The sequence below is a fragment of the Halonatronum saccharophilum DSM 13868 genome (assembly GCF_000517025.1).
Classification (GTDB): domain Bacteria; phylum Bacillota; class Halanaerobiia; order Halobacteroidales; family Halobacteroidaceae; genus Halonatronum; species Halonatronum saccharophilum.
In genome coordinates this window covers 109487-167157 of sequence record NZ_KI912091.1, presented here as the reverse complement: position 1 = coordinate 167157, position 57671 = coordinate 109487, and the positions used below count along the sequence as shown (strand labels likewise).

Below are 57671 nucleotides of genomic sequence, written 5' to 3'. Positions count from 1 at the left end.
CACGGGTTAAGTTAACATTCTGTTCAAAATCAGTAGTCCCTATCTGATTACGATCAAAAAGTTCAAAACCTGCTACTCCACCTGTAGGTAAACCATCGCTAGCTAAGACAAGTCTTAATCGATCCACCTGACTACTAGGCACAAGTATAGCAGATCCATCACTCTCTAGTTTGTAATCTACTCCCTGTTCCTCTAACCTTTCTGTAATCTCACCAGCATCATCCATTGCTAGGTTAGAGAAAAGAACCCTATAATCTGGTCTACTAGCCCAATTAGCTAAGATTAGCAAACCTATAAATGTTACTATTACAGAGCTACCTATTATTACCTTAGCCCTCTTATCTAAGTTGGCCCATAAACTCTGTAACTGCTCCTTTATTTGCGAGAAATTTTCAACCATATTCACACCCCAATCTCACTGAACAAATACATTATAATTGCATCCTCATAACCTCTTGATATGCATCTACAGCTTTTGTAGTTATAGATGTAGTTAAATCTAAGGAAAGTTTTGCTTTTTGAGCAGCTACCATTACATCATGAACATCATCAACCTTCCCCAATGCCAAATCATTACCCATCTTATTACTTTTATGTTGCAAGTTATTAACCTTAGCTAAGGAACCTTTTAGCGTATCTACAAATGATCTATTTATTTCGCTTTTTCCTTGCTTAGATAGCTTAAAGGTATTAGCTTTAGCTATACTATTAATTTCCATCACACATCCCTCCTTCTTATAAATAAGCACTTATTTCTGTTAAGTAATAAGCGCTTAAGAAATAAAAATCTTCAGCCTGTACAACTTAAGAAATTCAACCTATATTTAAAGCACTTTCAATTATTGACTTAGAAGAATTCAAAGCCGTTACGTTGGCTTCATAAGCTCTTGTAGCAGATATCATATCAGTCATCTCAGAGACTATGTTTATATTAGGCTTCTTAACATAGCCATCTTCATTAGCATCTGGGTGAGTAGGCTTATAAACCAACCTTGGAGGTTCACCACTCTCTTTAATCTCTTTAACCTTTACACCATTACTTATCTGCTCCCCTTTGCTCAACTTACCAATCTCTTCGTTTAATTTTGTAGCAAAAACTGGCATCTTGCGTTTATAATACTCTCCATTTTCATCCTTAGTAGTATTAACATTTGCAATATTATTAGATATAATATCCATTCTCAAACGCTGAGCAGTTAACCCAGAAGCACTAGTATTCATTCCGTTAAATATTCCCAAGCTTATCTACCCCCTTTTTGAATAACTGAGTCTAGCCTATTAAACTGATTAGCAACCTGCCTTGCAATAGCTTGATATTCCAAAGTATTCTGCGCTAAAAAAGCCATCTCAGCATCTATACTCACATTGTTTCCATCTTCTCTAGCCGAACTATCAGCTTCAACACTGATCTGTGGTTTAAAATTAGATATATCTCTAGAACCTAAACTGATATGTCTTTTGTTTGTAACGGCCAGATCATTGTTGGAACCTTCTAATAATGATTCTAACTCTTTTTTAAAAGAGACTGATTTTCTCTTGTAACCTGGGGTATCTACATTTGCAATATTATCAGAAATCGCTCTATGGTTTTTGCTCAAAGAAGTTAAAGCACTTTGTAAAACCCCAAAATTATTATTATTAAATATCTCCATTTAATATATCCTCCTTTATTCAGATATATATAATTTAGGCCTCACTATCTGTATTTCAACTAATTTTTAAAAATTCCTTTAAAAAAATATATCCAAATTATAAAAAATATATTTTTGATCTTCATATGCACAATATTGCCTCTCATTAATGTTAATTTACTCCTAAAAATATAAATATAAAGGTTGCTTAGCAACCTTTATATTTATATTTATATGAAATTCCCTCCCTACCTCTTAACTAATCTATTTCTTCTAACTCCTCAAGTAAGGTATCATTTAAAATTTTGATATATGTTCCTTTCATCCCTAAAGATTTTGATTCAATTACTCCAGCACTTTCAAATTTCCTAAGAGCATTTACAATTACTGATCTAGTTATACCTACTCTATCAGCTATCTTACTAGCAACTAACAAGCCTTCACTACCTTCTAATTCTTCAAAAATATGTTCTATAGCCTCTAACTCTGAATAAGAAAGAGTCTCTAAAGCAATATGTACTGCCGCTCTCTTTCGCGCTTCCTTCTCGACCCTTTCACTTCTCAACCTTAAAATCTCCATCCCTACAACTGTAGCACCGTATTCAGCCAAAAGAAGATCACCTGATTCAAATTCTTCATCAAATCTAGCAGCTATCAATGTCCCTAGTCTATCTCCACCTCCATTGATAGGTACAACTGTCGTAAGCTTGTGTTTAAATATACACTCCTCATCTTTGAATACACAATGTCCCTCTTGTTGCTCATAATTAGAGCGAGTATGATAAATACCCAAAAGCCAATCATTATAATCTCTAGGAAAATGACCTTCACTAATTACTTCTTGAAACATTAAATCGCATTCAAATTGATCAATTAGAGTATAGCCTAATATAACTCCCTTTTCATCGACAATATAAAGATTAGCCTCTATTGTCTCACTCAAAACCTTCGACATCTCTTTAAAATCAACAGGGTTACCCGCTGATCGCTGTATGATTCGATTTATCTTCCGCGTTTTATTAAGTAGTCTATCTATATTCCCCACCTTTTCACCTCCAATAATTGGATTAGTTGCACTTTATACAACTAGCCATCAGTCGTCAGCTATCAGCTGAAGAACTTAATCTCTTGATCTTAGCTGACGTCTGATAGCTGACAGCTATAGTAATAAAGCTATGCTTTATTACTATAAAATATATTTACTTAAATCCTTGTCTTCTACGACAGAATCTAGCTTATCCTTTACATATTCTCGATTAATCTCAATCTCCCTTTTGGAAAGTTCTGGAGCCTCAAAGGATATCTCCTCTAATAACTTTTCAATTATTGTATGTAACCTTCTTGCACCTATATTTTCAGTCTCTTCATTAACTCTATAAGCTATCTCTGCTAACTCTTCAATAGCATCTTCACTAAAGTCTATATCTATATCTTCAGTTTTCAACAAGGCTTTGTACTGTTTTATTAAAGCATTCTCTGGCTTGGTCAAAATCTCTTTAAAGTCATCTTTGGAGAGACTATTAAGCTCTACCCTAATTGGGAATCTACCTTGAAGTTCTGGGATCAAATCGGTAGGTTTGGATAAATGAAAGGCCCCAGCTGAAATAAATAATATATGATCTGTCTTAACTGAACCATACTTCGTCATTATCGTTGACCCCTCTACAATAGGTAGTATATCTCTTTGTACACCTTCTCTAGAGACATCAGGACCTGATCCGCCTTTTCCTCCTGCTATCTTATCAATCTCATCTAAGAAGATCATCCCAGATTCTTGAACACGTTTGATAGCTTCTCTACTTACCTCTTCCATATCAATTAATTTCTGCGCTTCTTCTTCCTTTAAGACCTTTCTTGCATCTTTAATCTCTAACCTTCTCTTCTTCTTTTGATTAGGAAAGATCCCACCAAAGATATCTTGAAAATTAACACCCATCTCTTCTACACCTGCACCCGAAAAGATCTCTACCATCTGTGAGTTATTCTCTTCTACCTCTATCTCAATTACTCTATCTTCTAAAAGACCTTCCTTTAATTGCTTACGCAGCTTTTCTCGCTGACGTGCAAACCGCTCTTCTCTTTCTTCATTTAAGTAATCATCATCTTCATCATTTGCATTAAATAGATTGCCAAAAGGGTTATTACTTCTCTTCTTTGGTGAAGGTAATAAAATATTCAAAATCCTATCTTCTGCTAATTTTTCTGCTCTCTCTTGGACCAAAGCTGATTTCTCTTCTTTTATCATATTAATAGCAATCTGAACTAAATCTCTGATCATAGACTCTACATCTCTTCCTACATAACCAACCTCTGTAAACTTGGTTACCTCTATCTTAATAAAAGGTGCTTTAGCTAACTTTGCTAATCTTCTTGCTATCTCTGTTTTTCCAACACCTGTTGGCCCTATCATTAAGATATTCTTAGGAACAACCTCATCTCTTAAATCCTCCGAGAGTCGCTTTCTTCTATATCTATTTCTAAGAGCTATAGCTACAGATTTTTTGGCCTGTTTTTGTCCAATAATATACTTATCCAAACTCTCAACTATCTGCCTTGGAGTTAATTCTTCCATCATAAACCCCCTCCTTATATCTCTTCTACACTAATGTGCTTATTTGTATATATACATATATCTCCAGCAATCTCCAACGAACTTCTTGCTATATCAGAAGCTTTTAGATCAGTAGACTTATTAAAGGCTCTAGCTGCTGCTAGAGCATAAGCCCCCCCAGAACCAATAGCAGCAATTCCATCATCTGGTTCAATAACATCACCTGTCCCAGAGATGACCAATAAGGAATCTTTATTTGCTACCACTAATAAAGCCTCTAGTTTTCGAAGCATCTTATCTGTTCTCCATTCCTTTGCTAATTCAACTGCTGCCCTCTCTAAATTACCATGAAACTCCTCTAACTTCCCTTCAAATTTTTCAAAGAGTGTAAAGGCATCTGCTGCAGCACCAGCAAACCCAGCTAAGACCTTATCCCTATAAATCTTTCTTATCTTCTTCGCGCTATGCTTCATTACAGTATGCTGCATAGTTACCTGTCCATCACCTGCAATTGCTACCTCATCACCCTTCTTAATAGCAATCACCGTTGTAGCCTCAAACATATTAATCCCCCCTTTTTTGAATCAGATAATAGGTTATAGATGTTAATCCAAAAACATTAAAAGCTATTATCAATCTGTTATCTGTTCTTTACTCGCTGACTACTTTCTCATAACCGCAATCTTCAGCTGCACAATAATGTTTATGTTCTTTTTTAGTCTTCTTTTCAAATAAAATTCTTTTGCAATCAGGACACTTGTCTTTGATCGGTTTATGCCAACTCATAAACTCACAATCTGGATAGTTACTACACCCATAAAAAGGTCTCCCCTTCTTACTCTTACGCTTGATAACATCTCCACCTTCACAATCTGGACATTTAACTCCAACTTTATTTAAGATAGGCTTAGTATTCTTACAATCTGGATACTTTGGACAGGCTAGAAATTTACCATAGCGCCCATGCTTAATCACCATATTACTACCACATTTCTCGCATATAATATCTGTAACCTCGTCTTTTAATTGAACATCCTCCATATTCTTATGAGCCTTCTCTAATCGCTCTTCAAATGGAAAATACAATTCTTTCAATAACTTTACCCAATCTACCTCTCCAGTCTCGATCTTATCCAAACTATCCTCTAATTGTGCTGTGAATTCTATATCCGTTATATCAGGAAAGTGCTCAGTCAAAAGATTATTAACTAACTCTCCTAACTCTGTTGGTTTAAACCTTTTACTTTCCCTTTCCACATAACCTCTATTTTGAATTGTACTTACTATAGTTGCATAGGTACTTGGTCTCCCAATCCCTTTTTGCTCTAAAGTCTTAACAAGTTTTGCATCTGTATAACGTGGTGGGGGTTGGGTGAAATGCTGCTCTGGAATAACCTTATTCAAATTAACCTCTTCTCCTTCTTTTAACTCTGGGAGAAGTTCATCCTTGCTCCCACTCTTACTTGAATCGACTCTTAAGAAACCATCAAAAATTTCTATAGAACCTTTGGCCCTTAACCAATACTTATCCCCTCTTATATCTATTGTTAGGGTATTGTATAAAGCAGGACTCATCTGACTAGCCACAAGTCTCTCCCAAATTAGTCTATATAACCTGTATTGTTCCTTATTTAAGTAATCTTTCATTTTATCTGGACTTCTCTGAACTGATGTAGGTCTAATAGCTTCATGAGCATCTTGGGCATTAGATTTAGCCTGATAACTTTTGGCTTTCTTAGATAGATATTTTTCACCAAAGGTCTTAGCTATATAATTTCTACTTGCATTTTGAGCTTCTTTAGATATCCTAGTTGAATCTGTTCTCATATATGTAATCAAACCAACAGTTCCTTCAGCGCCTAAATCTAAACCTTCATATAATTGTTGGGCTATATACATAGTCTTTTTAGAACTAAAATTCAACTTATTAGAAGCTTGTTGCTGTAAACTACTAGTTGTAAAGGGGGCAGAAGGATTTCTTCGCCGTTTACTCTTCTTCACCTTTTTAATAGCTAACTTTTCCTCTTTTAATTGGTCAACTACTTTATCAACTTCTTCTTTACTAGTAATTTTAAACTTTTTATTATCAATACGGTGTAGTTTAGCATCAAACTCCTTTTTAGTACCAGCTTGCACCTTTGTATCTACTGTCCAATACTCCTCCTCTTTGAAGTTTCTAATCTCCTCTTCCCTATCGCAAACAATTCTAACTGCTACTGATTGTACTCTACCTGCACTTAGACCTTTTCTAACTTTCTTCCACAACAAAGGACTTAATTTATAACCGACTAATCTATCAAGTATTCTTCTAGCTTGTTGAGCATCCACCCTATCTTTATCTATAGGTCTTACTTTCTCTAATGCACTTTGAATAGCCCCTTTAGTTATCTCATTGAATTCTATTCTACAATTACTTTCTTCATCAATTTTTAAAGCATGGGCCAAATGCCAAGAGATTGCTTCTCCTTCACGATCCGGGTCTGTAGCTAGTAATATCTCCTTGCTCTTTTTCGCCTTCTTCCTTAACTTTTGTAAAGTCTTTCCTTTGCCTCTAATGGTTATATACTTAGGTGTAAAATTTTCTTCTACATTTACACCTAATTGACTCTTGGGTAGATCTATAACATGCCCCATAGAAGCCTCCACATCAAAGCCCTTTCCAAGAAACTTACTAATAGTCTTAGCTTTAGCAGGAGATTCTACTATTACTAGCTTCTTATTTTTTTTCTTTTTCTTCCTTGCCATAATCACACCTCCACCACTATAAATTTAATTGATATATTTTCCTTTTGATTCATCTAAACCATTAAGTTCTTCAACTTTTCTTGTTATAAGGGCCAACCTAAATTCATCATCAATAACCAATTCTAAAGCTTTCCAAAAATCAATAAGATTAACAATACTACTATACTCTACTAAACACTTACTTATTACTAGTTCAACCTCTTCTCCATTAATTAAATTTAAGGCAAGTAATTTAATAATAACCCCTTGAACCCCTAAACTTAATTTTAATCTTTCTCTAAAATTAAAGACCCTATTGAAACTTCTACTATTTATGTTGACTTCATAATCAGCTTCTTTTCTTAAACTTTTTTGATTATCTCCTGACACCTCTATTATCTCCGAAGTAGAGAATATAAATTCAAAAGCCTGACTAATCTCTGCTAAATCATAACCCTCTTCTCTTAAAGATTGAATCAACTTCTCTTCATCATTTACTAAGTCTTCACTATATAATAACCTCTTTACCAGATGACTAATTATCTCAAACACATTCTCTCTCATATCTAATGTGGTATGTAGATTCCATACCTACTCCTTCCTAAATCAATTTGTTAATCCACTATCTTAAACCTACGCCCTACTAACTGCTCTATAAATCCTTTTATCTCTAAATCTAATAATACCCTATTTAACCTTGAAGTGTCAAAATTCATCCTATTAAATAAATATTCAAATTGTTGTGGTTTAGAAGATAATACCTTATACACAGCAACCTCATCCTCAGTTAAAACACTTAATCTATCATCAAAAGATGCACCCTCTTCACTTGTGTCTCCTGCACCTTTAGCAAACCTTTTTTCTCCAATCTGTAAAGAAAATAAAGGCAATTCTTCTCTTATATCATCTATGTTTTGAACGAGCTTAGCTCCACTCTTAATTAAGTGATTTGTACCTATACTTTGCTTCTTATTGATATCACCAGGTATAGCAAACACCTCTCTACCTTGATCAAGAGCATAATTAGCTGTTATTAAGGAACCGCTCTTCTTATCAGCTTCCACTACTAAAGTTCCCAAAGAAAGACCACTTATAATCCTATTTCTTATAGGGAAATTACCCCCATGAGGTTGAGTTCCCAAAGGAAAAGTGCTCAAAACAGCTCCATTATCAATGATCTCATTCATCAAAGTATAGTTTTCAGGTGGATAAACAACATCAAGACCAGATCCTAAAATAGCATAAGTTGCTCCACCTTTCAAAGCCCCTTTATGGGCTGCTGTATCAATCCCTCTAGCCATCCCACTAACAACTGAAACCCCTAAATCAACTAATCTCTTAGCAACTTTAAAAGCTATACTCTTACCGTAAGTAGTACACCTTCTAGAACCAACAACAGCAAGAGAAGGTCTATCTATTCCCCTTATATCCCCTCTATAATATAAAAGAGGCGGAGGATAATATATCTCCTTTAATAATTTAGGATAACATCTATCAGATAAAGTTACAACCTTAACTTTATTTTTATTCAATAACTTGAATTCATCTTCAAAGTCAAAGGTGTTTTTAGATTTAATAATATTTTTAGCAGTAGAAGGACCAATTCCCTCTACATTAGTTAATTCTTCGCCATAAGCTTCCCAAACCCCTTGTGCATCATTAAAATAATCTAAAAGTTTCCTTATTTTAAGCGGACCCAATCCTTTAACCTTTGTTAACCATACCCAATAAAGCTTCTTTTCCATATTAATATCACCTACCTATTTTAATTTAAACAATAGGTATTATTCCATTAGATTCCATATTTATACACAAATCTAGGAATACCTTCTTCTAGTTTGAAATATATAGTAATAAAGTGTCACTTTCGTGCCACTAGTAATGGGTAATGAGTGAAGAGTAATGAGTAAAATCAAAATCTCAAAACTTCTTATAAGCCTTAGCTAACAAAGGGGTTCCTGTTTTTTTAAGGTTTTACCCATTACTCATTACTGATTACTCATCACCAGTAATAAAGCTCTGCTTTATTACTATAAAAAAAGACCCTCCACAAAAGTGAAGAGTCTAAATAATATTTATATTAAATATTAGGGTTGAGTAGGCCTGTAAGCCGGGTTCTGTACCCTCACGGGCAATGATCATCCATCTAGGGTAACAATTGCTTGTCACCTCAAGCGACCTAACCCGGAAAGATGAGCGAGCTACTCTTAACCTCTCCCTACTTGGTCTTGCTCCGGATGGGGTTTACCTTGCAGGTCCTGTCACCAAAACCCCGGTGCGCTCTTACCGCACCCTTTCACCCTTACCTATCAAAGGCGGTTTCCTTTCTGTGGCACTTTCCCTCGAATTACTCCGGCTGGCCGTTAACCAGCATCCTGCTCTATGGAGCCCGGACTTTCCTCAAGTATCCACTATACTTGCGATCATCCAGCCTACTCAACTCTTAAAATTTAATAGCCAAATAAAATTATAACACTTAGAATTAAAGTTGTCAATTATAAAACATTAATAACCTTTCTTTGCGACAACAAAACTTATGATAACACTAATAATAATTAAAGTCAAACAAAACAATTAGTTAATTAATGGAAAACCTATCCCCTATCCCTTATAATAAAGCATTCTCCCACAATTATCACATAAGACCATCTCATCGGCTTCCTTAACCTCCCTAACTAAATTAAAAGGAAGAGAGATCCTACACCCCATACAATAACCATCCTCAAGCTTTGCCACCGCTTTGTAGCTCTTCCTACGATAAAGGTCATTGTATTTTGAAATCAACCCATCTTCTAATAGTCTTTTTACTTCTTCTTTATCCCTTTTTAGCTCTTCTAACTCTTCTTTGTACTGATCCTTCCTAAACTCTTCTTCTCTCTTTAACTCCTTAACCTTTTCTCTTATCTTGTTTAGCTCATCTTCACCTTCACTTAACTTCCCCTCTCCTTCCTCTATTTCCATCATTAGTTCTAGTAATTTTTCTTCAACTTCCCCTTTATTTTCACTAACTTTCCTTAACTTATCTTGCAACTTCTCTAACTCTTTTGGGTTTCCTATCTCACCACTATATAATTGTTCCTTATAATCTTTCTCCTTTCTTAAAAGAAGATCATCTTCAAATTCAATATCCTTGGCCCTCTTCTTTAATTCTTTTAACTTTAATTCGCCCTCACCCAAAGCCTCTTCTCTCTTAAATAAATCTTCCTCTCTAACACCTACCTCCTTCAAATTAGATACAGATTCAAGCTTTCTTTCAACCTCTTTTATCCTATCATCTATCCCTTGTAACTTATATAACAACTCCACCTTATTCATATCATCACTCCTTTTTGTTTTTATAGTTTTAATTATCTATGAGCATAGAAAAGAGTAGGTCTAATATTAGACCTACTCAGATTATGACAAAAGGATCTGTATTCACTTTAGATTCTATAACTTCTACCTTAAAATTATTACTCTTTATCTCTTTATTTAAATACTCTCCCATAGCTGATTTAACTATTTTTTCTGTACCATAATGTCCAGCATCAATTAAAGCAATCCCTTCTTCTTGGGCCAACTGCCCTTCATGATACTTAATATCACCAGTCACAAATACATCAACACCTTTAAAAGATGCCGCTTTAATATAGTCTCCACCACTACCACTACATACTCCCACCTTGGCAATTTTATCATCAAGAGAACCTATAACTCTCAAAGTGTCTAGATTTAATTCCTCTTTAACTACTTGACAGTATTCTCTTAAAGTAATCGCTTCATCTAAATAACCTACCCTGCCAAGACCAAATCTTGACCCGGGGTTATCTAATGGATAGACATCATAAGCAACCTCTTCATAAGGGTGGGCTTTAATCATCTTTGAAACCACCTTGTTTAATTTAGAATTAGGTACTATAGTCTCTAACCTGACCTCTTCAACCTCACTTAGCTCCCCTTTGCTACCTATATAAGGTTCACTACCCTCTAAAGCTTTAAAACTCCCTATCCCTTCTTGAGCAAAGAAACAATCACTATATTTTCCTATCCATCCTGCTCCAGCTCTTCCCATAACTTCTCTTACACCTTCTAAGTTATCTTTAGGAACAAAGACTACAACCTTTTTCATCTCTTCTCTAGCAGTTACTTGTAAAACATCAGTATTAGTTAAACCTAAGCTTTGGGCCAAGTAATCATTTAACCCACCTTCACCTATATCATAATTTGTATGGGCTATATAAATAGAGATGTCCTCTTTAATAGCATCCCTAATCAACCTTCCTATAGAGGTATTGTAGCGAATTTTTGAGATCCCCTTAAAGATAAGAGGGTGGTGTCCTATAATCAAATCTACACCTTCTTCTTTGGCTTCAGATAAGACCTCTTTAGTAATATCTAACGTTAGCATAACCTTAGATACCGTTTGATTATAATCCCCTACCTGCAATCCTACATTATCCCACTTATAGGCCAACCTCTTAGGTGCAATTTTATCAATTAAAGTAGTAATCTGCTGCAATTTAACTGCCATCCTCTTCCCTCCTTACTAAGTAATCCTTCTCTTTAAACCCTTTAGTTTATTTAGCTTCTTATTTATTATATCTATTTTAGGATGGTTTGGAGCATTCATTGATATCTTTTCAATAACCTCACTCCATTCATCCTCTAAACTCTTAAAATAAAGTTCTAACAATGGATCTTTTTTCTCTAGCAACTTTGGCCCTAATTCTAAGATGAATTCACCTTCATCATCCATCTCTCCAGGCTTAGCAGCTATAATCTGATAAAGGAAATCTCCTTCTAAAATTAATTTCTCATCAGAAATCTTATAACCATTCTTTACAAGCCACCTCCGCAAAGAAGAAGCCCCTGCCATAGGCTGTAATACCAACTTATCCAATTTAAGGGCCAAGGACTGATCATCCTCCAAAATTGACTTGATTGTCTTACTCCCCATCCCTGCTATAACGACTTGATCAACTTCACCCTCATTTAAAACAGACAACCCAGATCCCAACCTAACATCTATTCTATCAGATAAAGCAAATCGTCGAACATTATTTAAAGCCGCTTTATAGGGAGCCTTATTATAATCACTTGCTATTATGTAATTATCCTTATCCTGCCTTGCTAAATGAATAGCTAGATACCCATGGTCAGCTCCAATATCCCCTACTCTAGCAGGCAAATCTAAAAGATCAACTATACTCTTTAACCTTGGTGACAACTTCATACTTTACTCCTTCTTTAAAATTTATGTTTTCCCTGCAAAAGTTATGAAAAAAGCGGGCATTGGCCCACTTTTTAATAACTCTCAACTATCAGCAAAATCTTTAATTTATGTTAAATAATCTTTAAGTTTCTTACTCCTACTTGGGTGTCTTAACTTCCTTAGAGCTTTAGCTTCGATCTGTCTTATACGTTCACGAGTAACCCCAAACTCTTTACCAACCTCTTCTAAAGTCCTAGATCGACCATCTTCTATACCAAACCTTAACTCTAAGACACGTTTTTCTCTATCTGTTAATGTATCTAAAACACCATCTAACTGTTCTTGTAATAACATAAAAGAAGCAGCAACAGAAGGTTCAGGAGCATCTTCATCTTCAATAAAATCTCCTAAATAACTGTCTTCTTCTTCACCAATTGGCGTCTCCAAAGATACAGGCTCTTGAGCAATCTTCTTTATTTCTCTAACCTTCTCTTCAGTAATATCCATCTCGTTAGCAATCTCTTCTACAGTAGGTTCACGCCCTAACTCTTGTACCAAGTGTCGAGAAACCCTAATTAACTTATTAATCGTCTCAACCATATGAACCGGAACCCTTATAGTCCGTGCTTGATCTGCAATTGATCTAGTAATGGCTTGTCTAATCCACCAAGTCGCATAAGTACTAAATTTATAACCCTTAGTATAATCAAACTTCTCTACAGCCTTTATAAGCCCTAAATTACCCTCCTGAATTAAATCTAAAAACAACATACCTCTACCAACATACTTCTTTGCAATGCTTACAACCAACCTTAAATTTGCTGCTGCTAACTTCTGCTTGGCTGCTTCATCTCCTTCTTCCATTCTTTTAGCCAATGATTTTTCTTCATCAGCTGTTAATAATGGTACCTTCCCAATCTCTTTTAAGTACATCTTAACTGGATCATCTAAACTAACCCCAGCAGGTATACTCAAATCTAGCTCTACCTCATCATTATCGTCTTCATCATCATTATCGCTATCATCATTACTATTTACATTTTCATCATCTTCTACTTCAATACCCATAGATGAAAAACTCTCATAAATCTCCTCTATCTGTTCTGTATCTAAATCTATTTCAGAGAGAGCATCCATTATTTCCTGATATCTTATTTTACCCTCTTTTTTGCCCTTAGCAATTAACTCTTTTACTTTTTCTGCAATAATCTTCTTATCGACAGCCATTAATTAACCTCCTTCCTAAAGAGATTCATATACTCTTTAAGTAATTCTCTTTCTCTATCCACATCACCTGTTATTTGCGCTTCTTTAATGTCCTTATTTAACTTATCCATCTTCATTACAGTTTGATACTCCTTTATTCTATTAATATATTCTTCATCACCTATCATCTCTTCTGTATAACTTAAGGAATCTTCCTCCTGAACCGATAACCTTAATAACAACCTCTTCACTTTATCATCTGATATAATTTTGAGTAGATTATTCACTTCTAACTTATTATTATCACTATAAGATTTATAGATTAAAGCTACCAACTCTTGGTATTCTTCTTTTATAAAATCAACTGGATCTAATTCATCTTTAAACTTTTTAATTAAGCTAGGGTTTTTTAAAACACTTCGCAATAATTCATCCACTGTTTTTAAATGGAGCTTAAACCTGGAGTCCTTTACTTCTTCTATTTTAATCTTATTAATATTATTCCTAGAATTACTCTTTCTATCCTCATCTAGGCCCTTAACTTTATATTTATTGATCTCTTGTTTTATGATATCTATACCTATATTTAATTTGTTAGCAACTACTTTGCTATACTCTTCTATTTCAACCTGATTATTTAACCTAGATAAGAGAGCAACAATCTCCTCTACTACTCCAACCTTAGCATCTATATCCTTAAAATTACTCTCTTCTAAGATCTTATTAATTTTAAATTCCATAAGAGACGAAGAACTTGCTTTTAACTCTTCAAAGGCAACCTTTCCTTTACTCTTTAAAAAATCATCTGGATCCTCTCCCTCAGGAAGAGTTATTACTTTTACATTAAGACCCTCTTTCTTTAAGACATCTAAACCTCTTAGAGTCGCTTTCTCTCCTGCTGTATCTGAATCATAAGCAATATATACAACATTAGCATACCTCTTTAATAACTTGGCCTGGTTATTAGTTAAAGCTGTACCTAAAGAAGCAACTACATTCTCAATCCCTAATTGATGTGCTCTAAGCAAATCTGTATATCCTTCTACTATAATAGCTTCATTACTCTTTTGTATAGACCTTTTAGCCCAATTTAGTCCATATAAATTCTTACCCTTATCAAAGATAATAGTTTCGGGAGAATTAAGATATTTAGGATAATCATCTTCATCTATAATTCTACCTCCAAACCCAATGGCATCTCCTCGATGATTAAATATTGTAAAGATCACCCTATTTCTAAATCGATCATAATACCCTTTCCCCTTCTTTCGTGGAATTACAAGACCAGATTTATCTAAAATGCCATCTGAATAACCTTTATTTTTTAAGAATTTATATAATCCTTGCCAACGATCAGGAGCAAATCCCAGCTTAAAATTATCCATAACTTTACTATCAAAACCCCGTTCTTGCAAATAACCTTTAGCAACCTCTCCATAATCGGAATCAACAAGAAGATAATTATAAAATCGAGTAGCTAAGTTATGAATCTCTATTAGCTCTCTTTTTTCATCTCTTTTTTTTCTTAACTTCTTTTCATCTTGATTTTTAGCTACAGATATCCCTGCTCTATCTGCTAAATTCTGAACGGCTTCGACAAAATTAAGACCTTCTATATCCATTACAAAATTGAAGATATCCCCTCCAGCTCCACAGCCAAAACAATAATAGAGCTGCTCGGTTGGATTAACATTAAAAGAAGGGGTCTTCTCTTCATGAAAAGGACATAAACCTTTATAACTTTTCCCGCCCACTTCCAACTTAGTATAATCAGATATCAAATCTATTATGTCATTACTAAGCCTAACCTGCTCTATCAATTCATCACTATAGGAGTTACTCACAAGCTGTCACCTTCTAATTCAGATATTTATGACAATTTTTCAATTAAATTAGATAAAGTATCAATGAATCTATTCTTATCTTCCCCACTATACTTGCTTGCTTTTGATATATAGACACCCTGACGTCTCAATTTTGCTGAAAAATGTCTATTAGCTAATAGATAATCAATTCTTTCTTCACTAAAGGTTTTTCCATAAAAAGATATTACATATGCATTCTTTCCTAAAGCTAAAGAAGCCAACCCATAATCATTTGTAATAACAATATCTCCACTTTCAACTCTATTTATTAAAACCATATCGACCTCTTGATAATTACTATCAACAGTTATATGTTCTGCTTCAACTCTATTATTATTCCAATGGGCCAAGCTTATAAAGATAAAGAGGGCTATATTATACTTTAAAGCTATCTTGGAAACCTCTTCTTTAACTGGACATGCATCTCCATCCACTAAAATTCTCATAACCTACTCCTTAAAACTAATTTAGGTTAAATACCATCTCAACTTTATCTCCTTATTTTTTAACCTCTAAAGAATAAATTACCTAGGGTTTATAAACAGACCCTTAAAAATATTTCTGACACCAATAACAACTTTTCGACAATAAATTATTAATACCTTCTTTTTATATAAAAAAAGAATTAAACTTAACTTTATTTGCAATAGTTTGCAATTTACTTTTTAGTTAACTTTTTCCTTTGTTTATTATACCCTGAAAAAGATCAATTATTCAGAAGTCAAATTAGCTCTTATTAAGATGTACTTTTAGCTACCCTAACAACTCTCATACCGAGAGCTTTAGATTGCTTTTTGCCTTCCAAGTCTTCTTTAGCGGGTTTTTGACTACAAGCCCCTTGGTGACCCACATTCCCTTCTTTAATACCATCACCTACAACTAGCATTCCCTGTATAAACATCATATCATGAAGTGCTTTTATTGTAGTCTCTTGACCCCCATAACGAGAAGCACCAACACTTATAGCCCCACCTACTGTATCAAATAAGGCTTTTTCACTTCTTAAAGCCCGAGTCATATCCCAAAAAGCCTTTAATTGACCACTTGAAGTTCCAAAATAAACTGGACTTCCCAATATTATTCCATCTGCTTGGGCCAACTTCTCAAACTGCTCTTCTAACAATGTACCTTTGTAACAAACCTTTAAACAAGGACTAGAACAATGTGTACAGAAGGGTTCATTTAGCTCCTTTAAAGCATCACGAATATGAATCAACTCTACCTTGGCACCCTCTTTTTTGGCTCCTTCTAAAGCCTCTTCCAATAAAACAACCGTATTCCCATTTTTATTAGGACTTCCATTTATACCTAAAACCTTCACTTAATCATCCTCCTTAACCATATCCGATGTAGGATTTGCGTTATAATTATTATTACAAGATAATAATAAAAAATCCTCTAATTTTTTTCTTTCCAGTTCAAAAATAATTTTTTATGTAGTATAAATTTAAATATCACTCTTTGATAATCTCATTGTGTTTAATACTTCATCAGCAACCTCTTCAATCGACTTATTAGTTATATTTATAATTGGGCATCCTAAGCAGTCGATTATAGAATCTGCATAATCAATCTCCTCTTTTATCCTATCAAGTTTTATATAGTCAACCTTTTGATTAAAATCCATAGACTTCAACCTTTCTTGTCTAAACTTTTGTAAGATAGATGGATCTATAATTAGACCAACTATTTTACTTTTATCTAGCTCATATAATTCCTTGGGTGGTACTACCTCTGGAGATAAAGAAATATTAGCAACTTTATAACTTTGATGAGATAAGTATATACTTAAAGGTGTCTTGGAGGTCCGTGATACACCTATCAAAACAATATCTGCCTCTTTTAATTTATTTAAGTTTTTACCGTCATCACATCGCCTAGCGAAATCTATACAATTAACCCTATCAATCACTTCTCCATCAAACTCATAACTTAAACCTACTTCAAGTTGTGGTTGTTGATCTAAAGCTTGCGAAATTTCATTTATTAACGGCCCCATTAAATCTACTCTTGGAATCTTATACTTTTTAGCTTCTTCTTCTATGTAGTCACATAATTCAGGTAATACAAGAGTGTAAGCTAAAATTACATTCCCATTCTCTTTAGCCTTATTAATTACATTAGCTAACCTGTCAATATTGGATATATTCGAAAAGATTTCGATTTCAATATTTTCAGTATCAAACTGAATAGCTATAGAATTAATTATAGTTTCTGCAGTCTTTCCAGTAAAATCTGATATGGCAAATATAGTTAAATCATTAACTTTTTCTTCTAACAACTTTAATCCTCCTTTTATATATCTAACTTAAAATCGACAAAAACTCTAGTAATATTTGTCTTACTTACCTTCCCAATTATCTTTAATTTATTATTTTTCTTATCTACCTTATCTATCTTATCATCAGTAAAACTTTCTACTACTGGTAAAGCATCTACTTTATAGTTCACTATTTTTTTAGCAGCCTCAAAGATTGTATCTTCATCTTTAATTGTTATAATATTAGGCATCCTAGTCATAGCAATACTAACTGGTAATTGGGTAATATCATTCTCTCCCATAGATATTTTTAATAAATCCTTTCTAGAAATAACGCCTACCAAAGCCTCATTATCATCTATGACAAATAATGAGCCTGTATCTTCTAAAAACATAGTTACTATGCCATCATATATAGAAGTTTCTTCCTTAACTATAATCGGAACTGACTTAACCTCTTTTACTTTTTTTTCATATAGCTCATCAAAGTTTTTCAAATATGAGTTTTCTGCAACAAAAAAATACCCCACCTTAGGCTTGGCTTTTAATATATTAGCCATAGTTAAAATAGATAAGTCTGATCTTAATGCTCCACGAGTTAAATCTAATTCTTTAGCTATCTCCTTACTGGTAATAGTCTTATTTTTCTTTACGATTTCAATTATCTTCTTCTGACGCTCACTTAAATTAATATTAATCACCTCCTACATATTATGAAATCCTATATATATTATATCAAATAATAATAATTTCAAAAGCCATATTTAAAATAGAAGCTAAATTTGAACTTTCCTCTTAATATAGAAAGGTCCCACCCTATAAGGCTGGGACATAAACTTTAATTTTTTATAGTTAACTTACTTTCAACTGGGAGGACATCTCAGTATTTAATTGATTAAATTCCCTAATATTCTTACCTTCTTCAACACTACTTCTAATTAATATAGAATGAGCTTTCACAACTCCCTTATGACACTTAACCCCTTTCAATAGCTCTCCATTGGTTATACCTGTCATGGATACTACAATATCATCACCTTGAACTAAATCATCTGTAGTTAATACTCGCTTAAGATCATCAATTCCCATCTCTAAAGCCCTTTTTTTCTCAGATTCATTAGATGCTAAAAGTTGGGCTTGCATCTCTCCTCCTAAACATTTTAATGCAGCAGCAGTGACAACCCCCTCTGGAGCACCACCAACCCCTAACAAGATGTCTCCTTCCATATAACTTAATGCAGTAGATATTCCACCTATTATATCCCCAGCATTAATTAACTTTACTTTGGCCCCAGCTTCCCTTACTTCCTTAATAATTTCTCGATGGCGAAACCTATCTAATATAATAGCTGTAAGATCAGAGACTTCTTTACCTAAAGCTTTAGCTACAGATTTCAAATTTTCACTTGGAGAAGCATTTAAATCTATTGCGCCTTTAGCCCCTTCTCCTACAGCTATCTTCTTCATATACATATCAGGAGCACCTAAAATTTTCCCCCTCTTAACTGCTGCAACTACTGCTAGGGAATTAGGTAAGCCTTTAGCAGCCAAAATAGTTCCTTCTACTGGATCAACTGCTATATCTAAATTATACTCGCCGCCTATTCCAAGTTCTTCACCTATATAAAGCATTGGCGCTTTGTCCCTCTCTCCTTCTCCAATAGCTACCCTTCCATTGATACTTATATTATTAAAAACACTTCTCATAGCATCAACACCAGCCTTATCAACAGCATCCTTGTTACCTTTTCCTATTAATGGAGCAACAGCTAATGCAGCAGCTTCTGTTACTCTAACAAAATCCAATGCTAAATCTCTATTCATTCTATTATCCCCTTCCTATTATTACTTTATAACATTAAAAACCAGCCTAGCAACCCAATTCTTTTAACCTCGAACAAGCAACTGTATCCTTTAAATTCTTATTATTTAGTAAATAATCTAAAGCTACCAATCCTTCTTCATTTACACTATTAGCTTTTGCACCATAATCTAATAGTAGCAGTATAGTCTCCGGTTTTTTAGCCTTTTGAGCAGCAGACATTAAAATTGTCTTTCCTTGACTATTATGTAAATTTACATTTGCCCCTGCTTCTATTATTTCTCTTATAACCTCTTCCTTCTCATTATTCTTTATTGCCCAAAGCAAAGGTGTGTTTCCTCGCTTATCTTTAGCATTAATATCTGCTCCATTTTGAACCAAATAATTAATTACCTTTAAAGATTTATTTTCAGTAGCATATAACACAGGTGTTCTCCCTAACCCTTCTTTGGCATTCACATCTGCCCTTGCTTTAATTAAGGCATTAATTACTTCTAAACTTTTATTATATTTAGCTGCATAAATAAGGGCAGTTTTACCAAGACCACATCTCGCATTAACATTTGCACCAGCTTTAATTAATAAGTGTATCAAATTAACATCTTCGCTATGCCATGCTGCAAATATTAATGGAGTTGAACCTGAATTATTCCTAGCATTAACATTAGCCCCTTTCTTTATAATTTTTTTTATTACACCTAAACTCCTATTATTTTTAATACTCATAATCAACTCTGTATCATCATACTTATTTACCTTATTAACCATCATATCTAATTTACTTGAACTTGCTAAAGTCATAACTGTCAAATTGACCCCTCCTTTATTTTCATCGACATTTGAATACATTCTATCAAAAATAAATGATTAATGCAACACATAAACAATAAATAGTGTACACTATTTATTGTCAGAGTTCTATTTTTGAACATTTTTAATTAATAAAAGTGTTTATATGCTTTTTTTATACTATAATTTAGATATATGTTATTCTATTTGATTGTATCATTTAGTAAATTTTACTTGTATAAATAAAATAATCCTAGGGCTTAAAATTAAGCCCTAGGATTATTTTATTTAATTTATAGTTGTTTAATCTATAACTATCTTATCTAAATCGCCAATTCTAGATAATAAATTAGAAATTAAATTTAAAAGGGCCAACCTATTATTTTTAACCTCTCCTCTCTTATCCATTACCATTACTGAATCAAAGAAATTATCTATATTCTTCTTTAAGCTTCCAACCCCTTGCAAAGCTTTAAGGTACTCTCTTTTTTCTGTTAAAGATTCAACTTTAACTTTTATATCTAAATAATCTGAATATAGATCTTTCTCACTCGCATCCTCTAATAAATCTTCATCTACTATATCATTAACACTCTTTTCAGCTAAGTTATTAACACGATTGAAGGCTGTAATCAACTCTTCAAAACCTTCTTCTTCTCTAAATTCCATCATTGCTTTAGCTCTAATAAGTGTATCATTGATATTGGAATAATCTACACTTAAGATAGAGTTTATCACATCATATCTAACTTCATCTTCCTCTAGCAGATTCTCTAACCTTAGCTTAAAAAATTCTAAAACATCTGCTCTAACCTCTTCTATAGACCTCTTTAACTTACCTGTCTGCTCTAATACCTCCAACTCCCAATTAATTAAATCCTTTAAAGTAGTTTCCAAACCAGCATCTACAATTATCCCAACAACTCCTTGAGCTTGTCTTCTTAAGGCATAAGGATCTTGAGAGCCTGTAGGTATTATACCAACACTAAAGCAACCAACAATATTATCTATCTTATCTGCAATAGATACTATTATCCCCGCCTCGCTACTAGGCAAGATATCTCCTTTATACCTTGGTAGATAATGTTCAAAGATTCCATTGGCAACTCCTTCTCCTTCTCCATCAATCAAGGCATACTCTCTTCCCATAACACCTTGTAATTTAGAGAATTCATTTACCATCTCAGTTACTAAGTCAGCTTTAGACAACTTAGCTACTCTATTAACCTCTTTAATCTTCTCTTTAGATAGATTAAGATTTTGAGCAATTTCATCTGATAAATTCTGAATTCTTTCTACCTTCTCATAAAGGGTACCTAGATCTTCTTGGAAGATAATATTCTTCAATTTATCAACCTTATCCTCTAACTTATCCTTTTGATCCTCTTTATAAAAAAACATAGCATCAGATAGTCTAGCTTGTAATACCTTTTCATTTCCTGCTCTAACAACATCTATATATTCATCATTACCATTTCTTACTGTGATGAATAAGTTTCTCAAATTACCTTTTTCATCTTCTACAGGAAAGTAACGTTGGTGCTCCTTCATTGATGTAATTAAAACTTCATCAGGTAATTCTAGGAATTCATCGGAGAAAGAACCTACTAAGGCAGTTGGATATTCAACTAAGAAATTAACTTCATGTAATAATTCATCATCTATAATAACTTTCAAACCTTCTTTTTCTTCTAATTGCCTAATCTGCTTCAAAATAAGCTCTTCTCTTTCTTTACTATCTACAACTACCCACTCCTGAGCTAACTTCTCAAAGTATTCCTTACTAGAAGCAACCTCTACCTTACCTTCACTTAAGAACCTATGACCTAGGGTCCAATTACTAGACTCTACACCTGCAATAGACAGATCTATTACCTTTTTTCCATAAAGGCTTAAAATCCATTTTATTGGTCTAGCAAATCTCATCTCTTCGTTGGCCCATCTCATAGGCTTAGAAAATTTAATACCTTTGATAATCTCAACCAATATATCAGGTAAAAGATCGCTTACTTCCTTTCCTTCTTCTCTAGTAATCGCAAAGACATATTCACCGCTTTCTGTATCTCTAACCTCCAATTCCTCCGGAGAGATACCTTGCCCTCTAGCAAAACCTGACCCTGCAGGACTAGGATTTCCTTCTTCATCAAAGGCAATTCTCTTAGCAGGACCTCTAACCTCTCTTTCTAAATCCTCTTGCCTCTCTTCTACATCTTCTATAAGCAATACCAAACGCCTTGGAGTACCAGTTACTCTTATCTTAGCAATATCTATTCTATTATCAGCAAATAGTTCCTCTGTTAAATTTTTTATCTGCTCAAAACAACTATTCATAAATCCAGCTGGTATCTCTTCAGTACCAATCTCTAATAATAAATTTTTACTCATTAGCCTTACCTCCTTTTAACAACGGATAACCTAATTCTTCTCTCTGTTCAACATACCTTTTAGCTGATCTTTTGGCTAAATTTCTTACCCTAGCAATATACCCAGTTCTTTCGGTTACAGAGATAGCTCCCCTAGCATCTAAAAGGTTAAAGGTATGAGAACACTTCAAGATATAATCAAAGGCTGGTAAAACAAGCCCCTTATCTAAAATACTCTTTGCCTCTTCTTCATAGATATTAAACATTTTTAATAACCTATCAACATTAGAAACCTCAAAGTTATAAGTTGAATGCTCCACCTCTCCTTGGTGGTATACATCTCCATAACTTATATCTCCTATCCACTGAATATCATAGACACTATCTACTTCTTGTAGATACATAGCAAGCCTCTCTAAACCATAAGTAATCTCAACAGATACAGGCTTACACTCAACTCCTCCAACCTGCTGAAAGTATGTAAACTGAGTTATCTCCATTCCATCAAGCCAAACTTCCCAACCAAGACCCCAAGCTCCAGTAGTTGGATTTTCCCAATTATCCTCAACAAAACGAATATCATGTTTAGCAGGATCAACACCCAAAGCCTCTAAGCTCCTTAGATATATCTCTTGGATATCATCAGGTGATGGTTTCATAATAACCTGATATTGATAATAATGCTGCAAGCGATTTGGGTTCTCTCCATATCTACCATCTGCCGGTCTACGACAAGGCTCTATATAAGCCACATTCCAAGGCTCTGGTCCTAAAGACCTTAAGAAAGTAGCTGGATTCATAGTCCCAGCACCTACCTCAATATCATAAGGCTGAGCAATTATACACCCCTCCTTGGCCCAAAATTGATTTAAATTATTAATCATCTCTTGAAATTCCATTAAAACTCCTCCTTATATTAACTATCAGCTAACAGCTGTCAGCATTCATCTTAAAAAAATTGTGTCTATAGTCTGTGGCTTCGCCACAGACTATCCTCTATCCCTACGAGTTTTTAAAGACCAAAAAACTCTTCGTGCGATTTCAAGTTTAGAGGTGCCTCAGGGTTTTAAAAGGCAACAACCCCTCGTGGGCAGAGTTACTCTTTCTTTTTTAACTCGATACTGCTTTTGCTGCCCCTCTATCCCATATCCCTTAAAACTAAAAAACCCCCTCCCTAATAGTAATTTTACCTACTATCAGGGACGAGGTTACCCGCGGTTCCACCCTGTTTAATCCAATTAGGATTCTCTTTTAAATAATTTGCTCCCAAGCGCCCTTCATCGAACTATTATACTAGGCTTACACCAACCCTAGCTCGCTATAATAATAGATATCGATTACTTCTCTTGTTCATAGCAACTATAATATCTAAATTTGTTTTAAATATATCAGAAATCATCTTCAATGTCAATATCCTGAACCTTATCATTTGGCCTCTCTACCTCTATCTTACATTTAGTTAGCAAAGCAGTAGCAGCTCCTAAAGTAGCCAATACTGGAGATAACATAGTCCCGATTACCCCAGCAGTTACTGGTATATCTACTATTGTTCTCCCTTTTTGTTTTACCTTTATTCGTCTTATATTACCTTCTCTAATCAATTTTTTAATCTTATTTATGACCTCTTTTCCCATAACCTCAAACTCTTCTTTTGAATTTTTTAACTTTTCTTCTCGTTCCAAGATTATAATAGCTTCTACAACATCTTCTTTAGCTAATTGGAGAGCCTCCACAACCCTTTCATAGCCTACGCCTGTTCTTTGTCTTACAACATCTACTTTATCTAGATATTCCATATCGGTACCCCCTGTAGATTAAATTTGACTACTAATCTAAAATTTTAGATTAGATAAGTTGATTATAAAATAAAGAATTGAGCACAATTTATGTATCCATCCTATTTAAATCTTTAATAAAAGCTAAACTTTTTATTTTTTTACCTAAGAGAGATTCAATATAAGCTGGAATAATCTTTTCTAACTCTTCTTTAGCATATTGAGGAACCTTTAACCTTAAAAGACCTTTATAATCCAATCTAGATATTAATCTCATATACTTTAGACTCCCTATACTTATCCTCTTACCGATTTTATTTGTACAGGAACAGATAACCCCTCCTGATTGGTAATTAAATCGCAGACTCCCTTTCAACTCTCTTCCACACTCTATACACCCCTCTAAGTAAGGTTGATAACCTAATAACTTTAATAATTTTAGTTCAAAGATTCTTAATAAGATATCTAAATCATCAAGGTTATTTATCAGCCTAAGATTTAATAATAATAAAGTAAATAGCACCGAATTTTCTTCATATTCAATGGTGAAACCATCAATTATTTCGACTATATAAGACGCATAGCTCATCTTATATATATCACTTGTTAATTTGGAGAAGGATTCTTTGATATCACATTGGCTTAACTTTCCTAAATCAGACTTTCCTTTATAAACCAAGATATTATTATAAGTAAATGGTTGTAGGGCAGCTGATAAAGAACTTTTAGTCTTAGATACCCCCTTGGCTATTACTTTAATCTTACCCTTATCCTTGGTATAAAGAGAGATTATTTTATCTGCTTCCTTAAAGGGATAACTTCTAAGTACAATTGCATCTGTATCAAAAAGTGCCATAATTATCAGTCCTTTTTTTAATTCTATCCCTTTAACCTTTCTCTTTAGAAGCCTCATCTCCTTTTAATTTAATAGTAATACTATATTACTAAACACCTTTATATTTATAATACCAAATCTAGAAGATAATTATCCCTGAAATTTAATTTTTTGCAAAGAAAAAAAGAAGGAGCTAAGCTCCTTCTTTTTAATCATCTCCAATAACTATAGCTACACCCTCACTGGTTCCAATACGGTTGGCCCCTGCATCTAAGGTATCTAATGCATCTTCAAAGCTTTCAATACCTCCTGAAGCTTTCACTCCAATTGATCTTCCTACATTCTTTCTAATTAGACTTACACTCTCTAAATCCGCATTATTTGGGCCAAATCCTGTAGATGTTTCAATAAAGTCAGCCCCTACCTTCTTAGCAATCTGGCACACCTTATCTATCTCTTCTTCATCTAAATAACAGGTCTCTAATATTGCTTTAGTAATTATATCCTTAGTTACACCTGCAATCTTAGTTGCATCGACTACAGCCTTGATATCCTCCCTTACCACATCCCAAGAAGCAGATTTAACAGCACTAATATTTACTACCATATCTATCTCTTGAGCTCCATTTCTAATTGCATTTTTTGTTTCATAGGCCTTAGTTTCAGAGGTGTTGGCCCCTAAAGGAAATCCAATTACTGTAGATACCTTAACCGAACTCCTCTCTAATAATTTTGCTGCTAAAGGAACAAAACAAGGATTAACAGAAACAGAGGCGAATTCATATTCCTTTGCTTCATCACACTTCTTTTTAACATCCATAACCGTCGCCTGAGGAGACAAGATTGTATGATCGATCATCTTAGCCATATCTTTTGGTTTAATTGCCATAAGTATCACCTTTCTATTATCATTATATTAAGCCAATTGTTCAATTAATGCCTTAGCTAAACTAAAGTAAATTAATAATCCTGAAACATCAACCAAGGTTGTTATAAAAGGTCCTGCTGCTACTGCTGGATCAGCACCTAACGCATCTATAATAAATGGTAATGTTGTTCCTGAAAGAACAGCTACTATAAGAGTAGCAAACATTGCGGTACCAACAACCAACCCTAAAACTGGACTTCCTTGCCAAACTGTAGCAATAAGGCTAATCATAACTCCGCATACTATTGCCACTAATAAGCCCACCTTCATTTCATTCAACACATGTCCTCGAATCTCCTTCCTATCTAAATCGCCTGTAGCCAAACCACGAATAGCTACAGTTAATGATTGAGTACCTGCATTACCACCAGTATCCATTAGAACAGGTATAAAGAAGGCCAAAGCTACAACAGATTCCAATTCTTCTTCAAAACCACCAATAACTCCACCAGATAATAAACTGGCAAAGAGTAATATTATTAACCAAGGTAACCTCTTCATAGCACCATGAACTATCCCTTTTCCATGAATACCAACTTCTACTTCTGAGGTACCTGCCATCTTATACATATCTTCAGTTGCTTCCTCTTCAATAACATCAATAATATCATCTACTGTAATTACCCCTAACAACTGATTCTTTTCACTAACTACAGGAATAGCCAATAGATCATATTTTGAGATTATAGATGCTACATCCTCTTGATCCATCTTTAAATTAACCTTTATTACATTAGGTTGCATTAAGTCTTCAACCTTCTGATCTGGAGCAGCTGTAAGCAAATCTCTCATAGAAAGAACCCCTCGTAGCTCCTTGGTCTTACTAACAACATAAATATAATAGATCATCTCTACCTTAGGAGCTATATCTCTTAGCTTTTCAATAGTTTCAGCAGCTGTCTTCTCGGCTTTAATAGCTATATACTCAGTGGTCATTATTCCACCGGCACTATCTTCTTTATAACCTAGAAGATTTTGAATCTTAGCTGCATCATCTTTCTTCATTAGGTTTAATAATTCTTTACTCTTTCCTATCGATAGAGTCCCTAAAAGATCAGCAATATCATCAGAATACATAGTATCTAATATAACCTTCAATTTATCAGCATCTAACAACTTTAAAAGATTATGCTTTGTATCAAAGTCTAATTCTGCCAAAGAAAAGGCTAACTTCTCTAACGGTATAATAGGAATTAAAACTTGAATATCCTCAGTAGATAGCTCATCAATCAACTCGGCAATATCTGCTGGATACAAATCCTCTACTAATTCAACTACCCTTTTTTCATCTTTAGTCTCTAAAGCTTCTTTAATTTCTATTAATACTCTTTCTTCCACTACTTCCACCTCCAGCTTCCCTAACTCTAATCTAACCTCTGTACCCTAACATCTTTAAAGCATCTTGTTTATCTCTCCAATCATCCTTAACCTTAACCCATAGATCCAAAAATATCTGTGTTCCTAATAAATCTTCTATATCTTTCCTAGCCGTTTGCCCAATCTTTTTAAGCATTTTACCGCCTTTACCGATTAATATACCCTTTTGTGATTTTCGCTCCACATATATATTAGCTCTAATTTCAACTAAGTCCTTATCTTCTCGCTCTTTAAAACTCATAATCTCTACAGCAACAGAATGAGGAACCTCTTCATGAGTAAATGATAATATCTTCTCTCTAACTATCTCGGCAACGATAAACTGTTCGATCTGATCTGTAACCATATCATCAGGATAATACTTTGGCCCTTTAGGCATATATTCTACCATAGTATCCTTTAAATCATCCAAATTAATCTCTTCTTTAGCAGAGATACTGACTGTATCTTCAAAAGAACCTAAACGTTCATACTCTTGTATCCGCTTTAACAAATCACGCTTAGAGATCTGATCAACCTTATTAATAACTAATAATACAGGAGTCTTCAAAGCATTTAACTGATTAGCTATCTGTTTATCAGAATTATTAGGTTTATATTGGGCGTTTACAACAAATAAAGCTAAATCTATCTCCTTTAATGAAGTATAAGCAACATCATTTAAATACTTACCCATCTTATCCTTTGGTCTATGAATACCTGGTGTATCTATAAATATCATCTGAGCCTGGTCTAAAGTTAATATACACTGTATCTTATTTCTAGTTGTTTGAGCTTTACGCGAGGTAATAACCACTTTCTCACCAACCAATTTATTGATCAGTGTAGATTTCCCTACATTCGGTTGCCCAACTACTGTTATAAATCCTGATTTGAATTCATCTCCTACACTTAAATCCATATATATTCCCCCTATAATTAGTTGCAAATAATTTTTATATCTATTCCTTGGTTACCTTAAATATTATAATCTTCTATATCTTTTTCTCCATAATTAAACGGTCTTCTCTCTTACCATACTCGTCCTTTCTATATTCAACCTCTTTAAAAGAAAACTTTTTTTCATAGAGATGGATTGCCCCCTTATTATCAGGAGAAACCGTTAACTCTATCTTCTTTATCCCCAGTTTTTTTAAATCATCTAGTGTATAATCTAATAAACAAGTGGATAACCCTTGGCCCCTAAACCCACTTCTTATAGCTAACCCATATAAATAGGCCTTATCAGGCTCCTCCATATCTCTCATATATTCTGCTATACCTATAGGATACCCTCTTGAAAGAATAGTATAAACTCTTCCATGATAAATCATTGGAACAAGTCCCCAATTATTTAAACCACCATCTCCAAAGGCTTCTTTCTCAATTTGGACTAATTTTTCAACAAGTTCTAAATCATTTTCAAGAACTCTTTTTATCTCAATATTCAAACCATCACCCCACTACCTTTCAGGCACCAAAGTCCCACCTGACACTATTAATTTTAAACCTTCTTCTACAGTCATATCCAAATAAATAACTTCTTCTTTAGAAATCAAGACCAGCATCCCAGAAGTTGGGTTAGGTGTTGTTGGAACAAAGACATTAAGTATATCATTGTCGGTCTTATCTTGCACTTCTCCCATACCTTCACAAGTCAAAAAACCAACTTGATAAAGCCCCTTTCTTGGATATTCAATTAAAACAACACTACGAAATGATGTTTTTTCTTGTGAAAAGAAAGCATTTATTATCTGTCTTATAGTAAAATAGATATTACGAACTAAGGGAATCCTAGTAAGTAACCCCTCACCAAAGTTAATTAACTTTTTCCCCAATACATTCTTAGCTATTACACCTACACCTAAAATTATTATAAAGGTCAAAATGGAGCCTAATCCATATACTTCCCTACCAAAAATAACTTCTAAAAGAGGAGAGAAGGTACCATCAATCACTACAAATAATGTTATAATAACATATGAAGTTACTATTAGAGGCAGTAGAACTATTAAACCTGTAAGAAAATAGTTTCTAAATTGCTTCAACATCTAATCTTCACCCTGCCCTTTCTTCTCTTGCTTCATCTTCTTAATCCTCACTTTAGATATTCTTCTTTGAATAACCTTTTCAACACTTATTTCTAAATTTTCAAAGTTTAGCTTCTCTCCAGTTTTAGGAACATAACCTAGCATACTTAAAATGAATCCACTAATCGTCTCATAATCTTCCTCTGGAAGATCAATCTCTAAAATATCATTGATCTCATCAATATCAACACGCCCATCAACTTGAATCTCTTCAGTGCTAATAACTTTAATCATATTCTCTTCCTCATCATATTCATCCTGAATATCCCCTACAATCTCCTCTAAAAGATCTTCAATTGTTACTAAACCTGCAGTGCCCCCATATTCATCTAAGATAATAGCCATATGAATCTTCTCTTTTCTAAGCTCAGTTAAAAGATTATCAACCTTCTTACTTTCAGGAATATAATATGCTGGTCTCATTATTTTTTGAATATCACTTTCGAAATTGTCATTTTTTAACATTAATAATAAATCTTTAGCATAAACTACCCCTACTATATTATCTACTGTTTCATTATAAACAGGTATCCTAGAAAAACCTAAATCAATAACTGTATCTATTAATTTCTCTAGCGGATCATTTATCTCTACACAAACCATATGTATTCTTGGAACCATAATCTCTTTAACATTAGTATCATCAAATTCAAAGATACTATTAATCATCTGTTTTTCATCAGTTTCAATAACACCCTCTCTTTCACCAACAGCTAAAAACCTTCTAATCTCCTCTTCACTAACAAAAGGCTTTCTTCTTTGCTTATTATCATGCTTATCTTTCATAAATAAGTTGGTTAAAATTGCCAAAAGCTTAATTATAGGGGCCAACAGATAGTAAATAACTTCAATATATTTTGCTATCTTCATAGAGATCTTAGTAGCCTCCTTTTTAGCAAAAGATTTAGGTGTAATCTCTCCAAATACCAAAACAAAAAAGGTCACAATACCAATTGCAATACCAACCCCTTTAGCTCCAAAGACCTCTGTGGCTAAAGCAGTAGCAATCGAAGATGCAGCAATGTTGACCAAATTATTACCTACTAAAATTGTTATTAACAGCCTATCTGGGGTGCTTAATAGTCTATCCACAACAGCAGCTTTCTTATTCCCCTCTTGCTTCAAATGGCGGATTTCAACCTTATCAACCGACATTAAAGCTGTTTCAGCTCCTGAAAAAAAGCCAGAGAGAACCAATAATACTAATAGTATTAATAATTCAATTATAAAAATAACTTCCATACCTCCATGCCCTCCTGTCAAATTCTACTTACAAATGAATAAACCCAAAGGTAAGAATACCTATCAATAGACCAATTAAAGCACCACAGATAACCTCCCAAGGAGTATGAATATTACCTTCAATCCTACTTTGGGCAACAAGCAAAGCCATAAATAAAACCAAGGTAGCAATCAAAGCATCATTGGCCAGATTAGAGATTATAATCATCATACCAAAAGCAATTGCACTATGTCCACTAGGCATACCGCCTTGCAAAGGGGTTCCCTTATCAGTTTTGGCTTTTATAAATACAACAACCAAAACAATCAAAGCTAAAGTTATAAAAGTTAAATGAATAGGTACTCTCTGAATCCTATGGAGAAGATCTAGGGTTAGAGGCTTTAAATCTTTAAAAAAGATTATATAACCTACAACAAAAGCATTTAAAGATGTAATCAAGACTGCCCCTGCTGCTATATCCTTAACAACTTTTATACTCTGATTATATTCTCTTGTAATTAAATCTCCAAGCTCTTCTAGGGCTGTATTTATCATTTCAGCAAATATAACTAAGGTTATAGTTATAAATAACACCAATAACTCAACCTTAGTTAAGTCAACAAAAACTCCAAAAAACAGAACTAAAATCGCAATTATGAAATGAAAGCGCATATTCATTTCAGAGCTAAGAACTCTTATAATACCATTAACTGCATAATTAAAACTTCTTATTAACCTATTTATTATACCATTTAAAAATCCCATTTAAGCTCTAGTCAAATTAAGTTCGACTAGAATCTCTTCCTCCTTCTTACGCATAATTTTCCTCTCATCTTCTTCATAATGATCATAACCAAGAAGATGAAGCATACCATGAACAGTCAAAAAACCAATCTCTCTAAAAAAAGAATGATTATACTCTTCTGCTTGGCGTTGAGCGGTCTCTAAGGAGATTATTATATCTCCTAATAAAAAGTTGTCATCTTGGGGAAAAGATAAAACATCAGTTGCTCTATCCTTTCCTCGATACCTATGATTTAACCCCTGTATATAAGCATCATCAACCAAAGCAATACTTACTTCTTTCTCACCTACTTCTTCCATATCCAAGACCTTGGCTACAATATCTTCGATTGTCTTTATCAATACTTCATCAACCTCTAAATTATCTTGTAGATTATTTACCAGTACTGTCATTCAGTTTACTCCCTTCCTTGAATTGTTGAGCAATATTTTCGGGATATTCAATTCTGTTGTGAAAGATTCCTTTTAATATATTAACAAAGGCATTTCCTATCTTATTTAGATCTTTTAAGGTTAAATCAGATTCATCTAACTCTCCACTGTCAAGTTTACTCTTAATTAGATCTTTTACAAACTTCTCTAACTTACCAGGATTTCTTTGTGCCGATGCATTAGATCTAACAGCTGCTTCAACCATATCAGCTAACATAATCAAAGCTGCTTCTTTAGTCTGAGGCTTTGGCCCGTCATACCTAAAATCATCTTCCTCTACATTTTTATATTGTTCATCATGGAGAGCTTCTTGATAGAAGAAAGATACCAAACTGGTACCATGATGTTGAATAATAATATCTACAATTACTTGAGGAAGCTTATACTCTTTAGCAAGCTCAACTCCATCTTTAATATGAGATGTAATAATTAAAGTACTTAAATTCGGTGATAACTTATCATGAGGATTCTCATATCCAATCTGATTTTCAGTAAAGAAATAAGATCGTTTAATCTTTCCGACATCATGATAATAGGCTGCTACTCTTGCTAACAAAGAGTCAGCTCCAACTTGATCAGCAGCTGTTTCTGCTAAATTTCCGACTATAATACTATGGTGATAGGTTCCTGGAGCTTCAACCAACAATCTCTTAAGTAGAGGATGGTTTGGATTAGATAATTCCAATAGCTTTACAGGAGATGTTATCCCAAATAAGTTCTCCACATAAGGTAATAGACCATTAGTTACTACAGCTACTATTATTCCATTAACTATACCCATAGGTACTACCCTTACAAATTCTATAATTTGTAAATATGGTTCTGTTAACATAAAAATAAATATTGTTAAAGATGAAACACCACCAACAATAAATCCAGCCTTAACCAAATCTGATCTCTGAGTTAATTTAGAGACACTATAAATTCCCGTCAAACCACTTACAATTAGAACAGCTATACTAATAACACCATCTCCTGTTGCTAAAGCTACTAGGAAAGATAGAAATATTGTATAGACAACTGCTAAGTTAGTATTTATCAAAATTGTAATAATGATTGATACCGCAGCTACTGGGACGATAAAAGAATTATAAGTTATAGGAATATAGTTAGCGATTTTAGCCAATAAAAGAATCACAATCGGTAATAACCCCAGCAAAGCTAAAATCCCCTCTTCATCTAATATGTCTTTCTGGTATCGGTAAATATAGACTGTTGTTAATAAGATGAACATTAAAACGATTAAAACATGCCCTAATATATTAAAATAATTTACCGTTGGATGTCTCAACCCAAGAGCTTCTAAAATTCTAACATCCTCCTCAGTTATAACTCGACCATGCCTAATTACTACTTCGTCTTTATGAATGGTCCTCTTTACAGATTCAACCTCTTGTCGAGCTAACTCCTTACGCCTCTCTGTTTCTTCAAAATTAAATATTAGATTTGGTTCAATAAACTCTTTACTTAAACTGCTGACCATATCTCTATAGCGATGACCTTTATTTAAATTGATAACCTCTTGCTCAAATTGTTCCTTAACCTCATCTATAGCATCACTTCTTACCCCTCGATTTAAGTACTTTATTAAAATAATTTGAGTATCATCGAGCAATTCATCTCTCTTGCTAGAAGAAAGATTGAGAAGGTATTCTATCTGTTCATTATCAATGTCAACCTCATATCCTCTAGCTAACTCCTCTAGCTTAGCAACCTCCTCACTAAATAAGTTCTCTGCTTCAACTACCCCTTCAATGCCATCAAAAAAATCTCTCAAAGAGACTTTTACCTCTTCTAACACCCCACGGTCTTCCTCATAGACCTTAGATACTTGATCTTCAGCCTCAGCCTTTAACTCTTCTGTTCTCTTTTGATCTGTATAGGTAACAGTTCGTGGGGCTACAATGTCTGTTTTACTAACTTGTCCTACAGTCAAATCAACTTGATTAGGAAGAAAATCAAGGGTAATTATCCCTGCTAAAATAATAAAAACTGTTATTACCCAAAGATATCTTTGGGATTTCTTTATCTTATAAAATTCTAAATCATTAAAATTAAATTTGTCTAATAAACTTTTAAAAAAAGGCATCCTTTTCACTCCTAAAATTATCAGTTGATTGCTTCATAAGCCTTTATGATCTCTCTAACCAATCTATGTCTTACAACATCACGATTGCTTAGATAAACAAAACTAATTCCTTCTATCCCCTTTAATATCTCTTGGGCTTGGGCCAACCCCGACCTTCCTCTATTAGGAAGGTCAGTCTGAGTAATATCCCCGTTAATAACTGCTGTAGAATTAGGCCCTATACGGGTTAGAAACATCTTCATCTGCTCTCTAGTAGTATTTTGAGCCTCATCTAGGATAACTGCTGAATTTTTTAAAGTCCTCCCCCTCATATAAGCCAAAGGAGCAATCTCAATAATCTTTCTCTCTAACAATTGATCCACCTTCTCTGTTCCCAAAACATCATATAAAGCATCATATAAAGGCCTAAGATATGGGTCTACCTTCTCTTGTAAGTCCCCTGGCAAAAAACCTAACTTTTCTCCTGCTTCTATTGCAGGTCTAGTCAAGATTATCCTCTTAACCTTATTAGACATCAAATAATTAACTGCCATTACTACAGCCAAGTATGTTTTTCCTGTCCCAGCAGGTCCAATGCCAAAAACAATATCATTCTCTCTTAAGGCATCTATATAGACCTTTTGGCCCAAAGTCTTTGGGGTGATCTTCTTTCCTAAATTAGTAACCTGTATAACATCATTATATATATCCTTTAAAGAAATATTCTCTGCTTTAGCCATCTCTATTGCATACTCAACCTCTTTAGTAGTTAAAGTATCTTGACCTGAAGATATAGAATCCAACTCTTTAAAGAGCTCAATCACCTTAGAAACCTCTTGCTTATCACCTATTGCTTTAACATTATTGCCTCTAGCAATAATGTTTACTGAAAAAGACTCTTCTATAACCTTTAAATTTTCATCATTTTTTCCGAATATAATTCTAGCTATGTTATTATTTCTTAACTTTATCTCATCTTTAATCTTATCCAAAATTAATTATTCCCTCCTAATACTTATATCTTCTTCTACTTCTAAAAGAGCTTTTACTCTAATTAAACCTTCATCTTTATTTTCTATTAATTCTAATTTGCTATTCAATATTATAGCCTCTTTTGATAATCCTTGCAAGATACTTTCTACAGCTTCTTCTTTTGCTATAGTCTTAGCAATATCTAAATCTCTTTCTTCTTCTAGAGTTTTAACCTGAATGTATCTTCTTCTAATTACTTCTAGAGGTAAAGTAATATTCCTTCCTTCCCCAAAAGTTTTTACCTGCTTTTTAACCTTAAAATCGCCATAAGGAACCTCTTTTGGCCCTTTTAGATGAAACTCTTTGTCTCTAAATTTAATACTGATACTACTCTTATAATTTCCTGTTAACTGTCTATATTCCTCTCTAAGTTTAGCCTCTCCATAACCTTTGTACCATAACCTAGCTCTAGCTATACCTTCAGCTTTAACTTCTTTAGTAACTAGACCACTATAATCATCTACTTCCTCTTTATTTACTTCCTCTACCTCTTCTTTATCACTCTTAAGAGTTACTTCTCTACTAATCAATACATCCCCTTCATTTACAGTCATCCCTTCACTTACCATCGGGGTCCCTTTTAATACTATTAACTCAGATATTATTCCTGCCTTATTAGCTACAATATCACTTGGCCCACTCTCTATTTCTATTATCTCCTTCTCGGCAACCTTAACTATCAATTTAGTCCCTTTATAACTTAGATCTACCCAAGCTAATTGAGGGATGTTATGTATGATTGCTTTTTCTAACTCTTCTATTGGAATGCTTGACTTTAATACCATCGGTCTGATTTCAGCTTTATTTAATAATTCAATTATCTCTTCTTTTGAAACATCTTCATTACCCTTAACTTCAATGAAAAAAATAAAAGATGATAAGATGTGAAGAAAGACGATCATTAGGATTATTCCAACGAGAAGAAACCTTCTACCGATCAACTTTTTTCTAAAAAAAGGTACTCCCTTCCTCTCTTTTATTCTAACCTTTACTCCAGTACTTTTTGCATAAACTTTTATTCTTTTAAAATCCTTTAATTTAATATTCACATAGAAAGTATCTGATATACGAAAAACATTCCATAGTTTAATCCCATCTCTCATTACTAAATTAATAAATTTCTCTAAGTTATCTCCTTCCACCTTTAAACGAAGGTATCCTTCAAATGAATTATATATCTTTTTTAACATCTTGTCCCCCTTAAAAGAAATTAAAGCCTACTTCTATTACCTCACCCTTAATAGAAATCACTTCCTCTTCCATACTCTCAATGATCAATCCTTCACCTTCAATTATAACTTGACCACTATAAACCCTTATCTTAACAAGTTCAGGGGTATATTTTATAATTCCACGATGGTTTTCAACTATAAGATTTAAGTTACCCACCATTGATATCTTTGGCAAATTCAAAACTACATCTTCAGGAAGATCAAAAAATTGAGAGACTTTTCCTTTAAACCCTTCCATTTTGCCCAATTTAATTCCCCCTTAATTTATCATATATATATGTATCATCTCTTTTATTAATACCTTGGCAAAATAGAAAGTGACACTTTATTACTACAAAACTTAATAACACAAAATAAAAAACAGCCCTTCCGGGCTGTTTTTGGTTATTGCAATCTCTCTTTTACCAATTTATTTATTACATTACCATCTGCTTTTCCTTTTACCTTAGGCATAATACTCCCCATTACTTGGCCCATATCACCCATAGATTCAGCACCAACTTGCTCAATAGTCTCTTCTACAATTGCAATCAACTCTTCCTCACTTAATTGTTCGGGAAGATATTCACTCAATACCTCAATCTCTCTATGTAAATCTTCAACCTTTTCTTCTTGACCAGCTTTCTCATATTCTACAATAGAATCCCTACTCTGTTTAACCAACTTAGCAATTACTTCAATTACCTCTTGGTCAGTTAAATCTTTGCGTTCATTTATCTCTTTATCTTTAATAGCTGCTCTTGCCATTCTAATTACAGATAACTTTTCTTTTTCCTTTGCCTTCATAGCAGTCTTCATATCTTCTAATAATCTTTCTTGTAATGACATTCTAATTCCCCCTAGTTAAATTTAGTTATATCCATCATCTAATCGAATCAATATTTACTTTATCCTGGAGGCCATTGTAGGTTTCTCCCTCCTAAAAGATGATAGTGAATATGATAAACAGTCTGCCCACCTGCTTTATTACAATTAGAAACTACTCTAAATCCATCCTTAGCAATACCTTCATCTTTAGCAATCTTATTGGCCACTTGATAGATATGACCTACTAAGTTATTATCCTCCTCTTGAAGATCAACTAAAGTTGGTATATGTTTTTTAGGTATTATTAAGTAATGAATTGGAGCTTGAGGCTCAATATCTTTAAAAGCAACTACTCTATCATCTTCATAGACAATATCACTTTCTATCTCTTTAGCAACTATCTTGCAGAAGATACAATCTTCCATCGCTAGCCCCTCCTTTTCTTTTTCCATATTACTAACCTATTCTAACTCCCCAATTAAATCTCCTTCTTTTTCCAGCAATTTCACTTTAACTAATTCCCCTTTTAATTCATCTTCCCCATCTACAAATACCCTTAAATAATTATCGGTTAGTCCTGTTAATAGATTAGATTTCCTATCTCTTTCTAACTCCAAAAGAACCTCTACCTCTTTACCAATAAAGCTTTCCTTATAATCCTTGGCAAGAGAATCAACTAAACTCCTTAATCTCCTACTTCTATCCTTTTTAACCTCAGAATGAACTTGATTAGAATAAGAAGCTGCTGGTGTCCCTTTTCTCTTGGAGTATTTAAATATATGTCCATCACTAAATTTTAACTCTTCAAGAACCTTGTATGTATCTTCAAAATCCTTATCACTTTCACCAGGAAACCCCACAATAACATCTGTAGTTATTGCAATATCAGGAACCTTATCTCTAATCTTATAGACCATATCCTTGAACTCTTTTATGTTATAGGGCCGATTCATAGCTTTTAATATCTTATCAGAACCACTCTGTAATGGCAAATGGAGATGGCGACATAATTTATCAGATTGGGAAATTAAATCTATTAAATCATCATTAACTTCTGTTCCCTCAATAGAGCTTAGTCTAATCCTCTCTATTCCCTCTATAGGTAATATCACCTTAAGAAGCTTAGCTAAATCCAAATCTTTTTTATCTGCACCATACTGACCTAAGTGTATACCTGTTAAGACTATCTCCTTAAAACCACCTTGGGCCAACCTAGCAACTTCTGCTCTTACATCTTCTACTCCCCTACTTCTTAAGTTTCCTCTTGCATAGGGAATTATACAGTAAGAACAAAATTGCTCACATCCCTCTTGTATCTTAACTGTAGCTCTAGTTCTATCCTTAGACTCTTCAATAGATACCTCTTCAAAGATATCTTCTTCCCCCATCTCTTGGACAAAGTTGAGTTGATCTTTTGCTGACATAGCCTGTTGAGCATATTCAACAATCTTTTTTCTTCCTTTAGTACCTAAAGCAAAATCTACCTCTTCCATATCCAAGACTTCTTGGGCATCTACTTGAGGATAGCATCCAACTACACCAACTAAGGCTTCTGGATTACGCCTTTTGGCCCTTCTAGTTATCTTTCGTGATTTACTTGCTCCTTGACCTGTTACTGTACAAGTATTAATTATATATATATCTGATTCTTCTTCAAAATCTAAAATCTTATAACCTGCCTCTTCAAATTCCTTCATCATTGCTTCTGTATCATATTGATTTACCTTACATCCTAGTGTATAAAAAGCAACCCGTTTCACAACTTCACCTCCGTGTGTCTATAGTCTGTGGCAAAGCCACAGACTATCCTCTATCCCTCAGGGTTTTAAAAGACAAAAACCCTTCGTGGGCAGAGCTACCATTTCTTTTTTTAACTCGATGCTGCTCTACGAGTTTTTAACAACCTAAAAACTCTTCGTGGGCGGAGTTACTCTTTCTTTTTTTAACTTTATACTTCTTGCGTCGCCCTTTTGCTGCCCTACCCTAACTCTCCTAATTCATATAATACCATAGATAAGGTTGCAAGACCAGCAGTCTCGGTTCTTAATATTCTTGGCCCTAAAGTTACTGACCTTCCTCCTATCTCTTTAAAGGCTTCTACCTCTTTAGAAGAAAGCCCTCCTTCTGGGCCAACAACTATCATAATCTTTTTAACTTCTTTATTCTCTACTAAGGTTTCCTTTAGCCCCTTGACCTCTTCATCTTCCCAAGGAACTAAGACTAGATCATAGTCTTTGGCCCTTTCTAGAATTTGATCTATATCGGCTATTTTATGAATTTTAGGTATTCGAGCTCTCCCCGACTGTTTGGCTGCTTCCTTACAAATCTTCTGCCATCTTTTTTGTCGTTTAAGAACTTTCTTCTTATTCAACCTAACTATAGTCCTCTCACTATCAAAAGGGATAATATCTTTTATCCCTAATTCAGTACATTTTTGTGCTATTATATCCATCTTCTTGCTCTTTGGTAAGCCCTGAATAAGGGCTACTTTAACCTCAGGTTCAATACGACGGTCAAATTCTTTTATAATATCCCCTCTTACCTCTTTTTCATCTAAAAAGGTCAATTCAACTAAATACTTATTTCCTTCCCCATCAGCTACTGTAATTTGGTCTCCCTCTTTTAAGCGTAAAGAGAGGGTGATGTGGCTTACATCATCACCCTCTATTAATACCCTAACACCTTCATCTATATTTTGAGGTTTGACAAAAAAATGATTCATCCTATCCTCTCCTAATTCCAACTAATGTTATCCATTCACCTTCTTGACATCTTTCTAACAACTCTAAATTATACTTTTCTAACTCTACTTCAATCTCCTCTACCTTCTCTTCGATAATACCAGACAGAAGGAAGTGTCCCCCTTCTTTTATCACTTTAGGTAGGTCAGGAATTAAATTTAGGATAATATGAGGCAAAATATTAGCAACACAAAAATCATACTTTTTATTAACTACCTCAATTAGATTACCGATCTTAAACTCTATTCTATCCTCTACCCTATTTAACCTCCCATTCTCCCTTGCAACTTTAACTGCTACAGGATCAATATCAAGGGCCAAAATATCACCAACCCCTAATTTGGCTGCTGCAATAGATAGTATACCTGTGCCTGTTCCTATATCTAAAAAGTTAACTCCTGGCTTTAGATACTTCTCTATCATCCTCAAACAGACACTAGTAGTCCCATGATCACCAGTTCCAAAGGCACGTCCAGGATCAAGTTCGATTATAATATCATCCTTGCTACATTTATAATCTTCCCAAGTTGGCTTAATTATAATCTTCTCACTTATCTTAATAGGCTTAAAATTATCTTTCCATTTGTTGGCCCAATCCTCTTCTTGCAAACTATCTACAGATATCTCTACATCACTAAGTTCAAAACCATACTCCTCTAAGCTAAATATCCTATCCTTAATCTCATCTAATTTCACCTTACTAAAATCCTCTTCATCAAAATAGGCCTTTAGTCTAACCTCTTTAGGTTTTTCCTTAAATTCTTCTTTGGTTATACCTAAAGCACCAAGCTCTTCTAGAATATTTTCAATTGCAGAAAAAGATTGATGGTCAGTAAGGACTATTACTTCCTTTAAGTCCAAGTAATTTCCCTCCTTTACATACCAAAGACATCTTTAATCTTCTGAAGAAACCCTTTATGCTCTGGATTAATCTCTTCACCACTAATATCAGCAAAATTCTTTAGTATATTCTTTTGCTTCTGGTTTAACTTCTTTGGAATAACCACCTTAACTTTAATATGTTGATCTCCTCTACCACTTCTATTTAGATAAGGAATCCCTTTACCTTTTAATCTAAAGGATGTGCCTGGTTGAGTTCCTTCAGGAATTGTAAATTTAACCTTACCATCTAAAGTGGGTACTTGAATCTCATCCCCCAAAGTAGCTTGAATAAAACTAATAGGGACTTCACAAAGAATATCATTTCTTCTTCTTTCAAAAATCTTGTGGGACCTTACATTCAATACAATATATAAATCTCCTGCTGGCCCACCATTCTTTCCACCTTCTCCTTCTCCACTTACCCTTAATCTTGACCCACTATCTACACCTGCCGGTATATTAACAGATACCTTTCTCCTCTTTCTTACTTCCCCTTTTCCATTACATTCTGAACATGGATTCTTTACAAATTTACCATTTCCATTACATCTATCACAGGTCCTGCTTTGTACAACCTGACCAAAGGGCGTATTCTGTCTAAAGTTTACTTCTCCTGTACCATTACATTTAGCACATGACTCTACATCTGAATCGGATTTTGCTCCACTACCACCACATTCACTACAGCTTTCGGTTCTAGGTATAGTAATCTCCTTTTCTGCACCAAAGGCTGCTTCTTCAAAGTCGATGGTCATATTATACCTTAAGTCAGCACCCTTTCGCGGTCCATTCTTTTGACGCCTTCCTCCTCCGCCAAAGAACATATCAAAGATATCATCAAAACCACCAAAACCTCCTCCATTAAAGCCGCCTCCACCAAAGCCAGCATCATCACCAACACCTGCATGACCAAATTGATCATACCTTGCTCTCTTCTGTTCATCACTTAGTACTTCATAAGCCTCTGCAATCTCTTTAAACTTCTCTTCTGCATTCTCTTCTTTGCTTACATCAGGATGATACTTTCTTGATAGTTTTCTATAAGCCCGCTTAATCTCCTTATTGTTTGCTCCTTTACTAACCCCTAATATATCATAATAGTCCCTTTTCGCCATTGACTCATCACTGCCTTTCTTAAAGATTAAATTATCGACATTAAAAACAGAGTCAAAACCACCTAAGTGATTTTGACTCTACTAAATTCCTTTAACATTTTAACAGAATTTACTCTACTATTCAACATCCTCAAAGTCTACATCTACAACGTCATCATCTTCTTCTGTATTTGCTCCAGCCTCTGGTCCTGCTTGACCTTGTTGGGCTTGTTGAGCTTGTTGATACATTTGAGTAGTAAATTCATGTAATTTATTACTTAAAGCTTCTTGCTTAGCTTTAATATCTTCAACATTAACATTCTCTGGATCAATATTGTGTACATCTACATCTTCTAATGCACTCTTTAGATCGTCTTTAGCACTTTCAATATCACTTACTAAAGAAGCATCCATCTCTTCTCCTGCCTCTTCTAAGGTCTTTTCAACTTGATGAACTAAACTATCTGCTCCAGTAACAGTCTCAACTGCTTCCTTCTTCTTCTTATCTTCTTCAGCATGAGCTTCTGCATCATTAACCATTCTTTCAATCTCATCATCAGATAACCCTGTATCAGATTTAATAGTAATTTGTTGCTCATTACCAGTACCCTTATCCTTAGCAGATACATGAACTATACCATCTGTATCTATCTTGAAGGTTACTTCAATTTGAGGTACTCCTCTTGGAGCAGGCGGAATATCAGTTAATTGAAAACGACCTAAAGTCTTATTATCCTTTGCCATCTGTCTTTCACCTTGTAATACATGGATATCAACAGCAGGTTGATTATCAGCAGCAGTAGAGAATACCTTACTCTTCTCAGTTGGAATAGTAGTATTTCTATCGATAAGCTTAGTAAATACTCCACCCATAGTCTCAATACCTAAAGATAATGGAGTAACATCTAATAGTACAATATCATCAACTTCATCATTTAAGACACCACCTTGAACTGCTGCTCCCATTGCTACACATTCATCAGGGTTGATTCCTTTGTTAGGCGCCTTACCAAGTTCCTTATTAATAGCTTCTTGTACTGCTGGGATTCTAGTTGATCCTCCAACTAATAATACTTGATCGATTTCACCTTTAGATAATCCCGCATCAGATAAGGCTTGACGAACTGCCTTTAATGTTTTATCTACTAAATCTGAACTCATTTTTTCAAATTGAGACCTAGTGATATCTACATCTAAGTGCTTTGGCCCTTCAGCAGTTTGAGTTATAAATGGAAGGTTAACATTAGTAGTAGCTACACCAGAAAGCTCAATCTTAGCTTTTTCAGCAGCATCTTTTAATCTTTGTAAGGACATTTTATCTTTTCTTAAGTCAATTCCATTCTCCTTTTCAAACTCTGTTGCTAAATAGTCGATAATCTTTTCATCAAAGTCATCTCCACCTAATTGATTATCACCACTTGTTGCAACTACTTCAAATACACCATCACCAAGCTCTAAGATTGAAACATCAAAGGTTCCTCCACCAAGATCATATACAAGTATAGTCTGCTCGCTATTATCAGTCAATCCATAAGCTAAAGCTGCAGCTGTTGGCTCATTGATAATCCTCTTAACATCTAGACCTGCAATCTTTCCAGCATCCTTAGTTGCTTGACGTTGAGCATCACTAAAGTAAGCAGGTACTGTAATAACAGCTCCATCAACTTTTTGTCCTAAGTAATCCTCTGCATACCCTTTTAATTCTTGTAGGATCATAGCAGATACTTCTTGAGGAGTTCTGTCCTTCCCATCTAAATTCACCTTGTGATCTTCACCCATATGTCTTTTAATGGATTGTACTGTTTGATTTGGATTAGTAATAGCTTGACGCTTAGCTGCCTCTCCTACCAATCTCTCTCCCTTTTTCGAATAACCTACAACTGAAGGTGTAGTTCTTCCACCTTGCTTATTTGGAATAACACCTGGTTCACCACCCTCTATAACTGCAACACAAGAATTTGTTGTTCCTAAATCAATACCAATTATCTTACCCATTTATATTCATCCTCCTTATTAATTTTCTTTCAATTTGAATTTATTTTTTTAAGTACTACTCTGCAACCTTAACCATAGCTGGTCTAATTACTACATCATCGAAGGCATAACCCTTCTGTAACTCTTCTATAATTATACCAGACTCATACTCTTTACTCTCTTCTTTCATTACTGCATTGTGATAGTTAGGGTCAAACTCTTCACCTACTGTTTGAATCTCTTCAACCCCACTCTTCTTTAAAAGAGTTAGAATTTGACGATGAATCATCTCAACCCCTTCCAAAAATCCTTTATCAGCATTTTGAGAATTTGATAATGCTCTTTCAAAATTATCTATTATCGGTAGAAGCTCTAAGATGAAATCTTTAGTAGCTCGACTAGTCAATTGTTCTTTCTCTTTGACTACTCTCTTTCTATAATTAGAAAATTCAGCCTGCAACCTTTGTAAGCGGTCGATGTACCTCTCCTTTTCTTCTTTTTCCTTGGCCAACTCTTCTTCTAATTGTGAAAACTGTTCATCTGTTATAGATACTTCTTCAGAATCAAAAGATAGCTCTTCTGACTCTAAAGAATCTACATCTTCTACAGAATCTAAGTTTTCTTCTAAATCTTCATTAGCCTCTTCTTTGACCCCATTCTCCCTTTCAACCATTAAACTCACCCACTCTTATCAATTTATTTGTTTGTCAAGAGATTACTTAAAATCTCTGAAATGAACCTAACTGATTCAACAACCTTAGCATATTCCATCCTTGTTGGCCCTAAAACTCCAATCTTACCAATAGGACGACCTTTTATATTATAGGTAGCAATTACAAAACTACAATCTTTGATCTCTTCAAAGTAATTTTCACTACCTATTATAACCTCAACGCCACTTTGAGAGTTATGATTGCTTTTGTCTCCAGTCTTATTAAAGATATCATAGATTAAATTATCATGCTCTAAGACATTCAATACAGTCTTAACCTTATTGATATCATTAAACTCAGGTTGATCAAGTATATAAGCTGTTCCCCCAAAGTATATTTTACCTCTTTTGGAATTATTATTCGTAAAGATTTCATTATTTATAAAACTTAAATCCTTAATTTCTAAGGTATTCTTATTAATAAACTCCTTTGTAAGCTTTAATAATAATTGATCACTAATATTCTGCAGGGGAAGACCATATAACCTCTCATTTAAAAATCTAGATATATTAGCAAGTTGATCAGAGTCTATAGGCTTAATTACATCTATGATCCTATTCTTTACCAACCCTGTATCAGTAACTAAGACAATTAATACTTTCTTGCTAGATATAGGGACTAACTGAAGATGTTGAAATATACTCTCCCTTATCTGCGGACTTAAAACCATAGAAGTGTAATTTGTTAAATCAGAAAGTAGTTGTGAAGTCTCTTCAATCAAATCTTGTAATTCCCTATTCTTAACTGAGTAATCGTCTTCTATGACTTTGGCTTGATTATTTGATAACTTCTTCAAATCCATTAAAGCATCTACATAAAACCTATAACCTTTGTCAGTTGGAATTCTACCAGCAGATCTATGGGGTTGTTCTAGATAGTTAGCTTCCTCTAAGTCGGCCATATCATTTCTCAAAGTAGCAGGACTAACCCCAAAATCATACCTCCTTGCTAATGTGCGTGAACCGACAGGTTCAGCACTCATAACATATTCATTCACGATGGCCTTTAAAATTTTCTTCTTTCTATCTGTCATCTCCAACAGAACCACCGCCTTTCTAGCAATTAGCACTCGTTTCTGTTGAGTGCTAATAATATGCTATATCTAAAATATCATCTTAACTATTATTTGTCAAATATAATAAAAAATAATTAATAGTATTTATCTCCTTTATGCTCGTTAATATTCTTAATTCCTCTAGATTACTGCCGAGAATATGAAGTAGTGTTTTAGAAAAGAGAGATTTTCTAACCATACTTCTTTAAGTATATATTTTATGTCAATATAAAGTCTGCCAAAACCCGATTTGCTAATAATCTTCCCTTTGGAGTTAAAAAGACTCTTCTTTCATTAACTTCTAGCAACCCTTTAGTTTTTAGAATTTTAATAGTTGGCCCGTAAATATCAAAAATTGATCTTTTATATTTATTATTGAAATCACTTATTGATACCCCTTCTTTCAACCTAAGTCCTAATATCATCTCTTCTTCAATCTCATCTTCCTTACTTAGCTTATTATAATTTTCAATAGGTAATTTATCATTTAATAGACTATTAGAATATTCTTTGACATCTCTAAGATTAGAACCTCTTCCTGATCCATCATAAAAATGAGCCCCAGGGCCAACACCTAAGTACCCCTCATTCTTCCAGTAAATCTGATTATGCTTTGATCTATATCCTCTTTTAGCAAAATTAGATATCTCATAATCTTCATAACCAAATGATTTCAAAATATCTAATGAGAGATTATACATCTCTAAATCTAAGTCTTCATCCGGATAAGTTAATTCGCCTTTTTCGATCAATGAATAAAACTTAGTCTCCTCTTCAATTTTAAGATTATAAGTAGATAAATGTTCTGGATCTAAATTCATCGCTTCCTTTAATGTTCCTTCCCAGTCCTTTAAAGTTTGTCCTGGAAGATTAAAAATCAAATCTAAGCTTATATTATCAAAACCAATCTTACGGGCCAAATAATAGTTCTTAACAGCTTGCTCAACAGTATGTATTCTACCGATACGCTTTAAGATATCATCATCAAAAGCTTGAACTCCAAAACTTAATCTGTCAACTCCTCCCTCCTTTAAAGAGGATAACTTCTTCTCATCAAGTGTACCAGGGTTTGTTTCAATTGTTATCTCTATATCTTTCTCTATCTTAAAACTATTATAACACTTATCCAAGATTAATCGTAACTCTTTCGCCCCTAATATTGTAGGAGTACCCCCTCCAATGAAGATTGTTCTAATCGAAGGATTATATTTTTGAGCCAACAGATCTATCTCTTTATTCAATGCATTCAAGAAGGATTTTGAAAGTTTTTCGTTAAAACTAACAGAATTAAAATCACAATAATAACATTTCCGAAGACAGAATGGGACATGTATGTAAAGCCCAAATCTATCCATAAAGCACCTCCTTTTTCGTAATACAGTTGCACTTTCGCGCCACTAGTAATAAAGCATAGCTTTATTACTAGTTCCTAAATAAGCAAATCCACGGGCCAAAGCCCGTGGTCTAAATTAATTATCATCTATCTTTAAAACTGCCATGAAGGCTTCTTGAGGTATCTCTACACTACCAACCTGTTTCATCCGCTTCTTTCCTTCTTTTTGTTTCTTAAGCAGCTTCTTCTTTCTAGAGATATCTCCACCATAACACTTCTGTAATACATCCTTACGCTTAGCTCTAATAGTCTGTCGAGCAACTATCTTATTTCCAATAGCGGCCTGTATAGGAACTTTAAACATCTGCTCAGGTATAAATTCTTTTAGCTTTTTAGTTAATTCCTTACCTATCTCATAAGCAAAATCTCTATGAACAATACAAGATAATGCATCTACAGCTTCTTTATTTACAAGGATATTTAATTTGATTAGATCAGACTCCATATATCCGGCAAATTCATAATCAAAGGTAGCATATCCTCTAGTTCTAGACTTTAATTTATCAAAGAAATCTAAAACAATCTCACTTAATGGAATCTCATAGGTCAGCCTCACCCTGATCTGATCTAGATACTCCATATTCTTAAATTGCCCCCTCTTGTTCTGGGCCAACTCCATAGCTGAACCAACATGTTCTTCTGGAAGGAGAATCTTAGCCTCCACATAAGGCTCTTCTATCTTCTCAATTTCTTGTCTTTCAGGCATATTGGCTGGATTCTCTATCTCTAAAACCTCTCCATCCTCTTTATAAATTTTAAAGATAACACTTGGAGCAGTAGTAATTAAGTCCAACTTATACTCACGCTCTAAACGCTCTTGGATGATCTCCATATGTAAAAGACCCAAGAATCCACATCTATAACCAAAACCTAAAGCCTCTGATGTCTCTGGTTCAAAGGTTAAAGAAGCATCATTTAACTTCAATTTATCTAAAGCATCTCTTAGGTTATCATAATCCTTTCCATCTACAGGATAAAGACCACAAAACACCATAGGTTTAGCAGGTTGATAACCTGGCAAAGCTTCTTCAGTTGGGTTCTTAGCATCTGTGATTGTATCACCCACCTGAGCATTCTTTACCTCCTTAATACTTGCTGCAAGATAACCTACCTCCCCAGCAGATAGACTATTAGTCTTATTCATCTTAGGACTAAAGGTTCCTACTTCATCGACCTCAAAGACCTTATTGGTAGCCATCATCTTAATCTCCATCCCAGGCTTAATAAGACCATCAATAACTCTATAGTAAGATATTATTCCTCTATATGGATCATATAGAGAATCAAAAATTAAAGCCTTTAAAGGCTTGTCCTTATCTCCAGTAGGCTTTGGCACCCGATTAACTATAACCTCTAAAAGTTCATCAATACCAATTCCTTCTTTAGCACTAGTCAAGACTGCATCATCAGGATCAAGTCCAATATCAATAAGCTCCTCCTTAACCTTATCCGGATTAGCACTTGGAAGATCTATTTTATTTATTACAGGAATAATCTCCAAGTCATTCTCTAAAGCAATGTATATATTGGCTAGAGTTTGAGCTTCTACACCTTGAGCAGCATCAATAACCAATAAGGCCCCTTCACAAGCAGCTAAGCTCCTTGAAACCTCATAAGAAAAGTCCACATGACCTGGAGTATCAATTAAATTAAGTATATACTCCTTATCATCCTTGGCCTGGTAGGACATTCTTACAGCCTGAGCCTTAATGGTTATCCCCCTTTCTTTCTCTATATCCATTGTATCTAAAAGTTGTTCTTCCATATCTCTTTGAGAGATAGTTCCCGTAGCTTCTAATAATCTATCAGCTAATGTAGATTTACCATGATCAATATGAGCAATAATACAAAAATTTCGAATATTATTCTGATTAACCTTAGCCATCCTAACCCCCCTATTATCTAAAGTATTCTTCATAATTATAACACCCATATTTATATTAATCAAGATAATAGACCTTAGATTAAACTCCTTCTTTAATCAATGCAGCTATAACGTCAGCAAATAATTCTACTGACCTCTTTGCTTCTTTTACTGTGTTTTCTGTGCCACCAACCTCTAATAGGAGAGCATGTGGATGGACATGCTGATTATATCTTCGATTATTTATAATTCTAACTTCTCTTAAAAGCCCAGGATACATACTATCCATCTTACTAGCTAACCTTCGAGCAAAGTTAAGATTCTCTCTCCATTCTGGATGGGGTAATCCATATCTATCATTTGTCACTACTATCATTATCTTGGCTACATCTTCTCCATCAATATTTGTAGTCACTAAATTTCGATTTCCATTAGGAATTGCATCACGATGGAGGTCAAAGATCATCTTCATATCATCATTGCCATCTACCATTGACTTAGCTGTATCCAGGGATTTTATATACGATTGTCCATAAGTTATATCATGAACCTTCTTGGAATGATCAACAGAGATTCCATACTTATTCTCCAAAACATCTCTTAGCCTTTCACCAACTAATACAACATCTCCTTTCTCACCTGGGTTAGCACGGGCATTAAACCCTCTATTTTCATAGTTCTCTGCTGTATGAGTATGATATATACCTATTAAAGCACCTTGGAGTGCTCTGCTTACCTCTTCTAAAATATTTTCATCCCTTTTCAGTTCTTCCTCTTTTTTAATCTCTCCAAGATCTCTTTCAGATAATGAAGGTTCAGTCTGCCAAAAATCTAATTCTACCTTCTCATTTTGATGACTTCCCTCTGCTAGTAATTTTTCCTCCAACTCTTTTGTTCTATCTCGTCTCTTTGAAAGAACCTGCTCAACCCTTGGGTCATCTTTAACTATAAAAAAAGACGGCGGTAAATCAGTTATAAATTTAAGTGTATAAGCAAATAAAGAACCTTCATCTTTTTTTTGTTCAAAACTATTATCAACTCTAACAATCGGTAGACCTTCCTTTAATATTAACTCTGAATGCAAATCGTCTAGATATATTAAATTAATCAGATATCTAGCCAAATTATAATCATTAAATATATTACCTACAAGGTAATCAACTCTATTACTGTATCTTCCTATTAATAGTCCACTTAAAATTATTACGACTATAAAATAAATAATTATTAAACTTCGCAAAAAGCCATGGTGATCATCCAACATAGGTTTATCACTTCCATTCTCCTCTCCTATAACAACTTATGTAGCTAAACACTATTTTATAACCTATCCATTAGAAAAGATAAGACTCCTCATCCCCAAAGGGATTTGGAGTCCTTAAAGATTTTTTGTTTTATTGAAGATACAATGATACATCTTCTGGTCCTATATCAGGATGTAAAGCTACATTAATTCCTCCAGCTATAATCTTACTCGTATCACGTATTAATTGATCTACCCCTTTAGGTGTTACTACTAAATCTCCCATAAAAGGTTCTAGCACCTGTTGAATTATCTGTTGGTTATTTTGCTGTTGGCCCATACCACCATTCATAGCTTTAATGGTATCGTCTACAATGTGGACAGAACTTATTACTGTTGGTATCCCCATAGCAATTACCGGAACTCCCATATCAGCTTGGGTTATACCTATACGATTCTTACCTAACCCTGAACCAGGATAAATACCTGTATCACTTATCTGAATTGTTGAAGCTAATCTCTTACTCTCTTTTGCAGCTAAAGAGTCTATAGCAATTATTAAATCTGGCTTAACCCTATCCACTAAACCTTTAATTATTTCAGCTGTTTCAACCCCTGTTATACCTAAAACTCCTGGGGCCAAAGCACATACTGGTCTCATCCCTTGCCTAGCATCTTGAGGAGAAGAATCATATAGATGTCTAGTAACTAAGATATGGTGAACAACCTCTGGACCTAATGCATCAGGTGTTGCGTTCCAATTTCCTAAACCAACAACTAATATAGTAGGCTCTTGACCATTATTTCTATTTAAAGCAGAGTAATCTATAATCCTATTCATCTCCTGGGCCAAAATACCACTTAAATTTTCATGGGCCTGTTTATCGGAGATACGCAAACTCTCTGACTCAATAGTTATATAATTACCTGGAGCTTTGCCTATCCTTTGGGCTGCTCCTTGATTTAGGACCTGAATTCTAGTTATATTAGCATCCCCTTGCTGAGACTCCTCTAAGCTAACCCCTTCTATCTCTCCACCGGTTCTCTCAACCGCCATATTCCGTGCTTCAACTGCTAAATCAGTAAGAGTAGCTAAATTTTCTATTCCATTCATTACTATTCCTCCTTTATCTCAATTCTGTTGGTACAAAGGTATCTACAACTCCAATTATTATAGCAGCAAGCATTGCTCCAATAAATGTGACACTCATCCTCGCTAATAAAAACTGAGTAAAGTAAATCACTACAGTTGCTGCAACAAAACCAGTTAACCCTCTTGCTTGAGGGGTTATATTCTCCCCTAATAAGTTTTCTGCTACATAACCTAGTGCTGCAATTATAATCGAAGCTATTAAAGCATTAGTAAATCCTGCAATCTCTACATTTGGTAAGATAAAACCTATCCCTAACAATACAAAAGCAGAAACGATAAACCTAACTATTGCTCCTATCCATCCTCGCATATTTAATATACCCCTTTCTTCACTAGATTATAATTCTATATATTACTATAATTTATATTGACGTTCCACGGGGCAAGCCCGCGTGGATTCCTCATTCCTAGAAACGAGCCTATTTCTGCTTAATATCAAGTATTAAGTAAGAAATTAGGTCTTACAGTTTCTCCAGAGGCTTAGAATCCCGTACGCCCTACGGTAGATATGGTTTTTATGGTTTTCACGAAGAGTAGATGTGGTTTTTACGACCTTCACGAAGGGTTTTTGAATTTTAAAACCCGTAGGTTGATGTTTAGACTCGTAGGCTGACGATTAAGGAATTCTGATACCTTGAATATTTTACGCAATAGAGGAGCTTAATTATCACTTCAATTCCTATTGCAACTCCATATATTCAGTTGTTAGATTTACCTTAACTATTAATAGTATGTCCTATTTTAAAAATAATATCGAATTACTTTTAAAATAACACTTACATCCTGAGGGCAAGCCCATCAGGTTTTACGTGCAAATTCTATAACCATATTCAATTTATCTATCCCTCAGGGTTTTAAAAAGCAAAAACCCTTCGTGGGCAGAGCTACCATTTCTTTTTTAACTCGATACTGCTTTTGCTGCCCCTCTCCTAAAAAACCCCTTGCCTTTTAACTGATTATATGATAAAATTCTTTTGTTACAGGTCGCTACGGCTACAAATTTAGATAAAGAAAGAATTAAAAGGAGGTGACTGTAATGGCAACTTCTAAATCCGCTAAAAAGAGAATTAGAATCATTGAAAAGAAGACTGCAGTAAATAAGGTAAGAAGATCAAAGCTTAAAACTGCTATTAAGCGTTTTGACGAAGCATTAGCAGCTAATGATATTGAATTAGCAAAAGAAAGATTAATCTTTGCTAAGAAGATGATTGATAAGTCTGCTGGTAAAGGTATTATCCATAAAAATAATGCTGCTCGTAAAAAATCTCAATTAGATAGAAGATTTAACGAGCTTACTGCTTAATAATACTTAATAAACCCTGATTCCTCTTAAGAGGAATCAGGGTTTATTATTTCAAGAAACAAAATCTTCATTTAAATCTCGATTTAAGCCTATCACTAAAAGCTCCATCTCTAACTCCCTCTCTGCACCTGTTACCAAATTACAGTCAGCTTCAAATATTCTCTCTAATGCCCTCTCTAAAGCTTCTATAGAAAAGTTGTTACTCTGCCTCAAACACTTCTTTATTGGATAAATATGTTGTTTTAACTTTTTAGAAATTTGCTCAGCACTAAAGCCCTTATTAGATAGCAACTTACTCTGTAACATAAGCCTGATCTGACGAGCAATCATTCCTAATATCTGTTTTGGGTCACTACCCTCTCTAAGTATATCTGATAGGAGATTTAAAGCCATTGAGGTATCTCTTTTACCTATTGCATCTACAAAATCGAAGATAATATTCTCTTTAATTAACCAATCCTTACTTATAACCATCTCTATATCTTCTTTAGTTATAAACTTCTTCTCTCCTACAAAAGCCATAACCTTATTCAATTCACTATCTAAGGTTAACAGATCATTATTAAAAGCTTCTTCTAATAATTTGACTCCTCTTTTATCTATATCCCAACCTAAATCTCTAACTTTATTTTCTATCCACTGATCCAACTTTTTATATTTCAAACCTTCAAACTTTAAAATTTCACCACTCTTTTTGATTTCTTTGAATAATTTTAACCTTTTATTAGGTTTATTATAACTTAAAAGTAATAAGATTGTACTATCTGGAAAATCACCTATTAACTTATATAGTTGTTCCCCATCCTTTGGTTTCTTAGAAAATAAATCATAAGTCTTTACTACTACTATTCTCTTAGGTGCCATAAAAGGAAGAGTCTTAACAGCATTAATTAATGTTGTTACTAAAGAATCATTCTCCTCTAAAAAGTTCAAATTAAAATCTTTAAAATCCTCCGATACAAATTTCTCTACAAATTTATCAATAAATTCATCAATCAAATATTTATCATCACCATAAATTAAATATATAGATGACAGATCTTCGATATTATTTTTTAATATACCATCATATTGCATTCTTAATACCACCTTTGCAAAATTAAATTATAGATTAGTCCACATAGTTATTCTAACATAAAAGTAACTATTATTTAAATATATAATTAAAATTAAATTTTAATTATCATTGTTCCAGACTATGATATAAGTCTCACTTATTTGATTTGGAAACAAAAATTACTAGTATAAGTAGGGAGAATAAGGTCACAATAATAGTACAAAGCAATAAAGGAGGTGAAAAAAATGGGTATCAGAAGTGGAAGTAATAGATTAGTCAATCCTATGGCTTTACAAGCAATGGATAAATTTAAGCAAGAAGCTGCCCAAGAGCTTAACATCTCTCAAGAGTATCAATCTGGATACTGGGGTAACATTACCTCTCGTGAGTGTGGTTCTGTTGGGGGGCAAATGGTTAAAAAAATGGTTGAGCAATATGAGAATAACTTGGCTAATAATTAATTATTTAACTATAACTATAAAAGGAGATGAAAAAATGGGTATCAGAAGCGGTAGTAATAGATTAGTTAACCCTATGGCTTTACAAGCAATGGACAAATTTAAATTAGAGGCTGCTAAAGAGCTTAATGTATCTCAAGAGTATCAATCTGGATATTGGGGTAACATTACCTCTCGTGAGTGTGGTTCTGTTGGAGGACAAATGGTTAAAAAAATGGTTGAGCAATATGAGAATAACTTGGCTAATGGTTCTACTCCTCAAGCTAATAGTTCGGCTCCTCAAGCTCAAGCTACAACTAACAATAATAACAACTATAATTTGGCTCAAAAAGCTGGTTCTTTTGAACCTCAAGGATAATTAAATAAATTAAACTATAACTATAAAAGGAGATGAAAAAATGAGTATCAGAAGCGGTAGTAATAGATTAGTTAACCCTATGGCTTTACAAGCAATGGATAAATTTAAATTAGAGGCTGCTAAAGAGCTTAATGTATCTCAAGAGTATCAATCTGGATATTGGGGTAACATTACCTCTCGTGAGTGCGGTTCTGTTGGAGGACAAATGGTTAAAAAAATGGTTGAGCAATATGAGAATAACTTGGCTAATGGTTCTACTCCTCAAGCTCAAGCTACAACTAACAATAATAACAACTATAATTTGACTCAAAAAGCTGGTTCTTTTGAACCTCAAGGATAATTAAAACAAAACTGAAAATTGAATAAATGAGCGGTGATAATCACCGCTCATTTAATTTTGTATAAAAAGGAGAGAATTATATGAAAAAAAGAGATATTATTTTAGTGTTGATAATTTTGACATTTATATCATTAGTAAACCCTACATCTTCTTGGGCTCAAGATAATGAAGATTATGATATTTATACAGTGAGAAGTGGAGATTCAATCTGGTCAATCTGTCAAAACCACCAGGCTGATTTTAGAGATACTTTGGCTATTAATAGACACTTTAGAAACCCAGATCTAATATTTCCAGGAGATAGAGTCTTTATCCCTAGAACACCTACAAGAAGGACCCCACAAAGAGATGCTCAGCCAGAAGAAAGAGAAGAGCAAAGAAGACCTGAACCTCAACCAGAAGAAGAGAGAATGGTTGAGGTTACCGAAGATATTAATACAATGGAAGCTCAAGTAGTAGAATTAGTAAATATCGAACGAGAAAAATATGGGTTAGAACCATACAAACACAACGGTCAAGTATCTAATGTGGCAAGAACCAAGGCAGAAGATATGAGAGACAATAACTATTTTGCTCATACTTCTCCAACCTATGGCTCACCCTTTGAGATGCTACAAGAGTTTAATGTTCAATTCACTGCAGCAGGTGAAAATATAGCACAGGGCCAACCTACAGCACAAGCAGTAATGGATGCTTGGATGGATTCTCCTGGACACAGAGAAAACATCTTAAGCGAAGAATTTACCTATATCGGTGTTGGTCTTGCCAAAGACGGACAAGGTAACACCTACTGGGTACAAATGTTCATTAGACCGTAAAGAATTAAAGCTTAGCTTTATTTCTAGTGTAAGTGTCAGTATTAGTGTCAGTTAAGATCTAAGTTCTTAACTTTGCTGCCACAGACACCGACACTTACACTTTACTACTTAAATGTTTTATATCTATAACTTCTTCCATCACTAAAGACAGTTATTGCTCCGTCTTGGTCATTTCTTAAAACTTTGGCTCCACTAGCTTTTAAATTACTTATAACTAAAGGACTTGGATGACCATAGGTATTATCTCCTACTTGAATAACTGCCAATTTCGGGCCAACACTACTTAAAAATTTCTCTGAAGTTGAAGTAACACTACCATGATGACCTACTTTTAAAAGAGTACTTGCCAGATCATAATCTTCATACTCCTTTAACACCCTTCTTTCTCCTTCTAACTCCAAATCACCGGTGAATAAAACCTTAAAATCACCATAATTAAAACGAAAGACCAAAGAATTATTGTTGGCTGCACTATCTTGAATCAAAGGGTATGTTGGCCCTAAAACATTAATTTTTATAGGATCAACTTTAAGCTTATCACCACCAATCAACTCATAAATAGATACCTCTCTATCCAAAGCCAACTCTAACACTGTATCCTCTAATTGATTAGCTATTAATGTAGGAGGGTAAAATAATTTATCGACTTCAAACTCATCTAACACCTCTACTATCCCTCCAGCATGATCTAAGTGAAAATGAGATATAAATACAAAATCTAAACTTCTAACCCCTCTACTCCTTAAATAAGATACTACCTCTCTTCCATATACACCAGCATCTATCAACCCTCTTCTGCCATTAGGAGTTTCAAAATAGATAGCATCTCCATTTCCAACATCAAAAAAGACGAGCTTCAGATCCCTATTGAAAGTAAAACCAAACTGAACTATTAAAAATAAAATAACAGATGCTATCAATACCTTATTGTATCTAGAATAATCTTTTGCATAAGGTATAACTACAGGTCTTAATAGCTTAGATATATAGTAGATTATTAGATAATAAAGAATTATAAGGAGTATATTAGGACGTCCTATCAAAAGAGACAAACTAAAATTACTAGCTAACAGATTAACTAATTCTAATACAAAGACTAATATCCCTCTCATTAAAAAAGCCAATATACCTGCTAAGAAAGGAAAAGAAATTGTTGCCAGAATTAAAAATGGCAGGGCCAACCAGATTAAAACTGAAACCAAAGGCATAATTATGGGATTAGCAACTATACCTAAAAAGGAAACTTCATAAAAGTAATAAGCCAAAACAGGTAACAAGCCCAATTGGGCTGCAGTAGTAGCTACTAGAATTTTCTTAACCTTTCCCTTTTTAATAGGTAAAACTTTCTCAATTACTGGACTTAAATAAGCTATAGATAAAACAGCTATAAAAGATAATTGAAAACTTACCTTAAAGAGGGAATAGGGGGCTATTAATAAAATAATAATCCCTGCTCCCGCTAAAATATTATAGAGATCTATTCTTCTACCCAGATAATTAGCAATTAATATTAAAGTAATTAAAATAACTGCTCTTACACTAGACAGCCCAAAACCTGTTAAACCTAGATAGAAAAATAGGGTAGATATTGTTATAAGTAAGGTTAACGCTTTTGATAATTTCAACCATTTGCATATAAGAGCAATAAAGTATGATATAAGCCCCATATGAAAACCTGAAATAACTAAGATATGGCTCAACCCTAACTCCCTAAAATTATCATTAATATCCTGGGGTAAATTACCCCTACCAAGAAGAAGGGCTTTTAAGATATCGCTATAAGGAGATAGAAAATAATCATCTATACTAATCTCCATTCTCCTTCTAAGCTCCCGGATGGACTTAGAGATAATACCACCTTCATTAGCCAAAACCCTCAACCCTCTATCCCTACTTATGTTCGCCCTAGCATAGATATTTTCTCCCTTTAAATAATCCCGATAGGAGAAAGAACCTGGATTTGTCTTAGTCGGAGCCAACCTTAATTGGGTATCTATTTCAACTATATCTCCATAAGAAAGCTCTTTTTCACCATCCCAATTAGAGACTAGAACCCGTCGCTTACTCATTAGATCTCCAACCATGATATCTTCAATTAGATACTCTATTCCTCTATCATTAACCTCGACATCAACAACCTTGGCCCTTAAGCTGACTTCCTCTCCAATAACCTTTCCAAGCTCTTCATTTTCCCATCCTAACTCTAATTGTTGTAGATATATAAAAGAAAGTAAGAAGATCAA

58 protein-coding genes, 1 other RNA gene and 1 other annotated feature (2 of these 60 running past the window's edge) are annotated in these 57671 nt (G+C 34.1%); of the genes, 5 read left to right on the top strand and 54 right to left on the bottom strand.

Annotated elements, in window-relative coordinates:
• The 52 genes from fliF to HALSAC_RS0100700 all read right to left on the bottom strand — a co-directional run.
• Positions 1-400 carry the start of a flagellar basal-body MS-ring/collar protein FliF gene (gene fliF / locus HALSAC_RS0100950; RefSeq protein ID WP_027338687.1) on the bottom strand. It extends 1145 nt beyond the left edge of the window, so the window shows 400 of its 1545 coding nt (coding positions 1-400); the start codon lies at positions 398-400; the stop codon falls past the left edge of the window.
• A gap of 31 nt (positions 401-431) precedes the next feature.
• On the bottom strand, positions 432-719 hold the full coding sequence (gene fliE, locus HALSAC_RS0100945) for a flagellar hook-basal body complex protein FliE (protein WP_027338686.1): 288 nt from the start codon (positions 717-719) through the stop codon (positions 432-434).
• A gap of 94 nt (positions 720-813) precedes the next feature.
• Positions 814-1239 carry a flagellar basal body rod protein FlgC gene (gene flgC / locus HALSAC_RS0100940; protein WP_027338685.1) on the bottom strand — a complete coding sequence of 142 codons (426 nt, stop codon included), beginning with the start codon at positions 1237-1239 and terminating at the stop codon, positions 814-816.
• A gap of 2 nt (positions 1240-1241) precedes the next feature.
• Complete coding sequence (gene flgB, locus HALSAC_RS0100935; protein ID WP_027338684.1) at positions 1242-1652, bottom strand: flagellar basal body rod protein FlgB; 411 nt, start codon at positions 1650-1652, stop codon at positions 1242-1244.
• A gap of 238 nt (positions 1653-1890) precedes the next feature.
• Positions 1891-2667, bottom strand: coding sequence for a GTP-sensing pleiotropic transcriptional regulator CodY (gene codY, locus HALSAC_RS0100930; protein WP_027338683.1), 777 nt, complete (start codon positions 2665-2667; stop codon positions 1891-1893).
• A gap of 150 nt (positions 2668-2817) precedes the next feature.
• Positions 2818-4203, bottom strand: a complete 1386-nt coding sequence (gene hslU / locus HALSAC_RS0100925) for an ATP-dependent protease ATPase subunit HslU (protein WP_027338682.1) — start codon at positions 4201-4203, stop codon at positions 2818-2820.
• A 14-nt stretch (positions 4204-4217) separates the two neighbouring features.
• The gene (gene hslV, locus HALSAC_RS0100920; RefSeq protein ID WP_027338681.1) at positions 4218-4745 is read right to left on the bottom strand and encodes an ATP-dependent protease subunit HslV; all 528 of its coding nucleotides are present in this window, start codon (positions 4743-4745) and stop codon (positions 4218-4220) included.
• 88 nt (positions 4746-4833) lie between these two features.
• Positions 4834-6927: a type I DNA topoisomerase gene (topA, locus tag HALSAC_RS0100915; RefSeq protein ID WP_027338680.1), complete on the bottom strand. Its 2094-nt coding sequence runs from the start codon at positions 6925-6927 to the stop codon at positions 4834-4836.
• A 24-nt stretch (positions 6928-6951) separates the two neighbouring features.
• A complete protein-coding gene (locus HALSAC_RS0100910; protein ID WP_027338679.1) occupies positions 6952-7470 on the bottom strand; it encodes a DUF494 family protein in 519 nt (172 codons plus the stop codon).
• Between the two features lie 50 nt (positions 7471-7520).
• Complete coding sequence (gene dprA / locus HALSAC_RS0100905; RefSeq protein WP_027338678.1) at positions 7521-8651, bottom strand: DNA-processing protein DprA; 1131 nt, start codon at positions 8649-8651, stop codon at positions 7521-7523.
• A gap of 345 nt (positions 8652-8996) precedes the next feature.
• Positions 8997-9345, bottom strand: an RNA gene (gene rnpB / locus HALSAC_RS16260) — RNase P RNA component class A.
• Between the two features lie 162 nt (positions 9346-9507).
• Positions 9508-10221 carry a zinc ribbon domain-containing protein gene (locus HALSAC_RS14660; RefSeq protein WP_035571026.1) on the bottom strand — a complete coding sequence of 238 codons (714 nt, stop codon included), beginning with the start codon at positions 10219-10221 and terminating at the stop codon, positions 9508-9510.
• Between the two features lie 76 nt (positions 10222-10297).
• Positions 10298-11416 (bottom strand): Nif3-like dinuclear metal center hexameric protein, encoded by a 1119-nt coding sequence (locus HALSAC_RS0100895; protein ID WP_027338677.1) that lies wholly within the window; start codon positions 11414-11416, stop codon positions 10298-10300.
• 15 nt (positions 11417-11431) lie between these two features.
• Complete coding sequence (locus HALSAC_RS0100890) at positions 11432-12118, bottom strand: tRNA (adenine(22)-N(1))-methyltransferase (RefSeq protein ID WP_027338676.1); 687 nt, start codon at positions 12116-12118, stop codon at positions 11432-11434.
• 105 nt (positions 12119-12223) lie between these two features.
• Positions 12224-13324 carry an RNA polymerase sigma factor RpoD gene (gene rpoD / locus HALSAC_RS0100885; protein ID WP_027338675.1) on the bottom strand — a complete coding sequence of 367 codons (1101 nt, stop codon included), beginning with the start codon at positions 13322-13324 and terminating at the stop codon, positions 12224-12226.
• Entirely contained in the window at positions 13324-15147 is a 1824-nt protein-coding gene (gene dnaG / locus HALSAC_RS0100880) for a DNA primase (protein ID WP_027338674.1), read from the bottom strand. Before dnaG ends, rpoD begins: the two co-directional genes overlap by 1 nt.
• A 26-nt stretch (positions 15148-15173) precedes the next feature.
• A complete protein-coding gene (locus tag HALSAC_RS0100875; protein ID WP_027338673.1) occupies positions 15174-15614 on the bottom strand; it encodes a YaiI/YqxD family protein in 441 nt (146 codons plus the stop codon).
• Positions 15615-15904: 290 nt separating this feature from the next.
• Positions 15905-16489, bottom strand: a complete 585-nt coding sequence (locus tag HALSAC_RS0100870) for a flavodoxin family protein (protein ID WP_027338672.1) — start codon at positions 16487-16489, stop codon at positions 15905-15907.
• A gap of 126 nt (positions 16490-16615) precedes the next feature.
• A complete protein-coding gene (locus HALSAC_RS0100865) occupies positions 16616-17449 on the bottom strand; it encodes a pyruvate, water dikinase regulatory protein (protein WP_027338671.1) in 834 nt (277 codons plus the stop codon).
• A gap of 14 nt (positions 17450-17463) precedes the next feature.
• Positions 17464-18129 carry a transcriptional regulator CcpN gene (gene ccpN, locus HALSAC_RS0100860; RefSeq protein WP_027338670.1) on the bottom strand — a complete coding sequence of 222 codons (666 nt, stop codon included), beginning with the start codon at positions 18127-18129 and terminating at the stop codon, positions 17464-17466.
• 151 nt (positions 18130-18280) lie between these two features.
• On the bottom strand, positions 18281-19252 hold the full coding sequence (glpX, locus tag HALSAC_RS14655; RefSeq protein ID WP_035571023.1) for a class II fructose-bisphosphatase: 972 nt from the start codon (positions 19250-19252) through the stop codon (positions 18281-18283).
• Positions 19253-19298: 46 nt separating this feature from the next.
• On the bottom strand, positions 19299-20051 hold the full coding sequence (locus tag HALSAC_RS0100850) for an ankyrin repeat domain-containing protein (protein WP_245579412.1): 753 nt from the start codon (positions 20049-20051) through the stop codon (positions 19299-19301).
• Positions 20052-20342: 291 nt separating this feature from the next.
• Positions 20343-22424 (bottom strand): glycine--tRNA ligase subunit beta, encoded by a 2082-nt coding sequence (gene glyS, locus HALSAC_RS0100845; protein WP_027338668.1) that lies wholly within the window; start codon positions 22422-22424, stop codon positions 20343-20345.
• Positions 22417-23301 carry a glycine--tRNA ligase subunit alpha gene (gene glyQ, locus HALSAC_RS0100840; protein ID WP_027338667.1) on the bottom strand — a complete coding sequence of 295 codons (885 nt, stop codon included), beginning with the start codon at positions 23299-23301 and terminating at the stop codon, positions 22417-22419. The genes glyS and glyQ overlap by 8 nt, the downstream gene beginning before the upstream one ends.
• Before the next feature lie 296 nt (positions 23302-23597).
• Positions 23598-23765: a binding site (T-box leader), on the bottom strand.
• A gap of 25 nt (positions 23766-23790) precedes the next feature.
• Positions 23791-24198: a DUF4342 domain-containing protein gene (locus HALSAC_RS0100835; protein ID WP_027338666.1), complete on the bottom strand. Its 408-nt coding sequence runs from the start codon at positions 24196-24198 to the stop codon at positions 23791-23793.
• Positions 24199-24286: 88 nt separating this feature from the next.
• On the bottom strand, positions 24287-25033 hold the full coding sequence (recO, locus tag HALSAC_RS0100830; RefSeq protein WP_027338665.1) for a DNA repair protein RecO: 747 nt from the start codon (positions 25031-25033) through the stop codon (positions 24287-24289).
• Positions 25034-25220: 187 nt separating this feature from the next.
• Positions 25221-25901 (bottom strand): deoxyribose-phosphate aldolase, encoded by a 681-nt coding sequence (deoC, locus tag HALSAC_RS0100825; protein ID WP_027338664.1) that lies wholly within the window; start codon positions 25899-25901, stop codon positions 25221-25223.
• A 27-nt stretch (positions 25902-25928) separates the two neighbouring features.
• Positions 25929-27278, bottom strand: coding sequence for a magnesium transporter (gene mgtE, locus HALSAC_RS0100820; protein ID WP_035571020.1), 1350 nt, complete (start codon positions 27276-27278; stop codon positions 25929-25931).
• A 31-nt stretch (positions 27279-27309) separates the two neighbouring features.
• A complete protein-coding gene (era, locus tag HALSAC_RS0100815) occupies positions 27310-28218 on the bottom strand; it encodes a GTPase Era (protein WP_027338662.1) in 909 nt (302 codons plus the stop codon).
• Between the two features lie 73 nt (positions 28219-28291).
• Positions 28292-28747: a GNAT family N-acetyltransferase gene (locus HALSAC_RS0100810; protein WP_027338661.1), complete on the bottom strand. Its 456-nt coding sequence runs from the start codon at positions 28745-28747 to the stop codon at positions 28292-28294.
• 12 nt (positions 28748-28759) lie between these two features.
• Positions 28760-29347 (bottom strand): DUF502 domain-containing protein, encoded by a 588-nt coding sequence (locus HALSAC_RS0100805; protein ID WP_027338660.1) that lies wholly within the window; start codon positions 29345-29347, stop codon positions 28760-28762.
• Positions 29348-30628 carry a hemolysin family protein gene (locus HALSAC_RS0100800; protein ID WP_027338659.1) on the bottom strand — a complete coding sequence of 427 codons (1281 nt, stop codon included), beginning with the start codon at positions 30626-30628 and terminating at the stop codon, positions 29348-29350.
• 28 nt (positions 30629-30656) lie between these two features.
• Complete coding sequence (locus HALSAC_RS0100795; protein WP_027338658.1) at positions 30657-31373, bottom strand: diacylglycerol kinase; 717 nt, start codon at positions 31371-31373, stop codon at positions 30657-30659.
• Positions 31374-31805, bottom strand: a complete 432-nt coding sequence (gene ybeY / locus HALSAC_RS0100790; RefSeq protein ID WP_027338657.1) for an rRNA maturation RNase YbeY — start codon at positions 31803-31805, stop codon at positions 31374-31376.
• Positions 31786-33933 carry an HD family phosphohydrolase gene (locus HALSAC_RS0100785; RefSeq protein WP_027338656.1) on the bottom strand — a complete coding sequence of 716 codons (2148 nt, stop codon included), beginning with the start codon at positions 33931-33933 and terminating at the stop codon, positions 31786-31788. Before HALSAC_RS0100785 ends, ybeY begins: the two co-directional genes overlap by 20 nt.
• A 20-nt stretch (positions 33934-33953) precedes the next feature.
• Positions 33954-34904, bottom strand: coding sequence for a PhoH family protein (locus HALSAC_RS0100780; protein WP_051412025.1), 951 nt, complete (start codon positions 34902-34904; stop codon positions 33954-33956).
• Positions 34905-34910: 6 nt separating this feature from the next.
• Entirely contained in the window at positions 34911-36134 is a 1224-nt protein-coding gene (yqfD, locus tag HALSAC_RS0100775) for a sporulation protein YqfD (protein WP_027338654.1), read from the bottom strand.
• A 10-nt stretch (positions 36135-36144) separates the two neighbouring features.
• Complete coding sequence (yqfC, locus tag HALSAC_RS0100770) at positions 36145-36414, bottom strand: sporulation protein YqfC (RefSeq protein ID WP_035571101.1); 270 nt, start codon at positions 36412-36414, stop codon at positions 36145-36147.
• A 146-nt stretch (positions 36415-36560) separates the two neighbouring features.
• Positions 36561-37004 (bottom strand): GatB/YqeY domain-containing protein, encoded by a 444-nt coding sequence (locus tag HALSAC_RS0100765; RefSeq protein ID WP_027338652.1) that lies wholly within the window; start codon positions 37002-37004, stop codon positions 36561-36563.
• Between the two features lie 59 nt (positions 37005-37063).
• Complete coding sequence (locus HALSAC_RS0100760) at positions 37064-37408, bottom strand: histidine triad nucleotide-binding protein (protein WP_027338651.1); 345 nt, start codon at positions 37406-37408, stop codon at positions 37064-37066.
• Positions 37409-37444: 36 nt separating this feature from the next.
• Positions 37445-38743: a tRNA (N(6)-L-threonylcarbamoyladenosine(37)-C(2))-methylthiotransferase MtaB gene (gene mtaB, locus HALSAC_RS0100755; RefSeq protein WP_027338650.1), complete on the bottom strand. Its 1299-nt coding sequence runs from the start codon at positions 38741-38743 to the stop codon at positions 37445-37447.
• Between the two features lie 218 nt (positions 38744-38961).
• Positions 38962-39705 carry a 16S rRNA (uracil(1498)-N(3))-methyltransferase gene (locus tag HALSAC_RS0100750; protein ID WP_027338649.1) on the bottom strand — a complete coding sequence of 248 codons (744 nt, stop codon included), beginning with the start codon at positions 39703-39705 and terminating at the stop codon, positions 38962-38964.
• A 1-nt stretch (position 39706) separates the two neighbouring features.
• Positions 39707-40585 carry a 50S ribosomal protein L11 methyltransferase gene (gene prmA / locus HALSAC_RS0100745; RefSeq protein ID WP_027338648.1) on the bottom strand — a complete coding sequence of 293 codons (879 nt, stop codon included), beginning with the start codon at positions 40583-40585 and terminating at the stop codon, positions 39707-39709.
• A 14-nt stretch (positions 40586-40599) separates the two neighbouring features.
• The gene (gene dnaJ, locus HALSAC_RS0100740) at positions 40600-41721 is read right to left on the bottom strand and encodes a molecular chaperone DnaJ (RefSeq protein WP_027338647.1); all 1122 of its coding nucleotides are present in this window, start codon (positions 41719-41721) and stop codon (positions 40600-40602) included.
• A 117-nt stretch (positions 41722-41838) separates the two neighbouring features.
• Entirely contained in the window at positions 41839-43695 is a 1857-nt protein-coding gene (dnaK, locus tag HALSAC_RS0100735) for a molecular chaperone DnaK (protein WP_027338646.1), read from the bottom strand.
• 55 nt (positions 43696-43750) lie between these two features.
• Positions 43751-44347 carry a nucleotide exchange factor GrpE gene (gene grpE / locus HALSAC_RS0100730; RefSeq protein WP_027338645.1) on the bottom strand — a complete coding sequence of 199 codons (597 nt, stop codon included), beginning with the start codon at positions 44345-44347 and terminating at the stop codon, positions 43751-43753.
• A 23-nt stretch (positions 44348-44370) separates the two neighbouring features.
• Positions 44371-45420 carry a heat-inducible transcriptional repressor HrcA gene (gene hrcA, locus HALSAC_RS0100725; RefSeq protein WP_035571099.1) on the bottom strand — a complete coding sequence of 350 codons (1050 nt, stop codon included), beginning with the start codon at positions 45418-45420 and terminating at the stop codon, positions 44371-44373.
• 239 nt (positions 45421-45659) lie between these two features.
• The gene (gene hemW / locus HALSAC_RS0100720) at positions 45660-46796 is read right to left on the bottom strand and encodes a radical SAM family heme chaperone HemW (RefSeq protein ID WP_027338643.1); all 1137 of its coding nucleotides are present in this window, start codon (positions 46794-46796) and stop codon (positions 45660-45662) included.
• A 114-nt stretch (positions 46797-46910) separates the two neighbouring features.
• Positions 46911-48719: a translation elongation factor 4 gene (lepA, locus tag HALSAC_RS0100715; protein WP_027338642.1), complete on the bottom strand. Its 1809-nt coding sequence runs from the start codon at positions 48717-48719 to the stop codon at positions 46911-46913.
• Between the two features lie 79 nt (positions 48720-48798).
• Positions 48799-49962, bottom strand: a complete 1164-nt coding sequence (spoIIP, locus tag HALSAC_RS0100710; protein WP_027338641.1) for a stage II sporulation protein P — start codon at positions 49960-49962, stop codon at positions 48799-48801.
• Positions 49963-50092: 130 nt separating this feature from the next.
• On the bottom strand, positions 50093-51055 hold the full coding sequence (gpr, locus tag HALSAC_RS0100705; RefSeq protein WP_027338640.1) for a GPR endopeptidase: 963 nt from the start codon (positions 51053-51055) through the stop codon (positions 50093-50095).
• Positions 51056-51068: 13 nt separating this feature from the next.
• Positions 51069-51404: a phage holin family protein gene (locus tag HALSAC_RS0100700; protein ID WP_027338639.1), complete on the bottom strand. Its 336-nt coding sequence runs from the start codon at positions 51402-51404 to the stop codon at positions 51069-51071.
• Between the two features lie 726 nt (positions 51405-52130).
• Between HALSAC_RS0100700 and rpsT the strand changes: the two genes are divergently transcribed.
• Positions 52131-52397: a 30S ribosomal protein S20 gene (rpsT, locus tag HALSAC_RS0100695; RefSeq protein WP_027338638.1), complete on the top strand. Its 267-nt coding sequence runs from the start codon at positions 52131-52133 to the stop codon at positions 52395-52397.
• 51 nt (positions 52398-52448) lie between these two features.
• Here rpsT and holA read toward each other — a convergent pair whose 3' ends face one another.
• A complete protein-coding gene (holA, locus tag HALSAC_RS0100690; protein WP_027338637.1) occupies positions 52449-53474 on the bottom strand; it encodes a DNA polymerase III subunit delta in 1026 nt (341 codons plus the stop codon).
• Between the two features lie 225 nt (positions 53475-53699).
• On the opposite strand from holA, the gene HALSAC_RS0100685 reads away from it, so the two are divergent.
• From HALSAC_RS0100685 to HALSAC_RS0100670, 4 genes are all read left to right on the top strand, one after another.
• Positions 53700-53915 carry an alpha/beta-type small acid-soluble spore protein gene (locus tag HALSAC_RS0100685; RefSeq protein ID WP_035571015.1) on the top strand — a complete coding sequence of 72 codons (216 nt, stop codon included), beginning with the start codon at positions 53700-53702 and terminating at the stop codon, positions 53913-53915.
• Between the two features lie 34 nt (positions 53916-53949).
• Positions 53950-54270, top strand: a complete 321-nt coding sequence (locus HALSAC_RS14650) for an alpha/beta-type small acid-soluble spore protein (protein ID WP_084804267.1) — start codon at positions 53950-53952, stop codon at positions 54268-54270.
• A gap of 40 nt (positions 54271-54310) precedes the next feature.
• On the top strand, positions 54311-54610 hold the full coding sequence (locus tag HALSAC_RS14645; RefSeq protein WP_084804247.1) for an alpha/beta-type small acid-soluble spore protein: 300 nt from the start codon (positions 54311-54313) through the stop codon (positions 54608-54610).
• An 80-nt stretch (positions 54611-54690) separates the two neighbouring features.
• Complete coding sequence (locus tag HALSAC_RS0100670) at positions 54691-55428, top strand: CAP domain-containing protein (RefSeq protein ID WP_027338635.1); 738 nt, start codon at positions 54691-54693, stop codon at positions 55426-55428.
• 104 nt (positions 55429-55532) lie between these two features.
• On the opposite strand, the gene HALSAC_RS0100665 is transcribed toward HALSAC_RS0100670, so the two are convergent.
• Positions 55533-57671: the 3' portion of a DNA internalization-related competence protein ComEC/Rec2 gene (locus tag HALSAC_RS0100665; protein ID WP_027338634.1), read on the bottom strand. Its footprint extends 216 nt past the window's final position; the window shows 2139 of its 2355 coding nt (coding positions 217-2355); its start codon lies off the right edge, out of view — the gene reads right to left on this strand; its stop codon occupies positions 55533-55535.

Coding starts and splice junctions, on each gene's coding strand:
- fliE (WP_027338686.1), bottom strand. CDS start 719: ATGGAAATTAATAGTATAGCTAAAGCTAATACCTTTAAGCTATCTAAG.
- flgB (WP_027338684.1), bottom strand. CDS start 1,652: ATGGAGATATTTAATAATAATAATTTTGGGGTTTTACAAAGTGCTTTA.
- hslU (WP_027338682.1), bottom strand. CDS start 4,203: ATGGAAGAATTAACTCCAAGGCAGATAGTTGAGAGTTTGGATAAGTAT.
- hslV (WP_027338681.1), bottom strand. CDS start 4,745: ATGTTTGAGGCTACAACGGTGATTGCTATTAAGAAGGGTGATGAGGTA.
- topA (WP_027338680.1), bottom strand. CDS start 6,927: ATGGCAAGGAAGAAAAAGAAAAAAAATAAGAAGCTAGTAATAGTAGAA.
- HALSAC_RS0100910 (WP_027338679.1), bottom strand. CDS start 7,470: ATGAGAGAGAATGTGTTTGAGATAATTAGTCATCTGGTAAAGAGGTTA.
- dprA (WP_027338678.1), bottom strand. CDS start 8,651: ATGGAAAAGAAGCTTTATTGGGTATGGTTAACAAAGGTTAAAGGATTG.
- HALSAC_RS14660 (WP_035571026.1), bottom strand. CDS start 10,221: ATGAATAAGGTGGAGTTGTTATATAAGTTACAAGGGATAGATGATAGG.
- HALSAC_RS0100895 (WP_027338677.1), bottom strand. CDS start 11,416: ATGGCAGTTAAATTGCAGCAGATTACTACTTTAATTGATAAAATTGCA.
- HALSAC_RS0100890 (WP_027338676.1), bottom strand. CDS start 12,118: ATGAAGTTGTCACCAAGGTTAAAGAGTATAGTTGATCTTTTAGATTTG.
- rpoD (WP_027338675.1), bottom strand. CDS start 13,324: ATGGCTGTCGATAAGAAGATTATTGCAGAAAAAGTAAAAGAGTTAATT.
- HALSAC_RS0100875 (WP_027338673.1), bottom strand. CDS start 15,614: ATGAGAATTTTAGTGGATGGAGATGCATGTCCAGTTAAAGAAGAGGTT.
- glpX (WP_035571023.1), bottom strand. CDS start 19,252: ATGAATAGAGATTTAGCATTGGATTTTGTTAGAGTAACAGAAGCTGCT.
- HALSAC_RS0100850 (WP_245579412.1), bottom strand. CDS start 20,051: ATGACTTTAGCAAGTTCAAGTAAATTAGATATGATGGTTAATAAGGTA.
- glyS (WP_027338668.1), bottom strand. CDS start 22,424: ATGAGTAAAAATTTATTATTAGAGATTGGTACTGAAGAGATACCAGCT.
- glyQ (WP_027338667.1), bottom strand. CDS start 23,301: ATGGAATTTCAAGAGATGATTAATAATTTAAATCAATTTTGGGCCAAG.
- HALSAC_RS0100835 (WP_027338666.1), bottom strand. CDS start 24,198: ATGGAATATCTAGATAAAGTAGATGTTGTAAGACAAAGAACAGGCGTA.
- recO (WP_027338665.1), bottom strand. CDS start 25,033: ATGGCACTTTTTGATACAGATGCAATTGTACTTAGAAGTTATCCCTTT.
- deoC (WP_027338664.1), bottom strand. CDS start 25,901: ATGGCAATTAAACCAAAAGATATGGCTAAGATGATCGATCATACAATC.
- era (WP_027338662.1), bottom strand. CDS start 28,218: ATGGATTTAAGTGTAGGAGATGAATTCAAATCAGGATTTATAACAGTA.
- HALSAC_RS0100805 (WP_027338660.1), bottom strand. CDS start 29,347: ATGTTGAAGCAATTTAGAAACTATTTTCTTACAGGTTTAATAGTTCTA.
- HALSAC_RS0100800 (WP_027338659.1), bottom strand. CDS start 30,628: ATGGAAGTTATTTTTATAATTGAATTATTAATACTATTAGTATTATTG.
- HALSAC_RS0100795 (WP_027338658.1), bottom strand. CDS start 31,373: ATGGGATTTTTAAATGGTATAATAAATAGGTTAATAAGAAGTTTTAAT.
- ybeY (WP_027338657.1), bottom strand. CDS start 31,805: ATGACAGTACTGGTAAATAATCTACAAGATAATTTAGAGGTTGATGAA.
- HALSAC_RS0100785 (WP_027338656.1), bottom strand. CDS start 33,933: ATGCCTTTTTTTAAAAGTTTATTAGACAAATTTAATTTTAATGATTTA.
- yqfD (WP_027338654.1), bottom strand. CDS start 36,134: ATGTTAAAAAAGATATATAATTCATTTGAAGGATACCTTCGTTTAAAG.
- yqfC (WP_035571101.1), bottom strand. CDS start 36,414: ATGGAAGGGTTTAAAGGAAAAGTCTCTCAATTTTTTGATCTTCCTGAA.
- HALSAC_RS0100765 (WP_027338652.1), bottom strand. CDS start 37,004: ATGTCATTACAAGAAAGATTATTAGAAGATATGAAGACTGCTATGAAG.
- HALSAC_RS0100760 (WP_027338651.1), bottom strand. CDS start 37,408: ATGGAAGATTGTATCTTCTGCAAGATAGTTGCTAAAGAGATAGAAAGT.
- HALSAC_RS0100750 (WP_027338649.1), bottom strand. CDS start 39,705: ATGAATCATTTTTTTGTCAAACCTCAAAATATAGATGAAGGTGTTAGG.
- dnaJ (WP_027338647.1), bottom strand. CDS start 41,721: ATGGCGAAAAGGGACTATTATGATATATTAGGGGTTAGTAAAGGAGCA.
- dnaK (WP_027338646.1), bottom strand. CDS start 43,695: ATGGGTAAGATAATTGGTATTGATTTAGGAACAACAAATTCTTGTGTT.
- grpE (WP_027338645.1), bottom strand. CDS start 44,347: ATGGTTGAAAGGGAGAATGGGGTCAAAGAAGAGGCTAATGAAGATTTA.
- hrcA (WP_035571099.1), bottom strand. CDS start 45,420: ATGACAGATAGAAAGAAGAAAATTTTAAAGGCCATCGTGAATGAATAT.
- hemW (WP_027338643.1), bottom strand. CDS start 46,796: ATGGATAGATTTGGGCTTTACATACATGTCCCATTCTGTCTTCGGAAA.
- lepA (WP_027338642.1), bottom strand. CDS start 48,719: ATGGCTAAGGTTAATCAGAATAATATTCGAAATTTTTGTATTATTGCT.
- spoIIP (WP_027338641.1), bottom strand. CDS start 49,962: ATGTTGGATGATCACCATGGCTTTTTGCGAAGTTTAATAATTATTTAT.
- gpr (WP_027338640.1), bottom strand. CDS start 51,055: ATGAATGGAATAGAAAATTTAGCTACTCTTACTGATTTAGCAGTTGAA.
- HALSAC_RS0100700 (WP_027338639.1), bottom strand. CDS start 51,404: ATGCGAGGATGGATAGGAGCAATAGTTAGGTTTATCGTTTCTGCTTTT.
- rpsT (WP_027338638.1), top strand. CDS start 52,131: ATGGCAACTTCTAAATCCGCTAAAAAGAGAATTAGAATCATTGAAAAG.
- holA (WP_027338637.1), bottom strand. CDS start 53,474: ATGCAATATGATGGTATATTAAAAAATAATATCGAAGATCTGTCATCT.
- HALSAC_RS0100685 (WP_035571015.1), top strand. CDS start 53,700: ATGGGTATCAGAAGTGGAAGTAATAGATTAGTCAATCCTATGGCTTTA.
- HALSAC_RS14650 (WP_084804267.1), top strand. CDS start 53,950: ATGGGTATCAGAAGCGGTAGTAATAGATTAGTTAACCCTATGGCTTTA.
- HALSAC_RS14645 (WP_084804247.1), top strand. CDS start 54,311: ATGAGTATCAGAAGCGGTAGTAATAGATTAGTTAACCCTATGGCTTTA.
- HALSAC_RS0100670 (WP_027338635.1), top strand. CDS start 54,691: ATGAAAAAAAGAGATATTATTTTAGTGTTGATAATTTTGACATTTATA.